Consider the following 57,671-nt stretch of genomic DNA (forward strand, 5'->3'; position numbering starts at 1 on the left):
CTTCATCGTTGGCCCATCCCCCCCGCGGCATTTCGTCAATTGATACTTCATATGTCGTTTGTTCCATGACCATCAACCTCCCGGACTATCGATTCATTAATGTCTGATTGTTAACGAACAGAAAAATCCTCTTCGCATTCTGCGATGAAGCAGTGTCCCCCTTCAACCCCAAACTAGTTTTTTTATAGCGAAGCCATCGTTGTTTTATGGAACGTCAAAAAAACCCCTTTCTTCAATTCAAAATAATGAATAAAACGGAGGTTTCCCGTTGTATTCGGCAACTGGCTGGCATTGCGGTCGCAGTAGATCCCGCATTAGCCCCTATAGCTTTGCGTCGCCACCTTTCGGTGGGTTTGCTATTGTCGTACAAAAATAGTATTTAAATTGTAAACCATGATTATATTATGTATTCGATTTACATTTACTGTATCTTGTTTCCAAATGAAAATCGATAGGTCTTTTGTTCAATATTGTCTTTCAAGAATGGTTTTGATGATATTGATAACCCTCATGAGACACTAGGTCGCAATAGTTAATCTTTACTAATTTTTGCTATTCCCCGACTTCACTCCACTTCACTTAACTATGTATTAAAGCTATTTTGTTCATTAGACAGGATACGTTTTTCTGTTATTACCTGGACATTAGATGATGGCTGATTAAGTCAATAGTTCTATTTTACAAATTCACCCCTATATCCGTTGCCCTAATTACGACAACGGAAATCATTAGATTCAATAACTTTTGTCTCTTGTCATCCGGGACTAAAATACCGTTTATAACTGGTCATGACATCTCGCTTCCGATCAGAAAACTTTCATAAGTTCAACTCACTTGGTAATTCCATTCTTAAGTTCCCGGTCTAATGGATCACTGGACAATAAAATAAAGAGCCGTTGTCCAGGACAACGGCCTCATATTGCTATATGTCATGAACAGTTTTAAAAAGGGCCGGTTATTTTTACCTTGATTTTATTGGATTCAACCGTTATCCCGTTCAATGTAATTCGAATCGACAATTCGGCTTGCCCCGGATGCTTGGCGATAATCTTTCCTTTTGGGTCGATCTCCGCCTTATCCGGACGACTGCTCAAATACTCAATGTGAGCGCCGGATAACTCCTTAGTCGTTCTTCCTCTCTCAAGGAAGACTTCGTAAGAATAATCGACTTCATCCCCCGGGTGAAGCTGGAGCGATTCAGCCTCGAGCTGTACTTTGTCTAGCGGCATGACCAGATTCGGGTCGCTATACTTCATCAGCTCGCTGCCGTATTTGAAATAGAAGTTGCCAAAGTCGTCCTGCGCAAGCTTTTCCGCATTGCTCTCCAACAAGATGGACAGCGACTTGCTTGCTGTGTCAATCTTAAACATCTTGCTCGTGTACGTGTGGTCAGCAACATATCCCGTATAAATGGTACCGTACACATTGCCGTCGGTTCCAACGGTCAAGCGAGGATTGCTGTGTGCATAATCTGCTGTAGGAAACATATCCTCGCTGTAAATAATCTTTTGGCGTTCCGTATCATAGATGAACAGAGCCCCCAGCGCCATTCCCCATATGTTACCGTCCGGGCCCCATATCAAAGAGGTTACTGCTTTTTTGCCCGGAACAGGTACCTGTTCCAGCTCTACTCGGCCTGAAGCCGTATCGTAAATGGCAAGCTTCCCCTCTCCGCCGGTCATTGCTCCGGTGGCCATAAACAGCTTTCCATTCTTGTAAAGCAACGAATTGATCGAATGGCCGGATATAATGTCGCGCTTCACATCAAACTTTCCGGTAACGGGATTGTAGACGGTAAGAGCCCCGCCTGTTTTGCCTGCGATTGGATAGGAGCCGATATATAACAGGTTTTCTTCCTCGACCCCGAGCATGGCTACGGGCCGGTCTTGCTCCGAACCCAGCTGACCAAGCCGCAGCGGATTATTCGGTTCTGATGGGTCCGTTCGGTTCCATGGTTTGGCTGGATCGTATTCAAAGATGGTCGCTCTAGGATAAACGCCGAGATACATCTTTCCGTTCAATGAGCCGAATCCTTCGACTTGGCCGATTTGAGGATAATGCTTGGTCTCGTTACGGGTCGGCGAGTAAATTCCCATTCCCCCGCCTGAAATGAAGCCCGAAGACAGCATCTGCCCGTCTGTGCTCTTCCCGATATTAAACAATTCCACAAACTGTGCCGGAAACGGAAGCTCCGGCGTCTCAATCAAACCGGTTTCCAGATTGTAATAAAATGCCCTGCCGCTATTTCCGGCCAATCCGACCAAGGTCCAACCCGGATACTTTGCCTGATCCAGCTGAACATAACCAAAAGCGACGCCTGCTCCTTTGACATCCACGCCCAGCGAGCCGTAAACTCCCGTTCTCACGTTGTATGAATGGAGAGACCATTGCTGCGCACCACCTGGAAGGGTTTCGTAATAGGTGTAGAATACCTCTTCGCCGTCAGGCGATAACGGTGAAAATCCCCGTGCATTATAGGCAGTATTATTGTTAACGATCCAGCTTGCGGTATCTGGATCATACACGAACATTACCGGTCCGGGATCCACGCGCACGAATAATTTACCACCTGCATACTGGAGATCGTAAACCGAGGTCTTACCGTTAAATTCAGGTTGATGAAGCGCAATTGACGTGCCGCTAGCAAGATCGTATTGATAAAGCTTGGCGACGTCGGCTCCCCCCACATAGATCATTTGACGATCGGAATCGTAAGCAAGGCTGCGGATATGAGCCTCTTTCGATGAAGTCTTGAAGGATTTAAGGATTCGAGTCTGGTCGGTAGCGGGATCATATTCAAACAGCGATTGGGAATATCCTGTTCCCCCATACACTTTTCCATCTTCTCCGGCAACAAGCGTCCAGATGACGGTATCGGTAGGAACCGGTTTCCCGATGGCACGCAGCTTATCCTCTGCCGGGTCATACTGAAATAACGTCCCGTTTGGCGTACTACCGATGTATACTTTTCCGTCGGAGGCTGTTACAATCGCCCAAGCTGCCGATACGTTGCTTCCGTCTAGAGCAACAAGCGGATGAGTGGACTTCACTTCTCTCGAAGCAACATCCATCACGATGAATTGTGCCGGATCACCCTGTGCGACGGTAAACAAAGCATCCTGACCATTCTTATCTTTACCGAATGCTGCCGTCATCAAGGTTAAACTCGAAGATTGCGGTCCTAAATTCGTTAAGTATGGGGAGGAAGCTTGCATCTCCAATGTGACGCTGTCAACGAAATACCTGCCGGTTTGATCGCCATTAAATTTGAAGGAGACTTTGACCTCTGCAGCATTTTTAGGTGCCGCAGCAGCCACTCTTAAACTCTGCCATTGGCCCGATGGTTTATCGACCAGGCCGCTCACCACGGAGACAAGCTTTCCGTCTGCATCATAAAACCTGAGGTCTGCTTTGCCGCCTTGGCCTTCATCCGATAGCACACTTGCTGTCATGATGACATTGCCGAATGGCTGTACGGCGTATGCATCGCTAACCGCTCCGGATCCTGCATCTGGCGACAGGCGTTCCACCTGAAGACTTCGTTCCCCTTCTGCGTACACGGACTCACTTACGGTAATGGCAGCTGTGTCTTCATCGGGCTGCCAGCCCGGCAAACGTCCATCTACTTCAGAATCCTCGAAACCGCCGTTGATCATAACGTTGGCCAATTCTTCATCTGCGGCATACGTGATCGGCATGGCCCACGGGATAATTGCGAACATCATGATAACCGTTAGGACTGCGGCAACTCGACTCTTCCACTTGCTTCTCACTAAACTCTCCCCTTTACGAATAAATTTTTTCCCAGTCAGTAAACGCTTTCAATACGATCTCATCTTATCATATCCCCTTATTTGTATACAAGTAAAATACATGTAAATAACATACGGACTCACTAGACCTTTATGAGATTAAGATATGTCATCATGGTGGTTGCTGCCGCTGATTGCAATATGGATATGCTCGGCGGCAGCGGTCGAGCTGAGCCTGACCCACAGCAGTGTCAAAATACAGTTGGCAGCCGTTCATGGTCTAACGCCAGTCGGCTCCGTCCTCTGGCGCCGTCATTAATTGAATACAAAAACAGCCGGGAATACCCCCGGCTGCTGCATTTGTTGGACACCCAACCATTATTGTCTCTACGCCTGTTGATGGAAATGAATGCCTAAGCAAACATTGGCTATTCCATCGAAACCCTTATCACTCCGAAGAAAATAAATACGTTGAAAAATCCCGATTAATATAGTCTTTAAAATGCCTCTTGGCTTTAACGGGGAAAGCATCAAGCTCCTCGGTAGTCCAGATGCTGCGGTGGGTCTCGAACTCATTGCCGTACACCGTGCCTTGCGGCCATTCCGATCCGATGGGAATGTTAAGCAGAACGTGCTTGCCTCTAACAATGCTGGCATTCAACAGGGTAAGCGCCTTATCCTTATCGAAATGCTCCAGAACATCGCCCATAATTATGATGTCATATTCTCCGGGCGAAGTTGACGGAATAAATTCAAAAGCATCAGCGATATGAATTTTATCGTAGAAATACGCATGATAACGGTCAATGTTTTTGGGGAATATTTCAATTCCTTCCACCCTTACCTTCCAATCCTTACGAAATACCCGCCCTGACCACACATCGAGGAATTCGCGGCATAACATGCCCCAGCGGCCAAATCCAACGCCGACATCAAGTACCGAGGACGGCGATATCTGCCGGAGCAGTTCCACACAATACGAAATATTTTGCCAATTGGATGTTCCCATATTGTTCTTACCACCCCACTTCTCGTTGAGGCGATGGTTCATCATTCATCATGAGATTGATGATGCGAAAATCCGGAATGGCGTACTCTTGAGGAAGTTTGGCGGTAATCTGATCCCATACCTGTCGGTTGACAACTATATGCGGCTGGGAAAGCTGGGTTAAAAACAACCCGTTGTATCTATCCCCGGGAACGTGATGCATGTTCATAACAAACACCGCCTTTTTAAATTAGGATTGTTTTTTTAGAGACAACTGCTCCGAATAAACCCCTGTCAAATGTTTGATCATCGTCTGAAGTGACCGGTTTTTTAAGGCCCACTCCAGCGCATTGTCCCCAAGCCTGCGTCGGAACGAAGGATCCGACAGCAGCTGTCCCAAATGCAGATAAAGTACATGCGCGTCTCCCGGAGGAGACAGCAATCCGTCAACATTATGCCGTACCGCTTCTTTTAATCCGCCTGCACTGGATGATACGATGGGCAGACCTGCTAACTGAGCTTCCATAACGGAGTAGGACAGGGTTTCCATCAAACTGGGCATTGCGAAAATTTCGGCCTGACTCAGCAAATAGGGGACGTCCTCCCGGCTTCCGAGGAAACGAACCGCCGACTGAATTCCCATCTGGCGACATAACTCCTCGTATTCATATCGTTTATCACCGTCTCCAACCAACCAGCATTCCCAATCCTGGCGGTCCACGTGCAGCCTGCACAAGGCATTCAACAAGACGTGAATCCCCTTCTCGTAGCTAAGACGCGATGTGCTGATGATCACGGTTTTATCCTTGGGCTTCATGATCGGATTTCCGGAAACCTTACGCATGCTGCTTTGAAAAAAAGGGATGTCGATGGCGTAAGGAATAACGGCAATTCGATCGGAAGGAGCCCTAAATTGATGGACCATTACTTCTTTAAGCCATTCGGAAGCAAGAAGGACTTTATCGCTTACCGAACTCCCCAAGTATTCCATAGATTTATAGTATTTCCAGACCAAGGAGCTCGTGGGGTCTTCCGAAGAAGTTTTCTTGTTCTCAAGCATATCCCGTACTGTAAGAGCTGCAGAAGCGTGAATGGAGGTCACTAACGGTATTTGTTCTGGTTTTATGCGTTTTATGGCAGCGGCGGCAAGCACGTCTTGCGCGTGTATGATATCGTATTGATCAAGACCGATAAAGGCGAGCGATAACTCCATACAATACCTGTCGGTCTCCGCTTCCCTGACCCAGGGATGCTCCGCAATCAAAGGCGCGGTAGCAGTGGTTATCTTGTAATCGAACATTTCCTTGAAATGAACCTTCGGAACCTCCTGGTTGCTGTTGAAAATATAAAACCGGTCCAGTCCGTTCCCAAAAAGATCCACCTGATGTCCCTCTCGTTCAAGCCCCTGCTTCACCTGCAACATATATTTCCATAATCCACCGACGTACGGGATTTGAAAAAAGGTAGCCAGCAATATTTTCAAGGCTGCCACCCTCCTGTCAGTAATACCTGTCTTCGCTGCTCCAGTCTGTCGCCGTATATGGCCTGAAGGGTCCCGATTTCCCGCTTAAGGGCGTCTTTGTGCTTTAAGGTTCCCATGTTCGGATGATATCGGTAATGCAGAAGAATATCATGCAAATAATGAAATTCGTACCCGGCGAGCACGACCCGGCACCACATGTCGTAGTCCTGCGTGTATTTAATCTCTTCATTGAACATGCCGACATGTTCAATGAGCTGCCGCTTCATCATGATGGTACAGCCATTAATTGGACATTCCCTCTTCAATCGATCAAGCAGCTCCAGATTCGAGGTAAACGAAAAATTCGGGGCTTCCATGAGCACTAAGTTCCGATCGTTGATGAAGTTGAAGTTTGTACTGCTGATCCATGCCCCACGTTCCAGCATAAACGACATTTGTTTTGCTGTTTTGTTGGGAAGATAATAGTCGTCCGAACTGAGCCAAGCAATATAATCCCCTTTAGCTTCTCGAATACCGGCGTTTAGAGCCGAAGCCGTTCCCCCGTTGATTTTTCGGATATACCGGATGCGATCAACATAAGGATTCAGGAGATCCATATGTTCGGTAGACCCGTCATCGACCACAATGACCTCTATCTCGGGATAGGTTTGCGCCAAAGCACTCTCTACGGCCTGTTGAACATAAACACAGTTGTAGAAAGGGATAATAACCGTTACCTTCGGTATCATGTTATCTTAACCTCCTACCCGCGTATTGACCCCGGTTAGGAAAGTACCGGTTTTCCTATCGGACTTTTTATAAATTCATTCTGGGTTAGATAGATCAGCTGATGTACGCTCCATTGAAAGAAGGAAAAAACGGAGGGACCTTCCACTTTTCGCAGCGTTCGCCGTTCGCCGTAATAAATATGACCGCTCGGGGAGCTGTACAGGCGTCCGTTAAGCACCGGGTACTGAAGAAAAAAAGAGGCGTCGATGGTGTGTCCAATCTGCAAAGATTGAACCAAGGAATCCGGGACATGCACGATTTCGTCCATTTGACACCGCAAACGTTGGAAGACTTCTCCAGACTGGATCGGGAATAAACAATTGTCCATCCACAAAAAGATCCCGGATCCGCCCCCCTTTACGAATAGCGTCGCCGGGGCGCACTTCGCCCACTGTCCCGTAACCGTCACGCCTTCTCCAAGGGGATACAGGTTAAGCAGCATATCCTCAAGCGGTATGATTTTCCTGGCCATCAGTTTGTAAAAATAAAAGGAGTCGATATCCATAATGGGCCGTTTTTGGCCGTGTTCAATCAAAAATACAGCCGAGCCCGAATCGCGGACAAGCGTTCCATCCGGGATCTTGGTAATCATGTTCTGGACATGGTTATTGTAGATAACAATCCCTCCCTTCACCAATCTTTAATAATATACTCTTTGTCTTAGCGACCTGAGCCGACGCGTGACTATATCTTCAAAAAAAAGACTCCTTGCAAGAGTGACTTGCAAGAGTCTTTTCCGTTCAGGAAATCGCATCCATGAAAAGTTATTCGTCTAGACTCGGGACATAAACTTGTACCGAAAAAACAAAAAAGCATCCAAAATAGCGACTTTCAATATCACAACGCAATTTCCCCCGACAGTCTCCTATCCGCTATAGCCATATCGGATGTGAAGCGTTCGGAAACTTAAAAATTAAGAAACTTTTTTACGGCAGACAAGAAAGCTGGTAAATTATCATCATGCACAAAGTGCCCAGCTTCCTGTATCATTACTAACTCGCAATTCGGAAAAAGCTCAGAGACTTCCTGCAATTTGTTTTGAGGAATATGACTGGACTCACCGCCTATAATAAGAGTCGGCATGATGATCTCATTAAGACGCAGCCACCATTCGGGATTAGGTTCATTAAGTTGCCGTAAAATCGAAGGCACTACCAGCCAATCGAACGGAAGGGGATCAGAAGGTTTGGCAGGAATTTCGATGGGCTTATCCGGAAAAGGAGGTGGAGTGTCTTCTACGATCAATCTTTCTATTCTCGAAGGATATGTTTCCGAGAAAAGATAGGATACTGTTCCCCCCATGGAATGGCCAAGAAGCGTAAATCGTTCCAAATTCATAGCATTTGCAAAATGAAACAAGTCATCGCACATCAGTTCAAAAGTGTATTTACCTATTCTTGCACTCCCACCGTGCCCCCGTTGATCTAAAGCTAAAACGCGGTATTTTTCTCCTAATGCAACAGCGACTTGATCCCATGATTCTGCGCTTTTTCCCAGCGCGTGAAGTGCAACAATCGGCGGTGCAGAAGGTTCCCCACTCTCGCGATATTGAAAAGTGCGTCCATTCAATTCAATTTGATTCACACGTGTTTCCATCTCTGATCATCTCCAAACCAATTTGGCCCAATAGTAGAAGGCGTCTACTGGAATTTTTAGTGTTATTTTATTATTGAATGAACAATTAGTCAATATAAAAATGAGAACTGCTTCATATCAGCTGCATTCGTTGTCATTTGGCTCGTTAACTAAATAAAGCTGTTGTTAGGAACTTGAATACTTATAACAAAAGGGGTATCCCACCATCATCTACTGATGACTTATGAGACAGCCCCGTCTATTTTCATTATTGAGCGATCGTTTCCCGTTAGTTAATCAATCTTTTTTGCATATATATCACAACTTCTGTTCCGATTCCTTTACTTCCATTCTCGTCAATCTGTTCCCAACTGATTAAAAAATCCCCATGGCCCCAATCCACATAGCCCAATTTTTCATAAAGTCGCATGGCTTCCGGATTATTTATTCCCACTTCTAACCCTATACAGGTACAACCCTTATCTTTTGCTAAACGTTCGGCTTCTTGGATTATGGCTGTTGCAACACCTTGTCTCCGATATTCATATACTGTTAAGCCAGCCTCTAAGAAAGCGCTATGGGTAATATCCACTATTTTAGTAACAGGCTCATCATTAGGACCACTCCAGCGTAGTAAGAAATGGCCAACAGGGGTGTTATGATGCCAAGCGATTAAGTATAGTCCCTCACCTCTCTTTTGTGTAGCAAATCGGTTGTATTGAAACATGGGATTATCAGGTGAAAAATGAGTAACAAGAAAACTCAATTGGGATTCTTCTGCTTCTTTTATTTCCAAACATAATTTGTCTTTATTCATTTCATCTTCCTCTCTCCCTATTCTTATACGCCTCTGCGTCCCCAGCCAAAGACTTTGACGTGCACGATGGCTTTGGTTACCCAGAATCTGCCAATTCTTCATTTTCCGCAAAAATTTGACTGGCCACAAAAATATTTTAAATAACATTTCGTTATGTTGAAGCGCCTCTAGAAATTCATCCTGGTACTGTTTGTCTTCTGGATCTAAGGCTCATATGGATCTATTCGTAAGGCCTCTTGCAGAGCTTCTTCGAAAGCCCGGCTTAACTTCTTCCGTTATTGTTGTCCTACGACATTTTTGTCGGAGGAATCACTGTTCATTCCTTATCTCAAAGATTTTTTGCAGGGTATGGATGTGCAGTGTTCTTTCATCGTCCGTTTCTTGGAGTTTGTTACCTGATCCTGCGTCCATATACCACTCTACAAGCCTGTACCCGAACATAAGTAGGATCAACTCATAAACGCAGTTATCCGTTATGTGTGAAATATCCGCATATTCCGAAAAGCCCTTATAATACGCCGGGATACATCTACGGTAGTATTCAACCATGTCTTCAACATCGGCTTCGTCTGCGATAAGGCTTGCCATATCTTCACCTAAATAGCCCCACCCCGCGGTATCCCAGTCCATGAGTATGGTTTTGTCGTCTGAATAGAATATGTTTGCTACCCAAAAATCCCTGTGGCACAGCACGATGGGGAGCTTTTCAATACGGCTCCATATTTCGTCTGCGTTTTCATCAATATCGATGAGCATTTGGCATAGGTATTTCGGGATTTTGCAATCGTCGGTGCGTATATAATCGTACACTCTATTCCATGACCGATAATGAAGATAGAAATTTTTCATATAATCCGCTTTGCTCAGGTTGGTCAAACTCTGTAAGACAGCTGGCTGTTCGGCATATAACTTGCCTTGGAACCGTCCTAATTCCTCGGCTGCGCGTTCATACATATCGCCGGTCAAATCTAAACCCGATATGCCGTCGATATATTCCATCCATATCTGCGTTTCGTTTTCTTCTTCGTTCATTTCGACGTGATAGCATTCAGGCCAACGGAATGATTCAGAGAACAGCGCGCCGAAATTGGATTTATACAAATCATATTCCCTACGCCATGAATCGGGATCGTTGTAGCGCTCCCATTTCTTCTGCGTTTTTAATACGATTTTATAGGGTAATGTCTCACCGTCAGTGGTTTTGACATTACCCGTAACAAGCTGTACATTACCTACTGTACCGCCATGTAACGGTTTGGTTTGGAAATCGGTGCAGATTATTTTTGTACCGAGCATTTTGTTTAAAACCTGTGTTAGAGTTTCAGCTTTTATTTCGTTCAATACGAAGTCCTCCAATCGTTTTTTTAACATGGGAACGCCTATGCATAATCATCATATTGGAAAAGAAGCCAACGATGAAAGGTGGACTATGGATTTATTCATTTATTACCTCTTCCTGCCAGCTAGCTTAATGAAATCGCGATTGGAGAATGGTTAGATATCGTCTATCCGGTATTCGGAACATGTTCTCGTCCTTTTCGGGATAAAACAAAAAAGCCGCTTAATTAGCGACTTTCAATGGGAATATGTTTTTGTCCCCCGACAGATGGACTCTTTTTTTCACTATCTATCATGAAGGGAAAGCACCACGGAAAAGTGCTCTTTATTTCACATCCTCAATCCTTATCAAAATAAACGGTTTTTCCTGTATCTGCGGATATATACACCGCCTCTAATATTTGTGAAACAATCATCGCTTCTCTTGGTTTAACCAAGGGTTCGGTATTGTTCACGATACTGTGAATCCATTGTTTGGCTTCATACTCGAAATCGGTCATCTCTTCTCCCCTGAAAAGTTCTCTCGCATTCGCATTCACCTCGATTTTATTCAGGAACAAACTCCCGTCCCGCTCGCCATTGATCCGCAGTTCATTTTTAGCAAAATCCGCTCCGCCCTTCGTTCCGCACAGCAGGTTGCCGCCACCTTCCGCAATGTTAAGGGCCCAACTGGTTTCAATGATGACCGTCGCTCCGTTTTTAAATTTCACATACCCGAACGCCGAATCTTCTACCTCGAATTCGTTTGGATCCCAAGCTCCCCATTCGTTTGCGGCATTTTCGGTAAACTTCAGCTTATGGAAGACACTGCCGACGACACTCTCCGGTTCATAGTTATCCATCAACCATAGGATCAGATCCAAGGAGTGGGTTCCAATATCGATCATAGGACCGCCTCCCTGCTTCTCTTTATCCAGAAACACGCCCCATGTCGGCACGCCTCGTCTTCGGGTAGCGACCGCTTTTGCAAAATAGATATCTCCAAGCTCCCCATCGGCGATCATCTTTTTTAGCAGTTGACTCTTGGCGTTGGAGCGATTCTGGTACCCGACGGTTAGCTTCTTGCCTGTTCGCAAGTGGGCTTCGTACATCGCTTTGGCCTCCGCACCTGTGACGGCCATTGGTTTTTCGCACATGACATGTTTGCCGCTTTCAAGCGCATCAATGGAAATCGCTGCGTGCGAGCTGTTTGGTGTTAGCACATGGACGACCTCAATCTCTTCCATGGCAAGCAGATCCTTATAATTTGTAAATACCTTTGCGTCTGGCGTGCCGTACTTTTGGGCGGCTTCTTCGGCTCGTTCCGGCTTCAAATCGCAGAAGGCCACCATCTGTACGTTATCTAACTTGGACAAACACGGCATATGCTTCCCGCCCGCAATCATCCCGCAACCGATAATCCCTACTTTTACGGTCCTCATCGTATTCCCTCCCCCGCGTTATTTGAACTCTACCGTTCGATTTTCCTTATGCGCGATGTATGCCGCTTCCAATAGCTCCGTCAATTTCGTCCCGTCCTCCAGTCCGAAGGGCATCGGCTTGTCATGAATCAATGCATCTGCCCACTGGATAATCGGAAGGGGCTGCTCTTTAGGGAGTTGAGCGGGTGAGATCCATCCGGAAAAAGGTAACTCGAGCTTCTTCGAGATGACTCGAACGGTATCGTCTGAGATCATCAAAGTGCCCTCCGTACCGTAAATCTCAAGGGCAGAAGGGGTTCTGTACGTCACAAGGCTGGTTTCGACCAGAGCGACCGCATTGTTGACGAACTCAATGGAGCATTGTGCGTTATCCTCCACTGCCCGATTGGTGAAGTAATGAAACATGGATGTGATTCTTTTGGGTTTACCGAGCAGCCAACTGGCGATGTACATCGGATGACAGCCCAAATCCATCATGGCTCCGCCCCCGGTTTGCTTCTCATCATACCAGTAATCGGGGAGCCAATTATTCAAAGCACCGTCGTGACCGTTACGAATACGCAGCAGCGTAATGTCCCCTAATACATGGTCATCGATCAGCTGCTTCGCAAACAATTGGTGCGGCCTTGTGCGGGCGGGAAAAGAAATGCAGAACTTGACGCCTGCTTTGCGTACCGCTGCAGATATCCGATCGCATTCCTCTACGGTAAGAGCCATCGCTTTCTCGGTAAAAATATGCTTGCCGGCCTCGGCGGCAGCTACCATGACGTCGGTGTGCATGCTTGTAGGGGCATCCACCACAACGCCGTCGATGTCTTCCCGCCGCAGCAGCGTATCCAAGTCCGTTTCAAAATCCGCTCCCAATCGGGCAGCCCATTCCCTTCCGCGTTCAGGCTGTTCGTCCCAGACGGCCGTGAGCTTCACGTTACCGTGAGATTGCAGCTTTCTTGCGTAATCCTCTGCATGCACATGCCACTTACTTAGCATCGCAACGTTCAACATGCTTCTTCCCTCCGTAACCGTTTATATTTTTACCAAATCTTATTTATCTTCCAAGGGAGGCGGTGTTATAAACAAGGTTAGAAAATAATTGGGGATGGAGCGACATCATCCACACCATCCCGCAATCTTCCTTCATTAGAACCCTACATCATCCCGTTCCGCAGCTTTTTGAGCCACGAACTCCGCCATTTCTTCCACGCCGGCCGCTCTGAATTTTTCCTGAACACTATGAAGCATATTTAGAGCCTCATCATCGGACGCCGCAAAAAAGGCTTTCTTAAATTCCTCATCAAAATTCAAACTGCTGGTTTTATCGATATATTCCTGATATTTAGGCCACTCTCTGGCAAGGTAGCTGGCGCTTACTTTGTCTATGATTTTGATCGGCATTCTTGCCGAAAAACTCTCCTCCAGCTTTTGCCACTCCGTTTTTTGATCTTCAGGCGTAGGCCAAGTGACTTCGGATGAGAAGGCGCCGATGAACCTTCCCGGAAGATAATTGAGTCCTGCGTCTCTTTTCAGATCCGGGTTGTCATCAAATTGTTTTTTTACATCAGAAATCCACTGGGGTATCCCGTTTTCCATGTTGTAGTGTGTTCCTTCGATCCCGAAATTCGCAAGCAATCGGCCTTCTTCGCTGTTGACATAATCAATGAACCGCAATGCCGCATCCGGATCTTTGATGTCCGCGCTTAAGAATAGGACAGGGAAACCGGAACGACCGGGCTTTTCCACTTGCGTTCGAATGTTTCCGCTCTTATTCTTCATCGGCCCGAGCAGTTCATATTGCATTTCCGGATTCGTCTTATACAGCGTTTTTTGTAAATCAGCTAACATCGGCTGGGCTCCGAATATGGCAAGCTTGCCCGTCGTCAGCTTTTCATTCGCTGTTGTACTCGTATTGTTGAAGGCTTCAAGATCAAACAAACCTTCCGTTAATAACTTCCTCATGTATAACAACCTGGCTTCATGATCCTTCGTTTGCGTCCAGTGAATCAGTTTTCCATCCACTTCTCGGAAGTCCGAAATCGTGTAATCCGTCCACCCGGCAAGGAATTGGCCGTAATCCCATCCATTCCACATGGTTCCGGCCGGGATGACCGGCTTTCCGCCAATATCCTTGAAACCGCCGTCTCGGATCTTGACCAATAGATCATATAATTCTTCTTGCGTATCAATATCCTCCGCTTTTACATTTAAAGCTTTCAGGATATCTCCCCTGGCAAACAGGCCGTAGTTCCAATTATGAATGCTCTCCGGGGTTCCGTCCGGGGTCTCCGTAGGAATGAGATAAGTCTTGCCCTCAAATTCGGGACTATTGAGATCGAACTCGGCAAAATCCTTCGCAATCCCGGTCGTCACAAGTCTTTTAACATTCGGATATTTATCGAGATAAGGGGTTAAATCCAGAAGCTGTCCTTCCGTGGCCGCCTTCTTGATGACTTGTCCTTCTCCTCCTGTCGTAGACCAGAAAGGTGCATTAACGATATCCGGAACCGTACCGGAAGCAAATATGGTGTTCAGTTTTTCTACTTCGCTTGTTGTGATGGATTCGAGCTTTAACGTAACCCCGGTTTTCTCCCTGATCTGTTGGGCTACGGGATTATTCTCCTGGTCCTGAGGGAATCCGGCTCCGCCGCCGTTCCAGGCACTGAGGAAAGTCAAGGTGACCGGCTTTATTGCTTCAGTACCTGGCTCTTTCGGACCCGGTTCATTCGTGCCTGCTTCCTCTTTTCCGCCCGTTCCTGTGCATGCCGTCATTGTCATGAAAAGCAGCAAAGCGATAAGTGCCATGCCAATAACACTCTTGCGCTTGTTCTTTCTCATCCTACAATCCCCTTCCATTGGAAGTTTTATATAAGAGGCTTTGCCTTTTATACCTACTACTCCTTAAGAGAACCTACCAATACGCCTTTTACAAAATACTTCTGAAGAAATGGATACACACAGATGATCGGAGTCGTAATAATAATGACGAACGTCATCCTCAAGGCTTCCGGCGTCACGCCTCGCAGCTCCATCTGCGTCTCGGTCATGTTTTGAATCGCAGATCCGCTGTTACCCGACGATGACGTCATCGACTGGAAAGACGCTTCGCTGATCATCTTGTTCAGGAACGTGGCTGCAGGCTGCAGGTTCTCATTCTGTATGAAAAACTGACCGGTAAACCAGTCATTCCACACGCCCACCCCAACAAACAAGGCAATGGTAGCAAGCACCGGCATCGAAAGAGGCAGGATGATTCTTGCAAATACCGACAACTCGCTGGCTCCGTCGATTCGAGCCGATTCCGACAGACCTTCAGGGATCCCGTCGAAGAAGGTTTTCATGATAATCGCATTAAAAAAATTGTATAGGGACGGCAGCACCAGCACCCAAAACGTATCCAGGATGTGGATTTGCCGGAACAGGATAAACGTCGGGATAAGTCCTCCGCTGAACAAGGTGGTAAAGAAAAAGAAGAATACGATATATTTTCTTCCGGGCAACCCTTTCCGCGAAAGCGCGTAGGCTAATAAGGCCGTCAAAAATACGGAGGCAACCGTTACGACAAGGGTTCGAGTTATGGAAATATAAAACGAATTTAAGATCAATGAGTTACTAAAAGCTTTTGCATAGTTTTCTAGTGTGAACACTCTAGGAAAAAAGTAGATTCCACCCTTCATCGCATCGTAGCCGTCATTAAAAGAAAGGGCTAGAAAATAGATAAATGGATAAAGTGCCGTAGCGCAGAATAAAAGCAACACCGAATAGTTAAGCGTCATATATATTTTATCTGCTGGCGTCAGCCTTCTCGCATCCATACACACACCTCCTTATCTTGAGTGCCAGCTGATTACCATAACGATACGTTACTCACACGCCTGGATATATTGTTGACAGCAACAATGAGCAGCAGCGAAATCGCAGACTTGAATAATCCAATGGCCGTGGAATAGGCTAATTGCCCCTGCTGGAGGCCGGTTTTTAAGACATAGGTGTCCAAGATCTCCGAGACGCTTAATGTTGCCGGGGACTGCATCAGCCAGATTTGGTCAAAGCCCGCGTTCAGTATTCCGCTGAGGGAGAAGATAAGCAATATGCCGATCGTTGGAGTAAGGCATGGAAGCGTGATCTTAAATAGTTTGCTCCACCTTCCCGCCCCGTCGATTTCGGCTGCTTCATACAAGTGCGGATCGATATTCGTTAACGCGGCTAAATAAATGATCGAACCCCAGCCTACACCTTTCCAGATGTCGGAAATGATGACCAACGGATAGAATAATTCCGGTTTTCCCATGAAAAAGATCGGATCCAAACCCATTTGGTAGCGAATGTCATTGATAAGCCCTACGTTCGGAGACAGGATTTTTTGAAGCAAGGTAACGACAACGACCCACGATACGAAGTGCGGCAGATAGGAAATTGTCTGAAACACTCTTTTGATTCTCTTGTGCATGACGGCATTGAGCATTAAGGCCAGGATCAATGGCGCCGGAAATCCGAAAATAAGCTTAAGCGCGCTGATGGATAACGTATTTCGGAGCACATCGTAAAAGCTGGAATCATTCAAAAACTGTTCGAAATATTTAAAGCCTGCCCAAGGACTTCCCAAGATCCCCAGATTGAATTTGAAATCCTTGAACGCGATTAATATGCCGTACATCGGATAATAGGCAAACACCAGAAACCAGATGATCGCAGGAAGCAAAAACAAATAGATGTGCCTGAATTGCCAGATCTTCGTTAATTTCTTATTCTTTTTTAACTGCTCAAATCCAGGGATAACAACACCTTTGGGTACCATTCTCCGAACACCTCCTCCATCATCGTCGGATCGGATGGTTACGAATCCATTCCCGATCGCTTGGGAACAGAGCCAATGTCATTGGTTTTCGATTTTCGACGGTGAATTACTACTGCCTCCCCCTCCTTACTGCAAGCGGTTTCACTTAACGGTAGTTTAAATATATTCAATATACTGTTGGAATCATTCCATAATTTCTTCATTCCGGTAAAAGTATTTTTAGGCCGATTAAAGTACGGGTGGTTTCGTTGATTAATAAATCGGAGGTTACAAAAAAAAGCTGCAGTTGGCCTAGAGGAGCCTCCTGTTCATTAGGTTATTAATGAACGGGGTAAGCCCCCTTCTCCCGCCCTTATTTTGGAGGCGTTTTATTCCTTGGCGAGGATACATTATATTCAATATATGTTTATACAATGGTTTGAAGAGCCTCTGCTGGATTTCGTTATGGATGCAGGACATTATTATGGGGAGGATTTCATGAGAGAAAGTTGCGGTTGACCTAGTAGAGGAGTCCGGCCAGCCTCGCATCTATTGTCAAATTCGAATAGAAAGCGCATCGGACTCGTAATTAGGCTACATATATAGGGTAAGCGGGTGTGGAATATCATGAAGTGGAGAGAACGTTTTTTCCCGTCGTTTCGCCAATCACCAATTCCGGCTCCACGAGGGTTTTAAAGTATTTTCCTTGATGCCCGTCATCACTGTTAATGACCTCAAGCAGCGTATAGGCCGCTCGGTAGCCCATGTCCCGTTCAAACTGTTTAACATGCGTAAACGTGCTGTAGCCTTCGATGATGGAGGTCGGATCATCAAAACTGATGATGGAAATGTCCTCAGGCACCTTCAATCCAGCTTGACGCGCAATCTGATAGATTTTCACGCCAAGACTTCCGTTTAGCGTGATATAGGCGGTTGCCATTCGATTTTGGATATAGCGGTACAGGGGATGGGTTTCAGCTTGCTCCAAACTTCCGATTTCAAAATCGGTCACGATATGGGCAGGGTTAATGAGGGACCCCTTTTCCTTGAAGGCATTCATATATCCGTCGATCCGCTCTTGAACGGTAACGGTTTGTATGGGCGAATCGGAGCATATGGCGATTTCGCGATGCCCCAGCTCCCACAGGTAGTTTACAGCCATGTTAATGCCAAGCCTGCCGTCTGATGCGATATAATGCGTTTCGACCCCTGGAAGGTAACGGTCAATGAGAACGAACGGAAACCCTGCAAATTTCATGCTTAGAATTTCCTCGTTGAATAATTCCTCGTCGACCGGGAAAATCAGTAACCCTTCCACTCCGATTTTACAACATGACTTGATTGCCTCTTTTTCCTTATCAAGGCTGCCCTCCGATAAATAGATGACACAGCGGTAATCATTCTCGTTGAGTGCCTGCTGAATACCTTGTATAAGCCGAATCGTAAAATAATCATAAATGCTGGGCAGAATCAGGCCTATTAACCGTGTCCCCATTTCTCCGCCAGCTTTATGAATAGACTTAACGGCGTTTATAGGAGAAGTCGCCGACATTTCAGATTCAGGTTCGCTTACAAAAGTCCCCTTTCCGGGCACCCTGGTTATGATTTTTTCGTTAACCAAGCCGGCCAGGGCATTAACGACCGTAATCTTGCTGACTCCGAAACGCTCCATGAGTTCTTTTTCCGTAGGAATACGGTCTCCAACCTTCAATACTTGCGACGATATCAAGTCGCGTATATACTCTTGAACCCTCTGATACAAAGGCATTCTTTCCGTAGAGCTCAACCGAATCACCACATTTCATTCAATATGTTTAATATATACATTACGAATGGCGCAAGCGCTTTATTCCATATCCTTTCATTGTTTGTGTAGAGCCGAAAGAATGCATCGGATGCGTTCTCCCGCCTCTTCCATTATAGTAGAACATAAAAGCTGTATGCTAGCTGCTGTCAAGGTCTATATGTTCTTGCCATCCTGCGCTTAGAGATGACCGTCCATGCGCTGGGCGCACAAAATAAACGGACAGTCGAGACCTGCTCAACTGTCCGTCCATTAAATCAAGCTGTCATGAGAATGACTTACACCATACAAACATTTTCCCAAGGTCTTGGAAGCCAACCCTCTTGTAGACTCGCATCGCGTCATCCGGTTCAGAATCCAGCGTCCACATTCCTCCATGATTAATGTAGAGCTTGCTGACGCCGAGTTCTTTCAAGCGGCGCATACACTCGTATAAGAGGTTTGTCGCCAATCCCCTTCTTCGATGGGTAGAAGCTGTTCCAAACGGCTCGATAATCGCGATGTTGTTTTCGCTGTCGTGCCAGATATTTGCAAAGCCGACGACTGTATTCGCATCGTCTATTATAACCAAGTCCAAATCCTGACTGTACGTTGGACAGGTCATCAAACGGCGGTATATATCCATATTCGGCGCAGTCAACCCAGCTGAACCGCTCATGATCATAACCTTTTGCTCCATATTATCCGTCTCAATTGGCCGAACCTTGAATCCCTCGGGAAAACGAGGCTCGTGATTCGCAGTTTCCAAATCCATGACCCCGGAATACATGTACCATGTATGCTGCTCATATCCCCTTGCCTTTAGTGTCTCTACACGCGGATGATCTTCGACATAACCCCAAATATAAACTTCCAATCCACTCCGATCTTCAAGCGAACGACCGCAGTAGTGTCTTTCCACCCAGGCGAATATTTCATCTTCCAGGTGAAAGTATTCAGGTCCGGTAAAGATATAAACAATTCGGTAATGCCCCGGCCAGATCGCGCCGATGATCGTTCCGTCTTCAATTTCGCAAATTGACAAGCTTTGAAGGAACTTATCACCACCAAAGGCGCGGTTGTAGTCAAAATCTCCAAGACTCGGGTAAAACCGGCGGTTCGGGTCGGCAAACTTTTGGGTGATCAACTTGCGAAGCGCCATGTAATCGCTCTCATCCCTATAGGGCCGAAATTGTACTGTCACGTCTTCTCACTCTCCGTTTCTCACTTCAAAACACCCATAACCTTGTCCTTGTTCTCGACAAATAATCATATTCTGCTTACATAAAATGATTCGAAATCTGCAACAGAGTCGAACTGGTTCAAAGATACACCTTCTGTTCTAAGATGATTCTCTAATTGTTCGATCAGCTTCAGGACAGCTATTCGCAATGGTTCGAAATCCTCGGGATCCAGAAGCGCAGTGAGATCCGGATAGCTGAAGTGATGATAATATTCCCGATACTCCCCCAAATCGAAAATACCAGGCCAGCGTCCTTTTTCGGCTGCGTACAAAATACGTGCCAAACCATCTTGTGCACCTGTAGCAACGAAAAACGCGGTTTCATAGTGGCCTTTTTCGCAAGCAGTTAGGAGCTTGTTAAGCATTCCTTTTTCCTCTTCATAGTATCCCTTCATCCAATTATGGTATGAACGTAATCCTTTGAGTTTGTTTCTTCGTCCTGAAATTAAATGAAGAGTGTCTAAAGTCAGTTTCTCGCAAGCAGATTTGATTTCATCTTTAGAGTGGCTGAACATCATGGTATCAAGGTGGAGATCCAGTTGGTCTGGCTTAATTGGGAGATTTTTGACTTGCTCGCGGTAATGGCCCCAACTGCGTGTATAGTACGTTTGGTTTAACAACGCAAGAGATCTAAAAATGGTAGCGGCAATTTCTTGCGCCAGTATCCGACAAAAGGATAAATCCATGGAGTCTCCGGCAAAACGAAGCTTCATCAAGCTAGTAAAACAATCACGCACGACAACCTCAGCTCTATTGATCAATGTTAACGTGTTGGACGGCTCCCCCATGTAAGAGATGGTCTCACGGAGTTTCATGAATTTCGCCAGGTCTTCTTCGGAACGCACATACAATAGTTCACAATCCGCAATAATGGTCGTACTCCAATCTTCGGAAGCTGACATTCTTTCAGCACGATCCCATCCAATTGGCCAAAAATCAAAACTAATACCGTCGATTATAAACTGTATTTCCACTTGTTTTCCTCTAGGTGTGGCCGGAATGAAGAAAAAGTCTAAGTCCGATCGCTCTGTCGCCCTCCCCTGCAAATAGGATCCGTAATATCCGACAATCGCAACATCTTGCGGGTAATGGGTCTTAATATGTTTGACAATGACATCGGCTACAGCAAAAACATCAACCATCAAATCCCCCCTCCTACATACTTCCTCTTGATCACGTATTGGAAATACGAATCATGGCATATGCTGATTATCGCTCATTCTAGTGGCTGTACCCTCGGCAATTCATTCTGATACGAACAGTTGCATGGGATAACGAATTGTATTGAAGCTTGAAGCTAAATGCTAAAATTCTGAACAATATCTTACCAGCTAATCATGGTTTCTTCATGCCAAAATTCTTTCACTTCGTCAAGGATTTGAGCGGCAGGCGTAATTGTAGCCTCGAAAATCGTTCTTCCTGTTTTTCTTAAATAATATTGGATTAAATGATATCCGCAAGCGTATCCGGCGCTATAAGGCATGTTGACCGGTGTAAAGTTTTGAAGTTTTGCGATCTCGTCACCGTAAAGATAAGGAGCAAATTGATCAAACCCCGTTAAATGCAATTTCTCTCTAAGCACAGGCTTTATGCGCATGTTAAGCGTTTCTGCGTTAGTTTTCGTTACCCAGGGACCGAGTAATTCTTCCCCAAACATGAACGTAGCATAGTTTTCAGCTAATCCTTCACTTACAATGAGCTCGCCCAAATTAACGGTGTGATCCCACTGAATAAATTGATAACGCACATTGTGGTTGCATTCGTGCGCCAGCGAAGCCTTCATTCGAGGAATCGTGTAATCGTTTGGCAAGAGTGTACCCCAGATAAACCCGGGAATGCCCCCAAAGCCGCTATATCCTTCGTTTATTACTAAAGCACGGCTTTTCGGATTCCCTAGTTGAATCGTAAACAAATAGTCGGTTACAGGGAGGTTAATTTCATGCTCTGCAAATAGATGCAGGCTTTTCTTCACAGCATGCTCACACTCTAACCAAAATGATTCGGACGAAATCAGCTCGATCTCTGCTGAAATCTGAGGGGTAATCTGATCTGGGGATCGATGCATCATACTATTAAACGTAATAACGTCAAAACCATTCGCCTCTTCAGCTTTAAAAGGAATCTGTTGAATCTGCCATTGTTTCATAAAGGGAGCCATCATTTCGTTTCTGAACAATTCAAGCTTTTCCTCGGGCGAAGCTTGAGCAACTTTTTGATAAATATGATCTGAGCGCAGTGATTTAATATTCATTTCTCACACTCCTAGTTATGTATTCGTAGAGATAATACACAAACATCATATTTGAAAAGAAGACAACGATGATACACCAACTATAGATATATTCAATTATTACCCTCTTACCTCAAATGGAAAAGGGAGCAGCTGCCGCGGCATCATCTGCTCCCAAGTCATTCAACTCGATCCTTGTTCATTTTTGGTAATGCATGCCGAGCAAGTCACTTTGTGGCACGTTAACCCGGCCACTCAAGATCTGCTGTTTCTTCCATATACGAAATATAAAGTAACGGAGGACATGATCATCAATATCACCGAATAAACCAAGGTCAACGCTTTGGTATCCGCTAGCGCCTGAGCATCCGTGCTGTTCTTGATGACGATTCCTAACGGCTGATACAAAGGATGATAGAGGAACACGGTTACGTCATAATCGGCCAAAATTCCGTTGAAATTCAAGGCAAGAACAGCTAGCGTCGATGGCAGAATGATCGGCAGCAATACTTTTCTGAACGTATAAAACGGTTTGGCACCCAAATTCCGTGCAGCGTCTTCCAAATTGCTGTCCAAACTGAAGAAGGAGGCCTTGACCATTCGCAGGGTAAAAGGAATATGGATGATGACATACGCAATCAGAAGCATCCAGACCGTGCCAACCAGCACCGTATTCCCGATCATCAGCTTCGGCGTGTTAAAGGTTACGATCAGTCCGATCGCAATCAGCGTTGACGGCAGAATCCACGGAATCAGCAATGCGTATTCCAGGGCAAGCGCCCACTTGTTCTTATATTTATGCAATATCCTTGACGCAACCAGCGCCATTGCGACAACAATGACCGAGGCAGCTGCGGCATATAGAATACTTACGAGATAAGGCTTGAATGCCGACATGGATGAAAATACTTGAATGTAATTATCCAACGTGAAGCTGTTCAAATTCAACGTGGCGGTAGAGATACTGGCCGCATCGGTGAACGAAAAGATGATGATCAGCACAACCGGAACGATGTAGAGAACAAACAGGCCGTAAGCCAAAATATGAGCGGCTAAATTCCCCGATTTGCTGCGGATTTTTTGTTTAACCAGCTCCGATTTGACTTTGGAGACCGACATGAAGTTGCCTTTACGTTCGAATCGGATCATCACAGTCAACAACACCAGTGTGGCCACTCCGAGAATAAGGGCCAGCAGCGCAGCCAAATCTCTTGACGTCATGCTTCTCGAGAACGTCAGAATCATCGGCGTGATCGTCTGGAATTCCTTACCTCCGAGGATAAGCGGCGCGGACGTGGCAGCCAGGCCGGTGAGAAAAGTCAGAATCGTCAGCGCATAGATCGTAGGTTTCAGGACCGGGAGCACGACCCGCCGGAGGATATACCAAGTAGACGCCCCCATATTTCTCGCGGCCTCCACCGTTTGAAAGTCGATTTTGCGAATCGCATTGCTCAGGAACAGGAAGTGGTTGGACGTGCAGGCGAACGTCATGACGAATAGAACCGCCCAGTAGCCGTGAAACCATGTCGTATTAAAAGAAGGGAATAATTGAACCAGGAGCTTGGTCATAAACCCCTCTTCGCCATAGACGAATTTATAGCCGGACACCAGCACGACTCCGCTGTAAATCAGGGTCGTAAAATAACCCAATCGCAAAATCTTCGCGCCTTTGATATCGAAATATTCCGAAATCAAAACCAGCGTAATCCCCACCACATTTACCGTAATAACTAGGGAAAAAGCGAGAATAAAGCTGTTATATAAACTTCGCATCGCGCGTTCGGACGACAGCAGTTTCTCTGCCGCTTCCAGCGTAAATTTGCCGTCCTTCATGAAAATTTCGCCGTAAATATTCAAGTTCGGATAAATCAGAAAGGCAATGACAAACCAGACAATCAACCCGTATAAAAGGATCGAGACAGGGTTTATGGAAGCCAGCCGGGTGCTCAGGTTCCGGGCATTCATGCTTCGCCCTCCCTCATCGGATATTGCAAAATATCGCGGGTCGGGAGATAGATGTCAACATCGTCGCCGACCTCATGATGGACGAGCCTGCTTTCTATTTCGATGGTCTTTAACCGTCCGCCGCCGGCAATCTCCAATACGTACTTGCTGTATAAACCGTAAAATTCCCGGTCCGCGATCTTGCCTTTCAATTGGACCGTATCGATACCCTGCAGGGGCTGCAGACTTACCTTCTCGTTGCGGATATAGGCGATATTCCCCGGCTGAACAACATCATTCAACCGGCTGTTCTCTACCATCCGCGGATCGATCCGATTAATATCCCCGATGAAATTGCACACAAATTCCGTTTGGGATTGATTGTATACTTCCATGGGCGTGCCCACTTGCTCCAGGACTCCATGATTGAATACTCCGATCCGGTCGGACAGCGTTAACGCTTCTTCCTGGTCGTGCGTGACATATATCGTTGTGATCCCGAATTTTTTCTGCAATTGTTTCAGCTCATTGCGCAGCTGTACCCGCAGCTTGGCGTCCAAGTTGGATAAAGGTTCGTCCAGTACCAAGATGCTCGGCTTTAAAACCAGCGCCCTGGCAATCGCAACGCGCTGCTGCTGGCCGCCGGATAGTTCCGATACCTTCTTGAACAGCTGATCATCTTTCAAATCAACCTTCCGGGCAATGTCCCGAACCTTCTGATCCAATTCCGCCTTGGGTAATTTCTTGACTCGCAAGCCAAAAGCGATATTCTCGTACACATTCATCGTTGGAAACAGCGCATAGCTTTGAAATACCATCCCGATCTCTCTTTTTTCGATCGGCAAGCGGGTAATGTCGGCGTCTTTGAGCAGGATCTGTCCGCTCGTAGGCATAATAAACCCGACCAGACTGCGAAGGGTTGTCGTCTTCCCGCAGCCCGAAGGACCAAGAAACGTGAAGAATTCCCCCTCATGAATATGCAAATTAAGGTTTTTGACCGCATGAAATTCACCGAATTTAATATCAACGTTCTGGAATGTAATCATATTATTCTCTTCCTTTTTGTTGTACTTGAATGAACGGCTGCATATTGGCATCCCCAACATGCAGCCGGCTTGACTCCATTCCGTTACTTAATGCATAATCTCCAACTCGATTTTCTCCGCCCACAGATCCATGTTTTCAGCAATAAAAGCCCAATCGAAATCTTGTGGTTTTAACGAAGTAAACAGTTCCTTGACGGACTCATTGGCTTGCTCAACCGCTTTCGTATTTGCCGGCATGGCATTGAACTCAGCCGCAAATCCCCCTTGAACTTCGCTGGATCCGAGCCATTCCACGAACCGCTCCGCCGTTGCCTGCTTCTTCGTTCCGTTCACGATTGCCGCATGTTCCACGACCATAGGTACGCCGATTTCCGGGCTGACAATGCCTGCTTTCACGTTATATTGCTCTTCCTTCTGCTGCAGGGTTCCGGAGACGAGCGCTCCTAGCGGCGTTTTACCGCTGGCCAAATTGGCATAGAAGTCTTCGCCCTCGACTGCGCTGACGCCGTTGTCATACAATTGCTGAATTTCATTCCAGCCTTCCTCGGATATGCCGAGATCACCATTTGGATCTTGGAAGCGGGTCAGAATCCCCGCTACAATAAGGCGAGGCGTATTTTGTCCAAGCAGCGTAGGAGCTTCGTACTTCCCTTTGTACGCATCGTTCTTATAAAGATCCGTCCAGTCTTTTGGCGCGGTATCGGCCGTGAATTCGTTCGGGTTATAACCAAGGAGAATCGCTTGCTTCACAAGACCATGATAGTAGCCTTCCGGATCGTTTAAGCCCTGCTCAACATCGCCGGCCCAGCTTGGAACAAACTTAGCCAGAGCGTCTTCCTTTTTCAAATTCTCATAAAGCATATTGTTTAAGCCATATACGACGTCCGCGATCGGGTTGTTCTTCTCGGCAATCAAGCGGTTCGTCAAGTCGGCGCCGCCCGCTCCGACAATTTCGATGTCAAAGCCCGCACCTTTCGCTTTCTCGATCAGCCATTCGCCGCGGCCGTCAGAGTTCGCATTCGTGTACACGATCAGCTTTTCATTCTGGTCTGGTTCCGTAGACGACGATTCCGATGAAGCCGGTGTTCCGGCCGACGCTCCGGACTCCGAAGTGCCACCGTTTGCATTGCCGGCATTGCTGCCGCCTCCGCAAGCCGAAACAATCACACACATAATGAGAAGTAGTGCCATTGAAAGTTTTCTCATGATTCCCTTAACTCTCCTTTGATCGTGTCATTTTGTTTGGTTTAAATGTTGATGATCAACCCGTCATATGCCGGTAAAATCCCGGCGGGGCTGAAGATACGGACAAAATCCTCATGTAGCAGCTTGGAATTATGGCTAAAATGTGTGACGACGATTTGGCCTTCAGGCTTCAGGATATTTTCTTTTTGGAACTCGCGCTGGACTTCCAGCACCGTTTCCACGCACATATGATTGCGGTCGCGGGCATTCCCTGTATATCCATGCGTGCAGTCGAGGATGGCGCAATCCAGGTTTTTGCCCTTTAACCATGCCCAAGTCGCATCCGGGAACCAGCCCGAATCATGCCCGTACAGCAGTTTTTTTCCTTCCTTTTCAATCACGTATAATAGACAGGTTTCCATCCGGTCATGATCGGCCAGCAATGGTGTTACCCTTGCATCGCCCATAGCAAAGGTCTCATACGGGCGCAACAGATGGAATTGATACCTTTGACCTTCAAAGCGGCCGATGGCGGCACGCGTGTGATGCATCACGGTACCATTCCCATAGATGTGCATCGGATGCTGGAGGCCGTGCGCAATCCCTTCCCTGCGGCATTCCAGATCCGCAGCATTGTAATGGTCCGAATGCGAATGCGTGACGAGCAGGTGCTCAATTGCCCCCAGATCGATATTGTCCCGCAGCGCCTGCATATAGGAATCCGGGGAATAGTCAAATTTGATTACATCGTCCATGATGGCCGAAGTTCGTGTACGGATATTTTTTCCACCAAGTTCCCGTGCCTTGGTACAATGCTCGCAGCGGCAAAATGCATTGGGAAAGCCCTCTGCCGCTGCGGTTCCTAGAAAGTGAATTTTCAAAGTCATTTCTCCTTGCCATGCAAACTGTAGTGATCCATTTTAGGTCCTGGACAGAACGGATTGTCGTTCTACAATCGATGTTTGAATTTTAATGGTGATTGGATTCTCGTTGGAGTTGCCAACGCGTTTCATCAGCAATTCAACGGCCGATCGAGCAAGCTTCTCGGTATCTTGTCGAACCGTCGTAAGCGGGGTTGGAATATATGCCGCTAACTGGATATCGGAGAAGCCGACGATGGACAGCTTTTCAGGAACCGGAATACCCATCTGCAATGCGGTATGAATGGTCGAGATGGCGACATGGTCATCCCCGCACATGATGGCCGTCATCCGGGGGTTGTCCTGAATAAACCGCTCCTGCTCCGGATCGAGCTCATTAATACGTCTGGTATCGCAAGCGACGCTTCGAAAATGAATGTTCTGGTACTTGACCGGAATTTTATGGTCGAGCAGCGCTTGGATATAGCCTTGGTACCGCTCCTTCCTGCTTGTGATATGATCGATCGCGTTCGAAGTGTATCCGACTTCCCGGTGCCCCTTCTCGATCAAATACTTGGTCATTTGATAAGAACCCATATAGTGGTCGTGATACACGCAATCGATCTCCACTTCATGAAAAATACGGTCGATGATCACCAGCGGCAGTTTGCGAAGCTTTAATCGCAATACTTGATCGCTGCAGGTCTTCCGCCCCTGGGGAAACAGAATGATACCGGTAATTCCTCCTTCGGCCAACCTCTCCAGACAGAGATCCTCATCGTCGCAATCCTTCGTCATTTTCAGAATGAGGTCGCACCCGTGCTTTCGCACTTCAGCCTCGGCGGCGGCGATAATCCTGGAAGTGTAATCGGACAAATGGGGCAAGATGAGCGCGACCTGTCCGAACGGCCTCTCCACGTTCGGCGCCGCCACGGTGCCCTGGGTAGAAATCCCTGCATCAACCATCAATCCTTCTTGAGGCTGGGCAAGGAAGGTCCCTCTTCGGGGCAGGCGGTACACCAATCCCTGTTCGGCCAGCTTTTGAAGCGCCAGCTTACTTGTCATTCGGCTCACGCCGAACAGCTTGGCAAGCTCTCCTTCGGATGGAACCGGATCATGGGGCCGCAGCCTGCGGCTCTTAATGATCTCGATCACCTGATCAGCCACCCGGTGATATAATTGATTCTGTTTAATCAAACGTACATCTTTCATCAAATTATCCCTCAAATCATTGAGTCGACTCGTATCCGCAAGGGATCTAATTTGACGTTAAGTTATGTCACTGACATATTCAATGATATATATGTAAAATTCTCGTAAATTCTATGTTAAATCGCAATTCTGCGTTCCTATATCAAGTAATACATATCAGTGATATATGATTCGCTTCACATATTAGAGCTTTAAATCGGTGATTTCACCATAATCGTTAGCAAATGAATGGGATAATGCCTCACCCCGAGTAAAAATGTCAAATGGTACACAAAATAGCCGCCAGTCTAAGCCTGGCGGCTATTTTTAACCTGATCCCCGTTCACGCACTGCCCATTAAAGTCTATAAGTTCTCTGACTGCATAATCCCTTGGTCTAGCTGTATTTCTGCCTAAAGCGGTCCGCGATCCAGTGATTGATCTCAAACAAATCGGCCACAGGTTCTCCTGTAAATGGAATGCGAGGCATGTAGCTGACCGGACCGAACTCAGGGGTTACCGTGAAGTACGGCTTGCCTGCTTGGCTGCAATGCGCCCAAATCTGTTCCCACCAGCCTTCGAACCTTGCCAGTTCCTCCCCATATTCAGGTGCTGCCGGATGAGGAACCTGTGGTCCGTTAACATATCCCACTCTTCCATGAGTATGCTTAGTCCGCCTAATCATAAAGGCCAGATCCTCTTCTTGATCATGAAGCAATGATTCGCAGACACAGGTAAAGTGGCTGAAATCCGCCGTGATTTTCAATTCCGGGAATTGTTTCAGCAGCTTCACGGTTGCGCGAGGAGTGAACATGGCGCGTCCTCTATGGGTTTCATGCGCCACGTCAACGCCCAGCTTCTTTTCCATGCTTAAAGCGAACTCAAAAAGTGAAAACTGTTCTTCCTCAGTCAAGTAATCTTTACCGGTTTGGGAGTTTACGAAGATCGGCGAAAACTCCAATGCATGCTCCAATTGTTCATGATAAACTTCCTTATGATTGCCATAAGTTGAAATCTGAGGGATATATAACAGCTTGAACTCTTGCAGCAGCTCCTTAAATTCATTCTTGTCAGCATCATTCGGAAGCCCTGTTTCAATACCTTGATAGCCGTTCAGATAAGCTCGCTCGAATTTCTCTCTTAATGTCCCCTCCATGCCCCAAAAAGCATGAAATAATTGCAGCTTCATCATAATCCTCCCTAGATTTAATCGTCCTTCGTCATCCCCATCGGCATCATCATGCCATTGTCCATTCCCATCATGGTCACGCTATTCGAATCTTCTTCCTCATCAGATAAGAACACCTCGGTACCGAATACAGGCTCGGCGTACGGGAGATGCGTGCTTCCGCGCGCAAGAATTTGGCGGTAATTACCCGAATCCCCTTCGAATCCGTCATGATCCCAAGGAACCCAAGACCGGGCGTTGCAGTAATGGCACACATAAGATCGGCGGTAACGGTCCGAAGTTCGATTGGGATAAGAGCGGTGGAACAGGTGTGAATGGAAAAACAGCACGTCACCCGGGCTCAGAATAACCGGGATTGGCGGCGGATAGCCCGCGACTACCTTTGACAGCGTATTCACATTATCGTCTATATGGCTGACGTTCTGGACCCTGTTCAAATCCTCAAACGCATCCACTGCATGAACGTTCCCTCCACCGATTCCATCAGGCGGATACACAGGTTCGTGATTCGACCCCGGAACGACCCATAAGCAGCCATTCTCCTCATCCACTTCTTCCAGCGCAATCCACGCTCCAATCAGTGTATCGGGATGCGTCTTGATGTAACAGGAATCCTGGTGCCAGCCTTGACCTCCCTTCCCAGGCGGGTTCAGGAAGAGCATGGACTGAAGAGCATAGACGTCGGGGCCGATCAGTGCTTCTGTCACATCAAGAATTCGTGGATGGAGCATGCCTCGCTCAGCCGCCGCATTCAGCCGGGACAGCATATGAATCCGTGTCGCCTTCGCGAATTCCTCCTTGAGAGGATCCGTGCTGCCAGCATCCGCCGTCTTGTCCGGCTGAAGACGGTTGAGCCTAGAATCCTCCGCCAGCTCAAACAATTCGGCGATATCATCTTTTGACAACAAGCCTCTAACAATCAGATAGCCTTCCTTGTGATAGTTCGTATATTCCTTCACACTAACCAAATAACGATTGTCCCTGGCGCGTGATTTCGGGACGTAAAATTTACCCATAATCTGAATCCCTCCGTCATTATGAATGTACACATTCATTGTAGCCGCGCCACAATCGTGTTCTCAATGGTCTGAAACCGGAAAACGATGTGTTTATTTGATCTAGGGCTTGACTAGGATATAACGATTAACCGGGTAAGGTGTGCGCGAATCCAAGAGGTCGGCCGTATGACGAAATAATGGATCATTGCAGCGTTTTATATAATCAGAGGCCGTTATACCCCGAATCCGTTTATACATTTTAGAGAAATGGTGCTCATCCCCAAAGCCAACCGAAAAGGCAATTTGTTTGACCGAACCTGCTCCCCTCAACATCAATAACTCTGCGCGGCGCAGCCGTCTTTCCAGCAGCATACGTTTCGGCGTCATACCCAGGGACACAACGAACACGCGGGTGAAATGCTCATGCGACCATCCGGATCGCGCCGCGATTTCTTCGATGGTAATAGGCTCGCCCAGATGCTCCTCCATGAATTCCAGTGCCTGTTGAATAGGGACTGGCAAGGGGAGCACGCTCCCTTCATCTGGACATCCAGAGTAAGACGACAGTTCTTCAAGCGAAGCGGCAACAAGAACAGCCAGCCGTCTCCGCCAATAAGGAGATTGGTGATTCGCAATCCAAAGCATCTTCTGCATCATACCAGCAACAAGCGTATGCTGGTTGGAGGGAAACCGATTGCCCTGGCTAAACAGTGACTCGTACCTTTCATTCTCTTCCCGAAGAGCTGCATAGTCAAAGTGGACGAACATATGCCGCACATTCTTCTCCGCGCAGAAACGATATGAATGCTGTTCTCCTGGACGAGTGAAGATGAAACAAGGCTCATCTAATAGAAAGGCTTGACCGCCTATCTCATAGACTGTTCCAGAACCGTCGGGGAAGTAAACCAGTTCGTAATCGTTAATGGTTCTCGGACCGAGTATGAAACCGGCCTGGATAATAATGTCGCCGACGTTATGAACTACCGGCCATTCTTGCTCAGTCATTCCTCTCTACCGCCTTCCTCCCTGCTTTTGTCTGTTGTTGTATCGATTGTACCAAAGGTCTATGGTTAACCATATATCTTCTTTTCATATTCGACTAAGTATATATGGGGTTTTAACAAGAACATTTATCGTTAAAGCACAAAAAGCCGCAGCTTCGCGGCTTTTTAGCGTATTTTTTCTTGTCAAATGGCTCTTTCTTGCTTATAAAATGAAGTCCAGACTTTTCCTATTATCGATCCATCTACCGGATCTGGCTAGGCTACTCTTGGCAAACAGGGCCAAGACCAATGGTGGAAACATCGATGGTTCGGCCACCAGGGCGGCTGACCGTTAGATGTCGTGGGTTGATGGCGGACGTATCAGGCCCTGGCTCGGTATCAGTCTTCTATCGCCTGATAGACCATGGTCCAGAAGTCGTGGATAAGATGCGCCGAATCCGGGGTGGACATTCCGACTTGAGTGAGCAGGATTCCGGTGAGTTGTTTGTCCGGGTCGGCGTACGCCGAGGTGCCGCTTCCACCGTCCCAGCCGAACTGGCCGATGGAAGCATAGTCGCCGCGGTAGGTGCGTACCGCCATCCCGAAGCCCCAGCCGCCGTGCTGCCCTTGGCCATGCGACAAATGGACGTTGTTTTTGGCCAAGTCGTCTCGGAATGCTTGCTGCTCGGGCGTGAGGCGGTTCGTGGTCATCAGCTCGACGGCGGGCCGGGACAATATCCGTTCGTTCCCGTGCATCCCTTGGTTCAGCAGCATCCGTAAAAACGCGTCATAGTCGTCGACGGTTGAGAGCAGTCCGCCCCCGCCTGCTTGGAATGCTGGCGGCTTACTGTAGCGTCCGCCTGCCGCCTCATCCCACACGATGAACTCTCCGGTCTGCGGATCAGGGACGTAGGCGGGCGGCAGCCGGTCAATCTTGCCTTCGGGCACGTAGAAGCCGGTATCCTTCATCCCCAGCGGTTCAAAGATGCGTTCGCGCAGGAACGTCTCGAATGTCTGACCCGTGACCCTGGCAACGAGTACGCCGAGCACTTCGTTGCTCATGTGGTACTGCCACCGCTCTCCGGGCTGATAGCATAGCGGGAGCGTACCCAGGCGGCGCATCCATTCATCCGGCTCAGGCATCTCCTGCCCTGGCGTGTCAAATAATCCATTCTCGAAGATCGCGTTTTGGATCGGAGAGCCCATTAGTGTCATATCCACTCCGAGCCCGAACGTAGAAGTCAACAGGTCCCGGACGGTGATCGGCCGGCGTGCCGGCACGGTTTCGTCCAGCGGGCCGTCGGGCCGTTTCAGCACCTGCCGGTTGGCGAGCTCGGGCAACCACTTATCTACCGGGTCATCCAGATGCAGCTTGCACTCGTCGAGCAGGACCATCACCGCCGCGGCTCCGACCATCTTGGAAGTGGACGCCATCCGGAAGATCGTGTCCCGGCGCATCGAAGCGCCACCGTCATGGCGCATCGTACCGATCGCTTCAACGTGCGTCTCCCCGTTCCGGCTGACTAGGGCGACGAGCCCTGGAATCTTTCCAGAATCGACATGCCTTGCCAGCACGTCGCGCATTTTGCGCAGCCCTTTTTCAGTAAATCCTTTGTTGCTATGTCCCATTGCAATCTCATTCATTTGATATCCCTCACTTTAATTTTTTTTGTAAATCCCATTGTTTTAAACTACACTTTCGCCCGGCTTTGCGTTTTCCATTTGTCTTAATAAATAACCGTAACCTTGGACAAATCAGCCTCCAGGCCTTTAAGCGCCGCATAGGTCAGCTTATCCATCGTTGCGCCGTCAAAGCAGACGGTTTTGATGGCACGGTAATACTTCTTGGACAACAACGATCCTTGGAAAGACGAATTCTTGATTACCGCGCCCTTGAACGAAACGCCGTTCAACCCTGCTTTGTCAAACTTGACGCCGATGAAGGTTTGGCCGTCAAACACCAGCCCTGTCAGATCGCTATTTGTGAAATCTACCCCGTCGAACATACAATTTTCAAAGATGGTGTTTCTAAGATCGGTCATCGTCAGATTGACGTCGGTCAGTTTGGCGTCCAGGAATTTTGCGCCGGCGAACCTCGACTTACTGAAGTCGGTGCGCACAAGAACCGTTTTATTGAAGCTTGCATGGGCCAGGTCAAGGGTGGACAGGTTGCAGTCCGTCAGATTCGTGCCGTCAAAATGGGTACCGTGTACATCGCTGCTCTTAAACGAACTGCCGGTCAAATCAGCGCCCGAAAAGTCGGAACCGGAGAGCGAGCTGCTTTTAAACTGTCCATTATGGGCCGTAACTCCTGCAAAGTCGCTTTTCGCCAGATTGCTTGCGTTAAAGTTTGTCACTACTTGCCGTTCCTGCGAGTTAGAGGTTTTGGTTTGATTCATGAATATCCACATCTCCCTTATAATTAGTTTTCGAACTATCACTTTGAATCCGGATCACCTATTCATACCAACCGTTGGTATGAATAGGTGTGAAAATAAGCTGCCTTTCGGCAGTTTAGTTTTCTTTGCTGACTTCTCTCGCTGACACTCGAAACAATTCCTCGTATCGTTGATACATTTGCTCATCGAACAGATCAAGCCCCAGGCCTTTCAATATTTCATCGAAAAATCTTACCTTATGCAGCATCATCTCGGGCGAAGCCTCAATGACCTCCGGGTTTAGCCAAATATTGGTGAGAATCACTAGGACTTCGCTAAGCTCCTTTGGATAGTCGGTTCGAATCGAGCCGTCTCGCATTCCCTGCTCGATGATGGGCTGGATATAGACGGGTACGGCATTTTCGAGGATGTTCTCGATCTGGGCCGCCAGCAGCTTCGGATTGCGCAAGAGGTTCGGCCCCACCGATGCCAGTTCGTTACGGGCAGCATTGTCGAGAGAGGCTTGGGAAATCTTGCGGAGCTTCTCCAGTCCGTTCAGCCCTTTATCATCCCGGATGCCGGACAGCATCTCGTCAACGCCTTTGAACGCATGATCGATGACGGCCTGCCAGATCTCTTCCTTCGATTTGAAGTGATGATAAATCGCTCCTTTTGTCAACCCACCCAGTTCATTGATGATATCCTGAATGGAGGTTTGCTCGTATCCTTTTTGCATGAACAGATTAAGCGCCACGGTTAGAATTTGGTTGATGGTTTCTTCCGGATATTTATTTCGTGCCACTTGCCCTCTCCTTTCATACATTCGGTTGGTATGTAACAAATATATCCAATCATCCGTTTGCTGTCAACCCCCTTTTTGAAGTTTATTTGATTTTAGTTATTCATTGCCCAGTGTTATTGGCTTCTGTATTCAATAGAAGGCGCGGATACGCGGCTATACCACCATCTTCAGACAAAAAAAAACCACACCAGACTAGGCGGGGTTTCTGTTTGATACAAATTCATCTTTCAATCTCTGCTAGTCCATCATCAGTTCAACAACTTTTTTTGCGAACGCAGCATAGGATTCGATCAGATCCGGATTTCGATCAATGGCCCATCGAAGGTTATCGAACGCGCTTAATAGCAGCAAATGTCTCATATCAGCTAGGTTTTCTGCACTTATGCCGTACCCGTCTAGAAATGCTTTGAATTCTTCCATATTTGGATTTCCGTCTAGCATTTGGCACCGCATCAGCCAAATCATATCCCCATGCGGTACCGTTCTTACTTCTGCATTGCCCCAATCCAATAATATGACTTGTCCCGACTGATTGATAATCGTATTCTTCAATGAAAAGTCTCCATGGATTAAACCGAAACGGAACCTTTCTTTCTTCAAATTCTCAAACAGTTTTCGCACTCTCTGCGATTTCGTATGATTAATTACTCCAAGCTCAATCAACCGATCATTCTCCGTCAAACTATTGATATTATACTGCACATATCCTAGCCAACTGCCGTCCGATCCTGCGTGGGAAGGGGAATGAAACTCACCATGGACCGGATCTATTAGATTTTCCCCATATCCCTTCACTGGGATCGAATGAATAAGTTTGGCATATTTGCCAAGCTGCCTCCAAACATCGGTCTTGAGAACCGTACTATCTGCCCCGTTGTCTCCCTCAACGAAAGCTTGAATCATATATGCGGTTTCATCAATTACACCAATAGTCAACACTTCAGGTCCGGGAATACCAATTGCGGCAGCTTGTTCAATACACCATTTTTCTTTCACATAGCTTGGAAATGCAGCTGAGTCGTTCATGCGAACTACGACTTTACGACTCTCTGTTTCAACTACGAAAACCTGATTTACGATGCCTTTTCCTATGATCTGGTAAGATGTTTTTATTTCTTCATGAAGAAAATCGCTTGCAATTCGTTCTGCTTGTGCAGCTACAGAGTCTCCCACAGTTTTTCACCCTCTAAAGTGTCGTATTTCGAATAGATTACCACACTTTTTTTGGAAAGTACGTTTATAACTAAACTATCCTTGTGCGTTAACTTAATGAGATAGCTGGGGGAACCTCCCCGCCCGGATACAATGTCGAGCAGGACAAGCGTTTCGGCTGTGACAGCGGAATACCCGAAGGGATCTCGCTCAGATCCGCAGGCATGCTCGAATATATGGACGCGGTTTCACTGCTGTATATAATGACTTGCTCTGTATGGCTGCCCCATAGGTCAGCATGGACGGCATAGCCCTCGGAAGGAAATTCCACAACCGCGTTCATATGACCGTCATACAATGTCGGGAAGATGCCCCCACCGCGCCGGTATGCCAAAATATAGTCTGGCGCGCCATCCGCCCACCCGCTCAAAGGCTCGATAATCGTAAGCCAGCCGGGTGTCTTGCGGTCTTCCTTCCACACCTCTTGTCCGCTGCTGTCAAGCAGGAACAAGGCGTCCTTGCCAATTAAGCCCTTCCCGTCGTCCTCTCTCACGACTCGATCCAGCCCGGCAATTTGCATTCCCGGCAAGTCGCTTCGGAAGCGCCCGAGCGCGATATGCTGTGACTCGATTGAGCCTTCGTAGCGCCATAATTCCTTGCCGTAACGGTCATACATGACTGTTACGCTGCCTCCGATTACAAGCTCAGGCTCTCCGTCGCCATTCACATCACCGATCCAAATGCAATCGGCGTGATCATCCAAATCACGGCAGCTCCATAACGGCGTGCCGTCATGGTCCAGCAGCGTATAGCCGGCCATCACTTCGTCGTATCCATCACCATCCAAATCATATGCCCAAGGGAAGTGGCCGGGGTTGCCCTCGTGCATCCAGAGCAAATTGAAGTTCCGGTCCATAGCCCACATGCGATGATAACGATCCTTAAGAATGAAATCTCGCCCATTCGGGTTGCCTGTCAAATTCGCAATGATAATGCAGTCGTGCGCCTCAGGGTCCGGAAGCTCATGGGACGATCTAACGCTTCCGTCGTGCCCATTGATGACAACGAGTCGGCTACCCATAACGCATAGCACCTCCAACCGGCCGTCTCCATCGATATCGACTATTTGTGCCGGATAATCCGATCCTTGGCTGCCTGCTCCCGGATCCGGCTTCCCCGTTTGCCAGAGCAGATCCCCCTCTAGATCAAACGCAGTGAGGCACTGCACCTGATGGGGAATATAACGCACGTCTTGGCGGTTGTCGGGCTGCACGAGCAGCATCTCCATCCGGCCGTCTCCGTTTAAGTCGCCGAGCAGCATTTTACAGCGTGGACCTGCCGCCCGTATATCCAGCTTGCCGATGAGTATAGGTTCTTTGATCATCTCTTGGTTCATCCAACTTCCCTCCATTCCTCTCTTCTTATTAAAACTTGATTAACTCGCCGCCTTTCACTTCGAAGATCTCTCCGTCCACGTTCAACCAGACGTTTAACGCTGAAGGGTTGTAAACAAAATCCAAGTCAGCTGCAAACTTCAGCCTTTCGAATGCCTTGGCGTAATCGACAAGCTCAATGTTCGTACAATACCAAATGTCCGGATTGCCCCCAATATAGGCGCCGAACTTTTCCATAAGCTCCCAATTGTTATCGTTATCGAACTCGTAGCTGTGGCCCCATACGTACATCAGATACAGATATTGCTTTTTGTGCAAGCTGACGAAGGTTTCCGCATGCTTCATCAGGTCACGATTATGGTGGCATGTCGGCTTCCATTCCAAAAAGTCATCCGGCATTCCGAAATGTCCAGTGCTGTCAACGACTCTGGCATACTCCATGCCGAGACCTGGCAGCATTTCTTTGATTCTGTGGTTGTAAGAGCCGTTCGGATACGACATCCCACGCACCGTATAACCCACGATACGTTCCAGATTTCGCCGGTCTTCCATGATTTCGTGCACGATTTGCTCGTTCGGGCAGCGAGCGATCGTAGGATGAGTCAGCGTATGTGCCGACACCTCGTGACCTGTATAGAGCGTTTTGACCTCATCTGTACCCACCTTGTCATGCGTTCCGAGCAGTCCGGAATTGATATGAAAAGTTCCTTTAAGCCCATATCGGTTAAACGTGTCTACCAGCCGCCGATCGGCGAATCGGCCGTCGTCGTAGCTCATCGTTAACGCTTTGTGCCGCCCTTCCGGAAAGCACATCAAAATTTTCGCCATCCTGTTTCCTCCTTAGCGTATATACTCCACAGCAAGCATACTGTAAATTCCCTTCGGCAATGAGTGGAGCGCAACTGACGGATAACCTGGTTTCACTGAGAAGCGGCCTGTACTTAAACAGATCATTTGCCCCAACAAACAAGTCAACAAACATGGATGACCACCCGCGGGAACATCAGTTGCGATCACGTATACATACACGAGGTAAATATAGATTTGGGGTAGGGACCTTCGCCCAATCGATATCGGAAGCAAAATAAAAGCTTGTGTAGCAGGGCTGGTTATAGACCACATTCTGCCATGCGACACCGGTTCTGTACTGGGCATCATGCATTAACGTATACAATTTCCGGTCGGTTACCTCAGTGCTCAGGTAGATCCGAATCGCCGAGCTATCCTTTGTTCGTACTAACAGCTCTTCTCTCCAATCTCCGAAAACGTCAGCGACAAGGCAAGGATTTCCCTTCGTTCCGTTATTGGTAACTGCACCTTCTGCCGTAAGCAGCCTGCCTTGTTTCCAATCATCGATTGTAACAGGCTCGTTGAAACGGCCGCCTATCATCTGTGTTGTCATGTTGGCCGACCACTTGATGCTCATGTTCGTGCCCGGAATCTGTTTTGCCATTTGGTCTCCTCTACATGTCATCAAGCCGAATGCTCCATCGCTTTCATAACCCTCGCTGCACCATGTTTGAAGACCCCTTTGGTTCGGATCAACTTGCCCGATCATCCCGCGCCCTACGTCATCGGTGGCGAAGCCACCGTATAATACCTCGCCGGTTGACGCATCACGCAGCGTATATCCGTATGGTCCCGAGGCACCGCTTTCATGCACCATGAAAATCTCCAATCCCTGCCGGTCTGGATCAATGTTCGCTACATGAAGGGCATCGCCGTGACCAAGCTTGGCGATTTTACCGGGCTCCGTGCTTTCCGGAGGCATTACGGCCCGGGAGCTGTATAAAATGGATCCGTCATGGTCGATGGTCGCCGCCCCGTAAATAATTTCATGGCAGCCGTCTCCGTCCACATCTGCAATGCTTAAGGAATGCGCCCCTTGTTTAGCGAGGCTGCCAAAGTTCTCATTCCGGCCGTCCTCCAGACGGAGCGTATCATGAAAAGGATTATTCATCGAAACCCAGCCGCTGTCAACCAACCAGTGCTCCTTAAGGCGCGTGCCGTCCCAGGAATAAGCTGCGACGGCAGCCCGGGTATAATAACCGCGAGCAAAGATCGCAAACGGTTTTTTCCCGTCCAAATAGGCAACTCCTGCTAGGAATCGATCCACGCGGTTTCCGGGCTCGATGCGATTCCAAGCATAATCCCCCCACATCAGACCGTCATCATGCCGCCCCGGCTTATAGGGGATCGTCTCCAATTCTTCGCCTGTTTGTCCATGGAACACGGTTAAATATTCTGGCCCTTCAAGAATGAAGCCCTCGAATGACCGCAAGTTGTTGCGCCCGCTCCGGCCGGGAGCGTATACGTCAAGAAAATAATCGGCCAGCCGCTCCGCATCCTCCTGTGACAATGGATACTTATAGCGACGCTCAATCCCAAAGCATTCTTCAAGCGTAGAGGGCCAACAGCCTGTCACTACCTCTTCATGCAAGTGCCAGCTCATAAACATATGGACAATATGCTTATAGTAGTTCGCGCTGGACATTCGATAGTCGTCCTGATGACTATACCCTGCAGCCACATCCTCCATAGGCATGGTTATATAGGTTTCGGAGGATACTCTTCCTTCCTGATCGTACCGTATGACCTTTGTACCGGGTGCTGTCTTGAACATCAACTCGGCTTTTCCGTCTCCGTCAAAATCATACACCAGAAATTGTGTATAGTGAGCACCCGCCCGAATGTTCACTCCAAGCCCAATCCGGTAGAGGAGAGTTCCGTCCAGCTTATAGCAGTCGATATATACCGGACCGGTGTAGCCGGAATGCGATACATCCTTTGCATTGGACGGGTCCCATTTTACAAAGTACTCATACTCACCGTCGCCATCTACATCCCCGACGCTCATATCATTTGCCGCGTATGTATAAATTTGGCCAGTTGGCGTGACACCGTCAGCCGGTTTTCGCAGAGTTAATTCATAGTATGGACCCACCCAGGGAGTGACATCGGCACATCGGTCGACTTCCTGTCCGTCCACAACGGCACAAACATAATAAACCGATGTTAACGTCCCGCTGGGGTCCAAATAGTTGGTGCTGTCATGAACAGCTGCGATAAAGTCGCCACAACGATACAGGTTGAAATTGGTGCCGATCATTCCGTTACCGCTATAACCGGTCACTTCATTCCCGAGCAATCTCCAGCTGAGAAAAATCCCTTCTGTTGTCGCTGCTGCAACCAACCCCCGGTCCAGAAATTCCATTTGTACCCCGGATGTCTTCTGTGCATCAAACTTGTGCTGCTCATGGACGGTTTTCATAAATCGACACCCCTCCTTAATATGAACATCTATCCGTTATCCTGTTCTCCCGTGTTGTTCATTTCGATAACTGCGGAAAGTAAGGCAAGCGCAAGTCCCTGCCCCCAGCCCTGGGCCCATTTTTTATCCACTTCGAGATAACCCCTGATATCGTTCATGACGGCAGTTCCACCGGATACGTTAAGCACCCGTCCGCGATCGGAAATATTAGCCAGCACGCCCTTTAACGCCAGCTCTACATGTTTGGCATGAAGCGGATTATTCTGCATCACCATTGCCGCGGCAATGCCAGCCGTGGCTGACACCTCGCCATAAGCTTCCGGGTAGTCGAGCACGGTGCCCCAGAGGCCGTCGTCTTTCTGCAGCTTTTTGATGGCGGCAAGCTGGTCTCGCAGCGAGCTTATAATATGCATAAATGGAGGGTACAGGTAAGCTTGCGGCAGCACATGTCCCACGCGAGACATCGTATAGGCCGCCCAAGCGTTGGCGCGCGCCCAATACATTCCTGACATATGATCCTTATTAAGGTGGTTATATCCGTGATACCACAGGCTGGTATTCTCGTCCTGCAAATAATGAATATGCCAATAAAACTGATGAAGTGCATCGTCAATAAGCTGCTTCTCCCCAAGCACCACACCTGCGCGTAATAGGAAATATCCCGCCATAAACAGGGTGTCCGCCCAGCATTGCTCCGGAAAATCGTTTTTAGCCGACACCGTGTGCTGGAGCACACCGTCACCGAAACGCAGGGCGTTGTTCTCCAGATAGTCCACCTTGCTCATGATGATATTGAGGTATTTCTGATCCTTCGTCTGTTCGTAAAGGGTAAGCAGCATATGTCCCATCGAGCATGTGTTGACCGTCCATCCCGGAAGTCCTGCTTCGATATATTCATCGCACCACTCTATCATCCGTTCCAAATATGCTTGCTCGCCAGTCACTTCAAAGGCACGGCTGATCCCGTAATAAGCGACGCCGCACGGCCAGTCCCAAGTCAGATCCATGCCGAAGGTGTAGTCTGCTACTCGTTCGACAGCTAGCTTCAGATCTGCATTAGCGATAGTTAACTTCAATTTGCAAAGCCTCCTTAGCCAAAGCCCCTACTGAGATGGAAGTGGCTCCGGCAGTAATTATGGAAATAACGGTGTAAACTACGATTTAATTTCGGCATATACGGTTAAATTCGCGTATTCTCCAATCATAGGCGCCATCTGGCGGAAACCGAGCTTTCCGCCAGCGATCGGAAGCCCGTACGTCACGCCGTCGTCTTCCCATGAGAAAAGCGGAAGATTGTTAACGGCAAACGTAATGCGATGTCCGCTCTTAACGATCAGCATCCGGTATGGTCCGACTGCGTCCTTGACACCTGGAATAGGGTCGGCACCTTGCGCGACCAGGTGGAAACCGTAGCTTTTACGCAAATTGCATGTATGAAACTTCCGCTCCTCCGCCCATTTCCTCCGGAAGTAAGAAACGTGGAAAACGTTCATTTCGCCGTGATGATACTGGTCGTATTCACCAGTCCGTAGCTTGATGGAAGAATCGAACAAATCCCGGCCTTCCGTGCCGCTTGCACTAAAAAACATAATCGCCAGGCCCGGCTCGCGTACCGGCCAAAAATCCCATGAGACGGCGGCGTCCGCCGGAAAGTCCTCCGGGCACCACAATACGAAATTGGCTCGCTGCCCCTCCGCCTCGTCGCGAACGCTTTCGAGCCGCATACGTCCCAAAGGAAACGTGATGGCTCCATCTCCCTCCATTCGATAATCCGCGACATGCTCGGGCTTGGCGAGTGGGTTTGCATAAATCGCACGCCAACTTTCGGGAATCAGCGGGCTTTTAGCAGTATGCACGACCCCTGTTTCGGTTGGTTGATCTGTTGTCATCGTATTCACGCTCCTTTCTTCCCATGTCTGGGTTAGCGCGCATGGGCGACGAGCGATAACCGAGCTGCATTACACATTAGCTTCCTGGCGGGACGAGTCTACATGGTCAGGTAAAGAATCTGGGATCAGTTCCAGGCTGATGATCGTGTTCAAAGACCATTGCGACGCCTCATTCGTATTCATCCAGTCAATCTCCTTCAGCTTGTCGACGTACGTAACGTCAACGGCGTCTTTTTCCAGGTCTGTGGTTGCAAAAGGGTGTCCCAGCAGCGTCGACCAGGCAAAATCGGCTGTACGTCTGTCCTTACGGTACCAAGCGCCGTAAGCGACGAGGGCGAGCGTCAGGACTGGATGCTCAAACCGCTTTGTGCTGATGGCGCCGCCTGTGAGTTGATCCTTTTCTTCCTGCGAAAGATTATAGAAAACTCCGAAATCGGCCATCATGTCGTCCCACTGCTTATCCTTCAGCATGCCGGACAGCTCGAACCACACCTGCGGCGCACCCATGCATAATGCCAGATGGCGCCCCCAGTTGTCGTCACCCATCGACGTCAGTAAGCCGGTATTCGGATCATAACCGTAAGTCGGACCGGAGATCAGACCGTAATTCGCCTGTTTAATGCATTGAATGCCGGTAAGCAGTTTGTCGCGGTAAAACAAATCCTCTTTGCGCTCCCAGCGGGTCATCCAGTTGGAGCTGAAAGCCGCCCAATCCGGGCCGACCCGGATATGGGTCTTATGTTCATCCTTGGGAAAATAGGCGCGCATCGGGTCGATATGGACGGTCGTATAGTCGGCATCCTTCGCCTCGTCCATCATATCCCCGATCCGCTCGTCCCCCGTTAAATAATAATAGTAGCGATGGAGTCCGGCCATGCCGATCCGGGCTTCCTTGCAGCCGCAGCCCCAATGGATGACGTTATGCCGGGAGCCGAGCCCGGCGTATTCCCCGAAATGATAGACGTCGACCTCGCTCGTATGGCGCGTCATCGCCTCCGCCATCCGGAAAATGTCTTCGCGTCCCGAGCGCAAAAACATCAGCCACAGCCACATGTTCGGGACCAGCTCCGTATTTTGCCAAGCACAGCCGCCGAGGTCATAATTCCAGACATGGCGCGCAGGGTCGTAGCTGTGCATGAAATCGCCGTAATCCCAGAAGCCGTACCAGCGCCTCTGCTCCACCTCCCTTTGGTAAAAGGCAATGATCCCGTCCAGCTTCTCTTCGAGGCGGGCTTTGGCGGGCGTTCCCCGGTCCGGCAAGCTCCAAATGCCAAAAGCGCCCTGGCTGCGCAAATAAGCCGGCTCGCATACAAGCTGCGAAGGCGAGTCGTTATAGCTCGCGTAAGCCTCCAGCTCAACCGGCGACGGCGTAAACGCCCGGCACCAAATCGTCAGCTCGCTCGTATTGCCGACGCCGTACGGAGTTGCGCGCAGCTCTTCCGCGCCTTCGTAGGAAGATTCAACATGCGTTAACGTATCGTAATGGCGCATGTCCATAACCGGCGCTTCCGGGGACCAGAACCAGGCGGTCAGCTGCGCCTCGTCCGTCGTAAGGCCGTGGGCCTCCATGCCCGAAGGATGCTTTTGCCAGAAATTGCGCATCGCAAGAGCCAGTCCGCCGCCGGGCCCACCAACATATGCAACGCCGCGCGCTCTCCGGCCTTCGCCGGATTTGATCCAGCTGCAGCCTGCCCTGGTACGCTTGGCCATCAGATAATGGTCGGCTGAGAACTGTGTCACTTTAAAGCCGTCCCAGCTTGCGGAGTCTTGCAGCAGACTCATAAAGTACTCGTCGTCCAATTCTTCGTCGGTCAGCGTTTCCCCATTGAGCTGACGCTTGAACAGCTCCAAATATCTGCCTTTTGTGCGCCGCGAATGAAGCGTTTTGGGCGATTCGCTTAAATAACCGGTATCACCGGCAAACCGGATGTGGCGGTTGTACAGCGGCCCACGGATCGGCAGGATGAAACGGATGCCGAGTCCCTTCACGAAATCCTGGTTCGGATTGCCGTCATAAAAAAACGTATGCACCATCCGGATCGACTCCAGACCCGCGTAAGCGTACAGGCGAAGCGAAAAAGGAAGCCATTCACCGGTTCCGTTCACGGCACGGTGGCGGCCCGTCAGCTTGACGACCGCTCGTACCGGACCTGCTTGCTCCACCTTCGCTTCGTAAATTTGGGATTGATAACGTTCCTCCCGGATCGTTCGGCTGCCGGTCAGCTCGCTTACGCTTTCCTTGATGGCGATCAACTCGCCATAAGAGCTTATGCTGACACCGTTTCGTTGAACATCGGCGATCATTCGGCAGCCTGTTTTCGGTACCCGAAAGGAAATGACGCCCGTGTCGATGGTAAAGCCATCCTCTGCCTCACGTACGGACAATGAAGCCGCTGTTGGTGAATGTTCGGTATCTCCCTTCACGATGGTATACCCGTGAGGGGCACCAGTCGGAAAAGCGACGGCATGCGCCGTCCATTTGACGCTGCCGTCCGGCCAATATGCAGTCGGCCAGCTTTGCAGTGCGGGTGCAGTCCCGCCCTCCAAGTGCAGCGACAGCCGGTCGTCCCGTGAAAGCTCCCCCTCCTTCCACGGCATCCCCCAACTCAGCCCAGCCGGAATATCAGCGGCTGCCTTTAACCAACGCAGTGATACTCGCGTGTCGTTCATGGAATCATCTCCTAAACGTTTTGTTGGCTTCCGTTGTTTCAACGCCCTTATTGTAGACAGCTGCAACTTTCCCGGCAATGGCACTTTCTTGATGGCATCCGCCAGGCTAAATTGCACGATTTCTCGAGAATAGCACTTTATTGCACGATAAGGTTCTCCTGGTGCTTCACAGCCCAACGCATCACAATAAAGCCGGCAGCGGTCACATCATGAACCCTGCCGGCTGCTTCTTTCGATCTGTTTATCGCGGCTTGCTTCCTAATCTGCCCGGCTAAGCTCACGATAACGGGTGGGAGTCATGCCCTCGAGCTTTTTAAAGATCCGGTTAAAGTAGCTGTGCCGATATCCGACTTGTTCGGCGACCGTGTTAATTTTCATCTCCGATTCCCGAAGAAGCTCCTTCGCTTTTTCCATACGCAGCTCGGTCAAATAATCGATAAAGTTTTTGCCGGTGACCTGTTTGAATGATTTGCTCAGGAAAAACGGGTTCGTGCCGATGTGGTCGGCGCAATTGTCGAGCGAAATGTCGTGCATATAGTTTTGTTGCATATAGATCATGGCATGCTCGATCAGCCGTTTGACCTGGCCATCCGTTCGGGTCGTCAGCTCCTTCATGAAAGGAGCGATCACCTTCACTTGGAACCATTCCCTGGCGCCGGCAGGTTCTTTAATCTGGGAAAGCTGCTCATACAGGTTGGCGCCCTTGAACAAACGATTCGGCTGAATACCGGATACGAGAATCGCATGCTGGATGGAACCCAGCAAATGAAGCATCCCCTGCTGGACATCTATCGCTTTTGCTTCCTGCACGGACAGCGCATTCTGGAATTCGACGAGCAAGGCGTTGGCATCCGCTTCCTGTCCGGTTCGAAGCGCCTGAAGAAATTCTCTTTCCAGCGTAAAAGGGTACTTCGGTTCGGACGAATCCTCGAAATTCAGCTGCTCCATTTCGATAATCTGGTTATCGTTATCGAATTTGCGGAAGCTGGCTGCGTGTTTCACGCCTTCAAATGCGAGCGGAATGTCGCTTACACGGCTGGTAGCCTGGCTGATCGCCACCGTGATCACCATGTTCAGCAACCGGTTAACCGTCTGCGCAAGCTTTTCGCAAAACGATTTGATCGTTTCTGTACATGGCTCCCCTTCCGGCAAGATGAGCAGCACCCCTGATCCAAGATCATGGAAATTGATCGTGCTGCTTTGCTCGAAATACGAATCCGCCAGCTCTTCGATCATGTTGACGGATGCAAAGGTGACGAGTCCCTCGTCGCCAAACTTGAACTTCCCTTCCATGCTGGCGATCCCGGTAAGCTGTACGTACAGCACGACAAATTGCTTGCCGCACACCTGCCATTTATACCGCTCCATCCGTGACCTCAGGTCCTCCTCCGTATAGGCGTACAAATAGCCCTGAAGGAGCTGATGGAGAAAGCTTTCCTTCACATGCGGCAGCTGCTCGAGCCACTTGGCGTTCAGCTCCCGACTCTCCCTGCTTAAATGCTGCCATTGCCGCTCGATTAGCGTAAACTCGTCCTCCCGGCCTCCGCCCGACAAGGAGGCGCTTGGCAGCAAATCCTTCATTAACCTTTTTACAGGCAAGTACATTCGGATCGATGCAAGCCAAGCAAGCCCTACTGCCAGCAGGAGAGCGCTCAAGCTGACCGTCAAAATGACTTTGGATATAAAAACGACCGGTGCCGTTATATTGGTGATCGGCGAAGCCGACACGTACAGCCAGTTATCCATGATTCGTGCGAAATAACCGTACGTGACCGCATAGGTCTTGTCGTTCCATTCATAAAGAAACGAGCCTTCCTTGTTCACGTTTGACTCGACCTCGCTCCTGACTGCCTTTACGAACGTCGAATCTATCGAGCTCCCGTTGGCGGATACGTATAGATGACTGCTCGGCTCTGTTAGAAAATTTTCGCCGTCGGCATAAGGGGTAATCGTCTGCAGCGCTTCCGCGACTTGATCGCTGTCCAAGCGGACGATCAAGGCTCCAATCGGTTTTTGGCTTCCGCCGGGAACGAGATGCACAAACGTCAATTCCCGTTTTCCCTGCTGATCGGGATCCAGCGTTAGCTGTGTCCAATACGTCGTTTTTCCTGCGTCAAGCAGTTGGTCGTATAGCTTTATGACACTTGCATCATGTAAAGCGGAGTATTCCGGATAAAACAATACCGGCTGGCTTCCGCGCAAATAGAGGCTGACGTTACGAATCATCGTATTGGAGCCCTGCATGACGAGCAGCGTATTCGTAATATCGCGGGTCTTCTCAAAATCACGCACGAAATCGCGTTCGCCGAGCGAATAATCGAAGCTCGTATCGAACGCCCAATGCGCCAGCATCATTTCGAGATTGGACAGCTGTTTATTCAGGTTCTGCGACCGCTGCTCAATCTGGTTGTTATGGAGCTTCAGCAGCTCCTTTTCCAGCTTACCACCGGCCATCGAATATACGAGAACCCCGGTAATTATGCCGGGAATTCCGGCAACAAACAGGAACATGATTAAGCTTTTCCTATAGAAGCTGCCAGATCTCCCGGATAAGCGGGCCAATAACATTTTCCATCCATTCATCGTCAGCTCACCAACCATATCTAAAATTAGTTTTGCCTTCCCTTGTTAGGCGGTCCTTTGCCTTTCAGATATGTAAGCGTATTCAAATTTAAAACCGCGAAATAAAATCGACTGTCTTAATTAGCATAACGCGGTCCTACTAATAAAACCTGCATGTTTTCAGAGTAAATTGTTTAAAAAACAGAGGAATTCCAAAAAACCGGCCATCGTGGAGTCTTGGCTACAAAGTTGCTACCGTCATTTTGCGGGAACTCTCGGAAGAAAAATTCGGATAGAGAAAAAAGAGGCCGCTGGCCTCTTTTTTCCGCTGAACGTCACTGCTCAAATGACCTCGCCTAGGATTTGGACGCTGCGTACAGCTCGTTGATTTCCTTCACGTAATCGTTGCCGCCGGATTTTTTCCACAGTTCGATTGCATCGCGCCAGCCTTGCTCGTCGATTTGACCGACGATGAATTTAATGCGCGCATCGTTAATAATATTGCCAAGCTGTTGTCCTTTTTGCGAATACACCTCAGAAATAAACGGCTCCGCCGGATTGGCGACGATGGTTTCCCGGTTTTTCATTTGAACCTCTGTTTGTTTTAAGCGAAGCGGTGTCTGGGCCACTTGCAGCCCTTTTCCTTCGGGAATGTAAGGTACCATCTGGTTAAGACCTTCGACTTCAGACTCGAGCAGCACGGAGTCCGTACTTCTTTCCAGCGTTGTATCGTCGATCTTGGTATAATGCACGCCTTCAAGGCCGAAGCTGGTCAGCGTTTGCAGGTCAGGCTCGTTCAGCTGGTCTAGAAATTTCAGAATGCGGTCGACCTCCTCCTCAGTCTTCACACTCGACTTCGGAATGGCCAATAGGCCGGCAAAACCGGAGGTAGGCAGCGTACGAATTTGACCATCCGCACCGGTTACTGCACCGAACACATCCATGTAATGCTCCCTTGAATCATTGCCCGCCGCCGCGTTCGCCGCCTTGATTTTGTCGTCGACTCGAGCCGCTCCATCGACGACGTCGATAATCACGCCGGCTTGCCCGTTAACAAGCGGATCAGTCCACTTCGCCGAATCCATGACGGCAAAATCTTGGTTGACGAGTTTTTCGTCATACAGCTTTTTCATGAACTTGAGCGCTTCGAGATATTCATCGTATTCGAACTCCGGTACGAGCTGGCCATCCCTTTCACCCCAAACGTTAGGTGCACCAAACCACAGTTTGATCTGGTCGAAGCCCGCTCCCCAGCCTGCCGTCCATTTGACCATAACCAGTCCGTACGTGTCGTCTTTACCGTTGCCGTCCGGATCCTTCTCTTTGAACGCTTTCAGCATGTTGTAAAAATCGTCGATCGTTTTCGGTTGCTCAAGTCCGACGTTCTCCAACCAATCCTGGCGGTAATAAACGCCGTTGCGGCCAAGCTCGCGCCCGCGATATACGCCGTACGTTTTGCCGTTAATCGAGGAGTTGTTCAGAATGATTTCGCTGGCCTGGCTGAGGTTCGGATAATTTTTGAGTTTGTCGGTCAAATCCCAGAACGCCCCCGATTTTACCGCACTAACGAAACTCGGGCCCTTTGAGTCCGGCACGTAAATGATTTTCGGCAAATTGCCCGAGGCAAGCGTAATGTTGAATTTATCCGCATAGGAAGCGTTAGGCACCCATTCGAAATGAATGTCCGTGCCGGTCAGCTTCTCGAGCTCAGCCGCTACGGGACTGTCGTCCTTCGGATAGTTCGTTTTAAAAATCGGGAGCATGATGTTCAGCTTAAACGCTTCTTGCGTATCTGCGGAAGCGCTTGCAGGGGGAGCCGCCGTCGAATTGTTGGAAGAGTCTGTGCCACCGTTGTTTTTACCGGACGAGCAGCTTGCCAGCAGTACGATACAAACCGTGCCTAGAATTAGAAATGTGGAAGCACGTTTCGCCTTCATTGCCTTTTTCTTCATTAAATAGCCTCCCTTTATTATTAAGATCATATTGCAAACCGCATGAGCTCCAAGCAAATCGATCAGTGCGTCGAGGGTATTAACAACAGAGCCTAAGCGGAATCACACATTTGGAAAAACAAACTTTAGCCTTTGACCGAGCCAAGCAGGACGCCTTTGGCAAAATGCTTTTGCAGGAACGGATACACACACAAGATCGGAACCGTGCCGACAACGATGACGGCCATTTTGATCGATTGATCCGGCGGCTGCACGAAATTAGGGTCCATCGAGTTCAAATCGCCTGCAGCCGCTTGCGACAGCAGAACGATCTGGCGCAGCATAACCTGCAGCGGCCATTTTTCCGGATCGTTAATATACAGCAGTGCCGCAAAGAAATCGTTCCAATGCCCGACGGCGTAAAACAACGTAAACGTAGCGAGGACGGGCATTGAAAGCGGCAGCACGATCCGCCCTAAGAGGCCAAGCTCGGAGCAGCCGTCGATGCGGCCGGCCTCCTCGATCTCCTTCGGAATTTCCTGAAAAAAGTTTTTGACGATGATCAGATTAAACGCGCTGATCGCCCCTGGCAGCATGAGAGCCCAGAGCGAATCAAGCAGGTTCAGCTCCTTCACGACCAGATAAGTCGGAATCATGCCACCGCCAAACAGCATGGAGAAGATGACGAGATTCAGCACCAGATTCCGGCCGTACAACCCTCTCTTGGCTAAGGAATAGGCCATCGTGACCGTGAAAAACAGGTTAACGAGCGTGCCGATGACCGTTATGTAGACGGAGACGCCGATGCTTCTCATGATCGTATCTGTCGAAAAAATAAACTTATAAGCGTTTAATGTAACTGTTTTGGGTATGAAAAATACCGCTCTCGACGTAAGCTCCGCGTCCGAGGCAAAAGAGCCCGCAATCACGTAGACGAAAGGGAGCACGGCAGCCAGCCCGAACAACGATAGCACGATGTAGTTGGCAGCATCGAACGTGACACCGGCCGCGGATTTGTATTGCTTGGCCATGGATTGATTCCCCTTTCTTGCTTATCAGTAAAGCCCGGATTGGCCGAACTTTTTCGCCAGCCAGTTCGTGCCGAGCACCAGCGTTACGCCAACAATCGATTTAAACAGCCCGACAGCCGTACTGTAGCTAAAAGCGCCTTGTGTAATGCCCATCGCATATACGTATGTGTCGAACACTTCGCCTACCGAGCGGTTAAGCGGATTCAACATCAGATAAATCTGTTCGAAGCCGTTGTCCAGCACGCTGCCCATCCGCAAAATCAAAAGAATTACGATCGTGCTGCGGATCGCCGGCAGTGTGATATGCCAGATTTGCCTCCAACGGTTTGCCCCGTCAATCGTCGCCGCTTCGTACTGCTCCACATCGACGGCCGCCAGCGCCGCCAGGAATATAATCGTTCCCCAGCCGCATTCCTTCCAGATTGTCTGCAAAATAATCACGGGGCGGAACCAAGACGGATCGGACAGAAATTGGATTTTGTTCCCCGTATATTGGAATAGCAGTTCGTTGACGGTGCCGCCTTCCGTGGTTAGGAACACGTACGTCAGGCTTGCCACGATGACCATCGATATAAAATGCGGAACGTAAATCATCGTTTGAATCGTGCGCTTAAAGAACGAAAGCCTTACTTCGTTTAACAAGAGTGCCAGTATAATCGGAGCGGGAAAAAAGAAGATGAGATTATAGAACGATAGCAACAGCGTATTACGCAGCAGCATTAAAAACTCTGGATTGTTAAAAAACAGGCGAAAATGCTCGAAGCCTACCCATTCGCTTTTCAAAAAGCCGGTAAACGGCTGATAGTTTTGGAATGCCAGCATGACCCCCCACATCGGCACGTATTTAAAAACCAAAAAATAAAGCAAGCCTGGGAGCAGCAGCAGGTAGAGCCATTTGTCCCTGCGAAGCCTCGCCGCGAAGCTCGTGCGGTGCTCCGCCTGCTTGGACGTTTGCGGGAAATCCCTTTGAGCCGTAGCTTGCTTCATCATTCTCCACCTCCATATGTCGTTCATCACCTCGCGAGCGGTGTGGCCTTATTATGAGGCAGCGCTTTCTTTTCCCGCAATGAGACATTTTTGAAGAGCAAAAAAGCCTCGTGTTTTCGGCATTTTTAAAGAAAGTGCAAAGTCGGCAAACGAGTGGTAAGACGCGTAGAGCCCTGTATAAACAAGCACTTCTCACTGAAACAAAAAAATAAAACCTCCAAGTATCTGGAAGTTTTATTGTGTAGTATTGTCTTATTCAACCCCCGTTAGCTTTATAAGGAATGTTGGCTTCATTTGTAAAGTTAGCGCCAGCCCATTCCCCCTCAATCTTAAACAACTCATACACAGCCTTATGGTCTGTAGGCGGTTCATTTATCCAATTTAGCAGAGTGCGAATGATTGATTCTTTTTCTGGAAAGTGATGAAGAAAGACTTCAGACTGTTCGTGAAGTCGTGTCGTCCAAATCTGAGAACGCTCCATCACCATTGAATAGTATGTTCGAATGAGTTTACGAGCGAAGCTTTGTGTAATTTTTTTAGAATCTTCTCCAGAAGCTGTTGTTAACCTTGTTAACGTCCGATTAAGAACCTCATTAATATCACCATTAAAACGGATGGCTATCTCTGATGTAAGTTTATAAGGACCAAATCGTTCACCTAGATCCTCTCCATATACACAAACACAGAGTTCCTTAAGAAATGCATTTTCGTAATAATTTGAGGGGTCAAGCGTATAGTCATAATAGGCTACAGCTATACCAACATCCCGAACTATAAAGCGATAATTATTAGATAGTTCTCCAGCAAGTTTCTTTAATTCAGCTAACTTATCAGAACTTAATTTGGTATTGAACATCGCGATAAGGTCTAAATCTGATTTAATTGCAATCGCTTCTCCTCTGGCTATGCTGCCGTACACATAAACACTATGCAAATGTTGATGAAATAAATGTTTAAGGCTCTCGATCGATTCATGAATGCAAGTCGCATAGACATCCGCAATTTTGTCTTTACTCACATCGCTTACAATAAAGCCATTTTGGTCTAAACCATAACCCGCTTTTAAAATCCCTATTTCAATCACCAACTTTCCTTTTGCCTAGTATTCTCCTAATTATGACACCAAAATCATGTGACTAAAAAGCGAGTTAGGACGCTCCATCGGCTTCTTTAAAATGGCTTAACGACCATGAGCACCAATATGGCAATCATCAACAGCTGTGCTGCCGTCTCGATGGGTACGATCTTTTTGATCAGTAATCCGAACTCGGCGGGTATATCATTACCCTGCTCTTGACTTTCAGATAGGATCTTAATGATCTTTTTCATACGAGGCTCGATCCATCCGTCGATCATGACGACCATGAGCAGCGATAAAAGGATGGACACATTCAGCCATAATTGGGATAACCCCATCTTGGTTATGATCATAAGCCAAATCCCGGTTAAAATAAGTACGGCTCCGCCAATTTTAGGCATGATGGCAAGCTTGGTCGCTACACCAAGAGTAAAGTGCAGCTGGCCGACGGTTCTTGCCGAACTACGAATGATGGGCAGCACGAAAGCGGGGCCAATAATGGCGATCGAAGCCAATATATGCAAAACGAGCAATAATCCAAACAAACTCATGCTCCCCCTTCTCCTCAGCGCACCGATATCTTGCTTTGATAGGCTAGACCGACCCTTTTCCTCATAAACGCTCCTCCGAGCTCAAGATGGTTAAGCATACACATGACGACATCGTCATAAGCAACATTCAGCTCTTGAAATCGGCTGAACAAGTGACCAGCTATTTCTGCCTCGGAATATTCCTTCATCGTCTCCGGCATCGGAACGGGCAAGGTATCCGTTGTTACATGCAGATGAACCGGCTCTGGTTGCTCGATCGAATCCATCATGGTTCCCGGACACATTATGGACCAATCGAGCCCAGTCCGTTGCAGCCTCTCGAAATTCCGGTTGTGATTTTTATACTCAGGTGGGAACCCGGGTAAATTGTTGCCGATAAGATCGGTATATGGAATATCCAGCAGACCGGCTCCTCCCATGACCCATACTCGCCCAGAGAAACTAGGCTGGATTTCACATTGGCTTATAATGTTATCGACGATACGAACAAACTCTTCTCCCTGGCCCGCATGGCCGGCTGCAATAATAGCGGCGTCTTGATTCACGAGCGCTTCACTGACACTTACCGGGTTCATCATATCGTCTACGATCACCTTCACATGCTTTGCGGAATGCTCACCTAGTTGATCATAAAGCTTCTCAGAATTTCGCACAAATGCGGTCATTTCATGCCCCATTTTTATCCCTTGTGCCAGCACTCTTTTCCCTGTATTCCCCGTCGCTCCAAAAACAATAATGTTCATTGTTCTTTCCTCCTCTTTTAGGGTCCCAAATTTTGGTTAACTCAAGCTTAGCATCACTTCAAAATGATGTTAAGAACCCACTTTAAAGTAGGGTACTTACTTAAAAGTAAGCGTGACAGAAAGGGATACCATTTATTATTCGCGGAGGTTTGGAGGACAGGGAAATTCAAAAGACAGATTGACGACGATACTACTCTAATAGGAGTTTTGTTAACTCAAACCCGATTTTTGATTCTTACCAGGAGTCGGACTGTAGGTAAACAAAAGCTGCCCGGAATCCCGTGGCAGCTTTTGTTTGGAGTTGATTGAATTCGTGTACAAGTTCATTGAACCAGCTTTATGACGCTGGCTCTTCATATTTCCGCTTATTATGATTTTCTCCCCAAGAACACATAATTTCTGCTACAGGAATCAATGTTCTGCCGTATTCACTAAGAGAATATTCCACTTTTGGAGGGATAACCGGGTGAACCGTTCTATCGACTATGCCTTCTCGTTCCAAATCTCGGAGATGTTGTGAAAGCATTTTTTGTGAAGCATCAGGTATAAGCTTTTCCAGATCGTTGAACCTCTTCTTGGATTCAATCAAATGCCATAAAATCATGGGCTTCCATTTACCGCCTAAAACATGAATGAGTGTCTCAATTGGACATTCGCGCTGATGAATCATAATTGAATCATCCCCTTACTTTTAAGTAAGTGCATTACCTATAATTGACATAACAAAATTTTACGATACCTCTACAATCAAGTCAATCTCAGACGTCCGTTTCCGTCCTGTCATCAAATGATAGATGATTAAAGGCTTCCATTTTCTCCCCATTACTTCTAATGCCGCCTCCACTCCAACTTTATACTTCTTTTGAACATTATTTTTCCTCTTCTCAGTCATCACTCATTCCCCCGTTAAAAGCCTGTGGTTTTTCTAGGAACATAAGATTCATTTCAGTCCGTTACTCAGGTAAGTTTCTAGGGCAACTGTCTAGGGCACTTCGATGTTTCTAGGGCACCTGTATCATCCTATAGAACTTGAAAGTGCGTACTTCCTGATAATTTTATTACTGTTTATAATAGCATCAGCCATTGATCGTGGCTATAAGATAGCTGTTGAGAAATGAGAAAGGTAGTGAAGATATAAGTATGAGAGTATTATGCGTTGTTTCCCACCCAAGAAAAGATTCCCTGACCTTTAAGGTTGCCGATCGTTTCGTAAAAGGTCTTACCGCGTCGGGCCACGACTATGAGATCTTGGATTTACACGAGATTGGTTTTGACCCTGTTTTAAAAGGAGTAGATGAACCTGATTGGTCAGCAGAGGAACAGTCCTTTTCCCCTGAAGTAGAACTGGAAATAAGGCGAATGAAGAAGCACGATGCCTTGGCATTTATTTTTCCAATATGGTGGTGGCATTTGCCTGCCATGCTAAAAGGTTATATAGACCGTGTATGGAACAATGGGTTTGCGTACGGTTCAAACCAGCTCCATCATCAGCATGTCTTGTGGATTGGTTTGGCTGGCGTTTCGAAAGAACAGATGAAAAAGCGTAACTATGATGAAATGATGATTCATTTGCTCAATGTGGGAATTGCAGATTATTGCGGTGTATCCAATTCCAAGGTTGAATTTTTATACGAGACCTTAGATTCCAATCCCAAGCATTATGAGATGCTGCTTAACCAAGCTCATCACTTAGGGTTGAATTATGCGAAGGAACAGTAAGCTTGAGATTAAGTCTGAACTGACTGATTGCTTTAGTATGCGTTTACTTTAAAACCTACTTCTTTCATCAGATTCGGATAAAACCAAAGACAGAAATTCGACTCGGCAACCTGCTCCCTTCGGTGATTGAGCTACCACACCCGCTGTAAACGGTGCTGAGTTGTTCATTCCAAAGTATCGAATCAATTTCCAAACTTCACCATCTGATGAGTAGTAAAAAGAAATAAGTTGATCATTCTTCGTTATTTTTAAATAAGGATTGCTTACTAATACACGCTCAGAATTACAATCATCCGACAAACCGTTCTGCGTAACAACAGACACGATAGTAGCATACTCACCGTTGAACTCTAAACAAAGCTTAGCCCAATTGTTCTCATCTGCCATCAACATCAGACACCCGGAATCATACAATTCGTTCATGTTTACCTGAAGCTGCGTTATAAGCTGAAATGTTGAATTCACCTGGATGTGCAGAAAAGGTGCTGAATGAGCTACATGTTTACCTCCAGGGTCTTTGAAAAAGTCAGCTTTCGTTGGAGCATCAATGATTAGCCTGTCGTCTGCTGTAAACTCCCAATGTTCAGGTTCATTTAACCACGTTAAATTCTTTCTTGTTTCTGGCTGAAATAAATTCTTAATCATAACTCATCTCCTCTATTGAATTAACTTTCATTTCTTACGATGGGATGTTCAAGTTCAGCATGTCCCATGAAACTTTCAACCACTTCACCATCTTTCATTGTCGAGATCGCTTTATCTGAGGCGCGTTGTTTAATGAAACCTGTTTATTGTACGAAGCTGATTTTAATATGACAATATTCTACATAAATCCATATTTCCCCTTCTTAATATATCATTAATATCCCAAACTCAAGCGTCAGTTGTTCCCATCTTTAAAAATAAGTTACAATGACACATGGTAGTAAATACCTGTAACTACTTTATTTTTCTAGGAGGATTTCATGAAACTCACTACCTTTTTTCCTTATCGAAACGATGCAAGAATGATACTGATCCCTTATTTAAATCAATTGACTGAGGAACAGTGGCATGCAAGGCATCCGGATCATCCGAATTCGATCGCTTGGATCGTTGAGCACATCGCGCGCAGCGAAGACGAATGGATTAACGTGATCGTACTTAAGGGAGAGCGACGACTTCAACGAGTCTTGGATCGTCCTCAGCAAATTTTGCAGGCATACATCGACATTCGAGACCATACAGACCAGAAACTCGATTTTATGGAATACGATGAACACGAGCCAGTTGTTGAGCTCCCTCGTTTTTCAGATGGTTGGGAACCGCCTTCGCCGCCGACGCTACGATGGATCATCCATCATGTTTTCGATCATGAGTCGTACCATGTCGGTCAAATCGGCGTCATTGCACGTTTAAACGGATTCGCAGGTCCTCTCTTCTGAATGTAATGACTCGATAGCTAATCGTACGAAGTTCTTGTCCATTTCGGTAATCGGTACAATGTCTTGTCCCCCGCTCGAGACAAGAAATTGTACCGATATAATGAAAAAGCCGCTAATATAGCGACTTTCAATAAAGGCCATGTAGTTGTACCTTTGACATCAGGACCAGCCGGATCGCTTTATAAGGTTAGTTACAAGTTCTTCGTCGAAGACGATTCCGAAACCCGGCGTGGCCGGAATAAGAATCTCTCCGTTTTCGATTCGATAGCCTGATGCATCCATTCCTTCGATTGTAATGTCGTCATATTCCACAAATTCGAAGTTCCGCACCGCGGCTGACAAATGTCCAGACGCGTAAATACCATAGGCATTTCCGTAACAATGAGGCGCAGTCCGCAAACCATGGGCATCCAGCTTCTCGCCTAATTCCATCCAATGCGTGAAACCGGGCCTGATGATATCGTACTGCAGCACATCGACAAGGCCGCGTGTCGCCCACTCAATTAGATGCGGCGAGGCAAGCCCTTC

The 57,671-nt window shown here is 47.9% G+C and carries 50 protein-coding genes, 1 pseudogene and 1 riboswitch (2 of these 52 running past the window's edge); of the genes and pseudogenes, 3 read left to right on the forward strand and 48 right to left on the reverse strand.

Features of this window, described 5'->3' with window-relative positions:
• Window positions 1-67 carry the 5' end (the start) of a non-ribosomal peptide synthetase gene (locus M4D81_RS19545; protein ID WP_260067749.1) on the reverse strand. 2,093 nt of this gene lie to the left of the window's left edge, so only the first 67 of its 2,160 coding nucleotides appear in the window; it begins with the start codon at window positions 65-67; its stop codon lies off the left edge, out of view.
• A gap of 206 nt (window positions 68-273) precedes the next feature.
• Window positions 274-368, reverse strand: a riboswitch (cyclic di-GMP riboswitch).
• Between the two features lie 573 nt (window positions 369-941).
• On the reverse strand, window positions 942-3,773 hold the full coding sequence (locus M4D81_RS19550; RefSeq protein WP_260067750.1) for an NHL repeat-containing protein: 2,832 nt from the start codon (window positions 3,771-3,773) through the stop codon (window positions 942-944).
• Window positions 3,774-3,918: 145 nt separating this feature from the next.
• On the opposite strand from M4D81_RS19550, the gene M4D81_RS19555 reads away from it, so the two are divergent.
• A complete protein-coding gene (locus M4D81_RS19555; protein WP_162487534.1) occupies window positions 3,919-4,071 on the forward strand; it encodes a hypothetical protein in 153 nt (50 codons plus the stop codon).
• Between the two features lie 129 nt (window positions 4,072-4,200).
• Here the strand turns inward: M4D81_RS19555 and M4D81_RS19560 are convergent, their stop codons facing one another.
• The 44 genes and pseudogenes from M4D81_RS19560 to M4D81_RS19775 all read right to left on the reverse strand — a co-directional run.
• Window positions 4,201-4,761, reverse strand: coding sequence for a class I SAM-dependent methyltransferase (locus tag M4D81_RS19560; RefSeq protein ID WP_071219039.1), 561 nt, complete (start codon window positions 4,759-4,761; stop codon window positions 4,201-4,203).
• Between the two features lie 7 nt (window positions 4,762-4,768).
• On the reverse strand, window positions 4,769-4,969 hold the full coding sequence (locus tag M4D81_RS19565) for a hypothetical protein (RefSeq protein ID WP_071219038.1): 201 nt from the start codon (window positions 4,967-4,969) through the stop codon (window positions 4,769-4,771).
• A 21-nt stretch (window positions 4,970-4,990) separates the two neighbouring features.
• Entirely contained in the window at window positions 4,991-6,223 is a 1,233-nt protein-coding gene (locus M4D81_RS19570; protein ID WP_260067751.1) for a glycosyltransferase family 4 protein, read from the reverse strand.
• Entirely contained in the window at window positions 6,220-6,951 is a 732-nt protein-coding gene (locus M4D81_RS19575) for a glycosyltransferase (protein ID WP_071219036.1), read from the reverse strand. Before M4D81_RS19575 ends, M4D81_RS19570 begins: the two co-directional genes overlap by 4 nt.
• A 35-nt stretch (window positions 6,952-6,986) precedes the next feature.
• Window positions 6,987-7,583: a hypothetical protein gene (locus tag M4D81_RS19580; RefSeq protein WP_162487533.1), complete on the reverse strand. Its 597-nt coding sequence runs from the start codon at window positions 7,581-7,583 to the stop codon at window positions 6,987-6,989.
• A gap of 314 nt (window positions 7,584-7,897) precedes the next feature.
• Entirely contained in the window at window positions 7,898-8,587 is a 690-nt protein-coding gene (locus M4D81_RS19585) for an alpha/beta fold hydrolase (protein WP_260067752.1), read from the reverse strand.
• 268 nt (window positions 8,588-8,855) lie between these two features.
• Window positions 8,856-9,383 (reverse strand): GNAT family N-acetyltransferase, encoded by a 528-nt coding sequence (locus tag M4D81_RS19590; RefSeq protein ID WP_260067753.1) that lies wholly within the window; start codon window positions 9,381-9,383, stop codon window positions 8,856-8,858.
• A 309-nt stretch (window positions 9,384-9,692) separates the two neighbouring features.
• A complete protein-coding gene (locus M4D81_RS19595) occupies window positions 9,693-10,679 on the reverse strand; it encodes an aminoglycoside phosphotransferase family protein (protein WP_260067867.1) in 987 nt (328 codons plus the stop codon).
• Between the two features lie 380 nt (window positions 10,680-11,059).
• A complete protein-coding gene (locus M4D81_RS19600) occupies window positions 11,060-12,142 on the reverse strand; it encodes a Gfo/Idh/MocA family protein (protein WP_260067754.1) in 1,083 nt (360 codons plus the stop codon).
• Window positions 12,143-12,160: 18 nt separating this feature from the next.
• Entirely contained in the window at window positions 12,161-13,144 is a 984-nt protein-coding gene (locus tag M4D81_RS19605) for a Gfo/Idh/MocA family protein (protein ID WP_260067755.1), read from the reverse strand.
• Between the two features lie 135 nt (window positions 13,145-13,279).
• Window positions 13,280-14,971, reverse strand: coding sequence for an extracellular solute-binding protein (locus M4D81_RS19610; RefSeq protein ID WP_260067756.1), 1,692 nt, complete (start codon window positions 14,969-14,971; stop codon window positions 13,280-13,282).
• Between the two features lie 56 nt (window positions 14,972-15,027).
• A complete protein-coding gene (locus M4D81_RS19615; protein ID WP_216533384.1) occupies window positions 15,028-15,948 on the reverse strand; it encodes a carbohydrate ABC transporter permease in 921 nt (306 codons plus the stop codon).
• Between the two features lie 32 nt (window positions 15,949-15,980).
• Entirely contained in the window at window positions 15,981-16,931 is a 951-nt protein-coding gene (locus M4D81_RS19620; RefSeq protein ID WP_113059358.1) for an ABC transporter permease, read from the reverse strand.
• A gap of 604 nt (window positions 16,932-17,535) precedes the next feature.
• Window positions 17,536-18,678: a GntR family transcriptional regulator gene (locus M4D81_RS19625; protein WP_260067868.1), complete on the reverse strand. Its 1,143-nt coding sequence runs from the start codon at window positions 18,676-18,678 to the stop codon at window positions 17,536-17,538.
• Between the two features lie 301 nt (window positions 18,679-18,979).
• Window positions 18,980-19,897, reverse strand: coding sequence for a GNAT family N-acetyltransferase (locus M4D81_RS19630; protein WP_260067757.1), 918 nt, complete (start codon window positions 19,895-19,897; stop codon window positions 18,980-18,982).
• A gap of 65 nt (window positions 19,898-19,962) precedes the next feature.
• Window positions 19,963-21,078, reverse strand: coding sequence for a hypothetical protein (locus tag M4D81_RS19635; protein ID WP_260067758.1), 1,116 nt, complete (start codon window positions 21,076-21,078; stop codon window positions 19,963-19,965).
• Between the two features lie 182 nt (window positions 21,079-21,260).
• Window positions 21,261-22,187: a DUF2268 domain-containing putative Zn-dependent protease gene (locus M4D81_RS19640; protein ID WP_260067759.1), complete on the reverse strand. Its 927-nt coding sequence runs from the start codon at window positions 22,185-22,187 to the stop codon at window positions 21,261-21,263.
• Window positions 22,188-22,421: 234 nt separating this feature from the next.
• Window positions 22,422-24,131 carry an ABC transporter permease gene (locus M4D81_RS19645; RefSeq protein ID WP_260067760.1) on the reverse strand — a complete coding sequence of 570 codons (1,710 nt, stop codon included), beginning with the start codon at window positions 24,129-24,131 and terminating at the stop codon, window positions 22,422-22,424.
• Window positions 24,128-25,156, reverse strand: coding sequence for an ABC transporter ATP-binding protein (locus tag M4D81_RS19650; protein ID WP_260067761.1), 1,029 nt, complete (start codon window positions 25,154-25,156; stop codon window positions 24,128-24,130). The genes M4D81_RS19645 and M4D81_RS19650 overlap by 4 nt, the downstream gene beginning before the upstream one ends.
• Window positions 25,157-25,243: 87 nt before the next feature.
• A complete protein-coding gene (locus M4D81_RS19655) occupies window positions 25,244-26,362 on the reverse strand; it encodes an extracellular solute-binding protein (protein ID WP_260067762.1) in 1,119 nt (372 codons plus the stop codon).
• Between the two features lie 41 nt (window positions 26,363-26,403).
• On the reverse strand, window positions 26,404-27,222 hold the full coding sequence (locus M4D81_RS19660; protein ID WP_260067763.1) for an MBL fold metallo-hydrolase: 819 nt from the start codon (window positions 27,220-27,222) through the stop codon (window positions 26,404-26,406).
• 39 nt (window positions 27,223-27,261) lie between these two features.
• Window positions 27,262-28,413, reverse strand: a complete 1,152-nt coding sequence (locus M4D81_RS19665; RefSeq protein WP_071219018.1) for a GntR family transcriptional regulator — start codon at window positions 28,411-28,413, stop codon at window positions 27,262-27,264.
• A gap of 375 nt (window positions 28,414-28,788) precedes the next feature.
• Complete coding sequence (locus tag M4D81_RS19670; protein WP_260067764.1) at window positions 28,789-29,583, reverse strand: sugar phosphate isomerase/epimerase; 795 nt, start codon at window positions 29,581-29,583, stop codon at window positions 28,789-28,791.
• A 14-nt stretch (window positions 29,584-29,597) separates the two neighbouring features.
• A complete protein-coding gene (locus tag M4D81_RS19675; RefSeq protein ID WP_071219016.1) occupies window positions 29,598-30,596 on the reverse strand; it encodes a phytanoyl-CoA dioxygenase family protein in 999 nt (332 codons plus the stop codon).
• Window positions 30,597-30,698: 102 nt separating this feature from the next.
• Window positions 30,699-31,583, reverse strand: a complete 885-nt coding sequence (locus M4D81_RS19680; protein WP_260067765.1) for an AraC family transcriptional regulator — start codon at window positions 31,581-31,583, stop codon at window positions 30,699-30,701.
• A gap of 377 nt (window positions 31,584-31,960) precedes the next feature.
• Window positions 31,961-33,190, reverse strand: a complete 1,230-nt coding sequence (locus M4D81_RS19685; protein ID WP_260067869.1) for a serine hydrolase domain-containing protein — start codon at window positions 33,188-33,190, stop codon at window positions 31,961-31,963.
• Between the two features lie 98 nt (window positions 33,191-33,288).
• On the reverse strand, window positions 33,289-33,960 hold the full coding sequence (locus tag M4D81_RS19690; RefSeq protein WP_260067766.1) for a pentapeptide repeat-containing protein: 672 nt from the start codon (window positions 33,958-33,960) through the stop codon (window positions 33,289-33,291).
• Window positions 33,961-34,075: 115 nt separating this feature from the next.
• A complete protein-coding gene (locus M4D81_RS19695; RefSeq protein WP_260067767.1) occupies window positions 34,076-34,741 on the reverse strand; it encodes a TetR/AcrR family transcriptional regulator in 666 nt (221 codons plus the stop codon).
• Between the two features lie 237 nt (window positions 34,742-34,978).
• Complete coding sequence (locus M4D81_RS19700) at window positions 34,979-35,914, reverse strand: phosphotransferase family protein (protein WP_260067768.1); 936 nt, start codon at window positions 35,912-35,914, stop codon at window positions 34,979-34,981.
• Between the two features lie 88 nt (window positions 35,915-36,002).
• A complete protein-coding gene (locus M4D81_RS19705; protein ID WP_260067769.1) occupies window positions 36,003-37,289 on the reverse strand; it encodes an FG-GAP-like repeat-containing protein in 1,287 nt (428 codons plus the stop codon).
• Window positions 37,290-37,317: 28 nt separating this feature from the next.
• A complete protein-coding gene (locus M4D81_RS19710) occupies window positions 37,318-38,115 on the reverse strand; it encodes a polysaccharide deacetylase family protein (protein ID WP_260067770.1) in 798 nt (265 codons plus the stop codon).
• 175 nt (window positions 38,116-38,290) lie between these two features.
• Window positions 38,291-40,558 carry a rhamnogalacturonan lyase gene (locus M4D81_RS19715; RefSeq protein WP_260067771.1) on the reverse strand — a complete coding sequence of 756 codons (2,268 nt, stop codon included), beginning with the start codon at window positions 40,556-40,558 and terminating at the stop codon, window positions 38,291-38,293.
• A gap of 29 nt (window positions 40,559-40,587) precedes the next feature.
• A complete protein-coding gene (locus M4D81_RS19720; RefSeq protein ID WP_260067772.1) occupies window positions 40,588-41,634 on the reverse strand; it encodes a glycoside hydrolase family 88/105 protein in 1,047 nt (348 codons plus the stop codon).
• A gap of 78 nt (window positions 41,635-41,712) precedes the next feature.
• Entirely contained in the window at window positions 41,713-42,447 is a 735-nt protein-coding gene (locus M4D81_RS19725; protein ID WP_260067773.1) for a YesU family protein, read from the reverse strand.
• Window positions 42,448-42,516: 69 nt separating this feature from the next.
• Window positions 42,517-45,117 carry an exo-rhamnogalacturonan lyase family protein gene (locus M4D81_RS19730; RefSeq protein WP_260067774.1) on the reverse strand — a complete coding sequence of 867 codons (2,601 nt, stop codon included), beginning with the start codon at window positions 45,115-45,117 and terminating at the stop codon, window positions 42,517-42,519.
• 258 nt (window positions 45,118-45,375) lie between these two features.
• Window positions 45,376-47,700, reverse strand: coding sequence for a helix-turn-helix transcriptional regulator (locus M4D81_RS19735; protein ID WP_260067775.1), 2,325 nt, complete (start codon window positions 47,698-47,700; stop codon window positions 45,376-45,378).
• A 335-nt stretch (window positions 47,701-48,035) separates the two neighbouring features.
• On the reverse strand, window positions 48,036-49,631 hold the full coding sequence (locus M4D81_RS19740) for an extracellular solute-binding protein (protein ID WP_260067776.1): 1,596 nt from the start codon (window positions 49,629-49,631) through the stop codon (window positions 48,036-48,038).
• 125 nt (window positions 49,632-49,756) lie between these two features.
• Window positions 49,757-50,641: a carbohydrate ABC transporter permease gene (locus tag M4D81_RS19745; RefSeq protein ID WP_260067777.1), complete on the reverse strand. Its 885-nt coding sequence runs from the start codon at window positions 50,639-50,641 to the stop codon at window positions 49,757-49,759.
• Between the two features lie 24 nt (window positions 50,642-50,665).
• A complete protein-coding gene (locus M4D81_RS19750; RefSeq protein WP_071219096.1) occupies window positions 50,666-51,628 on the reverse strand; it encodes an ABC transporter permease in 963 nt (320 codons plus the stop codon).
• Between the two features lie 256 nt (window positions 51,629-51,884).
• The gene (locus M4D81_RS19755) at window positions 51,885-52,712 is read right to left on the reverse strand and encodes a nucleotidyltransferase domain-containing protein (RefSeq protein WP_260067778.1); all 828 of its coding nucleotides are present in this window, start codon (window positions 52,710-52,712) and stop codon (window positions 51,885-51,887) included.
• A gap of 86 nt (window positions 52,713-52,798) precedes the next feature.
• Complete coding sequence (locus M4D81_RS19760) at window positions 52,799-53,257, reverse strand: DUF2269 domain-containing protein (protein WP_260067779.1); 459 nt, start codon at window positions 53,255-53,257, stop codon at window positions 52,799-52,801.
• 14 nt (window positions 53,258-53,271) lie between these two features.
• Window positions 53,272-54,000, reverse strand: a complete 729-nt coding sequence (locus tag M4D81_RS19765; RefSeq protein WP_071219004.1) for an NAD(P)-dependent oxidoreductase — start codon at window positions 53,998-54,000, stop codon at window positions 53,272-53,274.
• 337 nt (window positions 54,001-54,337) lie between these two features.
• Window positions 54,338-54,670, reverse strand: coding sequence for a winged helix-turn-helix transcriptional regulator (locus M4D81_RS19770; RefSeq protein ID WP_071219003.1), 333 nt, complete (start codon window positions 54,668-54,670; stop codon window positions 54,338-54,340).
• A gap of 84 nt (window positions 54,671-54,754) precedes the next feature.
• Window positions 54,755-54,892, reverse strand: a pseudogene (locus tag M4D81_RS19775) (winged helix-turn-helix transcriptional regulator); the annotation flags it as partial.
• 248 nt (window positions 54,893-55,140) lie between these two features.
• On the opposite strand from M4D81_RS19775, the gene M4D81_RS19780 reads away from it, so the two are divergent.
• The gene (locus tag M4D81_RS19780) at window positions 55,141-55,719 is read left to right on the forward strand and encodes an NAD(P)H oxidoreductase (protein WP_260067870.1); all 579 of its coding nucleotides are present in this window, start codon (window positions 55,141-55,143) and stop codon (window positions 55,717-55,719) included.
• 48 nt (window positions 55,720-55,767) lie between these two features.
• Here M4D81_RS19780 and M4D81_RS19785 read toward each other — a convergent pair whose 3' ends face one another.
• Window positions 55,768-56,364 (reverse strand): DUF1349 domain-containing protein, encoded by a 597-nt coding sequence (locus tag M4D81_RS19785; RefSeq protein WP_260067780.1) that lies wholly within the window; start codon window positions 56,362-56,364, stop codon window positions 55,768-55,770.
• Window positions 56,365-56,684: 320 nt separating this feature from the next.
• On the opposite strand from M4D81_RS19785, the gene M4D81_RS19790 reads away from it, so the two are divergent.
• On the forward strand, window positions 56,685-57,143 hold the full coding sequence (locus tag M4D81_RS19790) for a DinB family protein (RefSeq protein WP_260067781.1): 459 nt from the start codon (window positions 56,685-56,687) through the stop codon (window positions 57,141-57,143).
• 159 nt (window positions 57,144-57,302) lie between these two features.
• Here M4D81_RS19790 and M4D81_RS19795 read toward each other — a convergent pair whose 3' ends face one another.
• Window positions 57,303-57,671, reverse strand: the 3' portion of a protein-coding gene (locus M4D81_RS19795) for an enolase C-terminal domain-like protein (RefSeq protein WP_260067782.1). It continues 780 nt past the right edge of the window; only the last 369 of its 1,149 coding nucleotides appear in the window; its start codon lies off the right edge, out of view — the gene reads right to left on this strand; it ends in the stop codon at window positions 57,303-57,305.

Source organism: Paenibacillus sp. p3-SID867 (genome assembly GCF_025142895.1).
Lineage (GTDB): Bacteria > Bacillota > Bacilli > Paenibacillales > Paenibacillaceae > Paenibacillus_AQ.

What these genes read in the sequence shown, in the direction of transcription:
- M4D81_RS19750 (WP_071219096.1), bottom strand. Translation starts at nt 51,628, where the DNA reads ATGAAGCAAGCTACGGCTCAAAGGGATTTCCCGCAAACGTCCAAGCAG.
- M4D81_RS19790 (WP_260067781.1), top strand. Translation starts at nt 56,685, where the DNA reads ATGAAACTCACTACCTTTTTTCCTTATCGAAACGATGCAAGAATGATA.
- M4D81_RS19635 (WP_260067758.1), bottom strand. Translation starts at nt 21,078, where the DNA reads ATGGTTGATGTTTTTGCTGTAGCCGATGTCATTGTCAAACATATTAAG.
- M4D81_RS19655 (WP_260067762.1), bottom strand. Translation starts at nt 26,362, where the DNA reads ATGAGAAAACTTTCAATGGCACTACTTCTCATTATGTGTGTGATTGTT.
- M4D81_RS19685 (WP_260067869.1), bottom strand. Translation starts at nt 33,190, where the DNA reads ATGGGACATAGCAACAAAGGATTTACTGAAAAAGGGCTGCGCAAAATG.
- M4D81_RS19710 (WP_260067770.1), bottom strand. Translation starts at nt 38,115, where the DNA reads ATGGCGAAAATTTTGATGTGCTTTCCGGAAGGGCGGCACAAAGCGTTA.
- M4D81_RS19565 (WP_071219038.1), bottom strand. Translation starts at nt 4,969, where the DNA reads ATGAACATGCATCACGTTCCCGGGGATAGATACAACGGGTTGTTTTTA.
- M4D81_RS19705 (WP_260067769.1), bottom strand. Translation starts at nt 37,289, where the DNA reads ATGAACCAAGAGATGATCAAAGAACCTATACTCATCGGCAAGCTGGAT.
- M4D81_RS19575 (WP_071219036.1), bottom strand. Translation starts at nt 6,951, where the DNA reads ATGATACCGAAGGTAACGGTTATTATCCCTTTCTACAACTGTGTTTAT.
- M4D81_RS19555 (WP_162487534.1), top strand. Translation starts at nt 3,919, where the DNA reads ATGTCATCATGGTGGTTGCTGCCGCTGATTGCAATATGGATATGCTCG.
- M4D81_RS19580 (WP_162487533.1), bottom strand. Translation starts at nt 7,583, where the DNA reads ATGATTACCAAGATCCCGGATGGAACGCTTGTCCGCGATTCGGGCTCG.
- M4D81_RS19585 (WP_260067752.1), bottom strand. Translation starts at nt 8,587, where the DNA reads ATGGAAACACGTGTGAATCAAATTGAATTGAATGGACGCACTTTTCAA.
- M4D81_RS19725 (WP_260067773.1), bottom strand. Translation starts at nt 42,447, where the DNA reads ATGACAACAGATCAACCAACCGAAACAGGGGTCGTGCATACTGCTAAA.
- M4D81_RS19600 (WP_260067754.1), bottom strand. Translation starts at nt 12,142, where the DNA reads ATGAGGACCGTAAAAGTAGGGATTATCGGTTGCGGGATGATTGCGGGC.
- M4D81_RS19605 (WP_260067755.1), bottom strand. Translation starts at nt 13,144, where the DNA reads ATGTTGAACGTTGCGATGCTAAGTAAGTGGCATGTGCATGCAGAGGAT.
- M4D81_RS19770 (WP_071219003.1), bottom strand. Translation starts at nt 54,670, where the DNA reads ATGATTCATCAGCGCGAATGTCCAATTGAGACACTCATTCATGTTTTA.
- M4D81_RS19785 (WP_260067780.1), bottom strand. Translation starts at nt 56,364, where the DNA reads ATGATTAAGAATTTATTTCAGCCAGAAACAAGAAAGAATTTAACGTGG.
- M4D81_RS19665 (WP_071219018.1), bottom strand. Translation starts at nt 28,413, where the DNA reads ATGAAAGATGTACGTTTGATTAAACAGAATCAATTATATCACCGGGTG.
- M4D81_RS19675 (WP_071219016.1), bottom strand. Translation starts at nt 30,596, where the DNA reads ATGGGTAAATTTTACGTCCCGAAATCACGCGCCAGGGACAATCGTTAT.
- M4D81_RS19650 (WP_260067761.1), bottom strand. Translation starts at nt 25,156, where the DNA reads ATGATTACATTCCAGAACGTTGATATTAAATTCGGTGAATTTCATGCG.
- M4D81_RS19765 (WP_071219004.1), bottom strand. Translation starts at nt 54,000, where the DNA reads ATGAACATTATTGTTTTTGGAGCGACGGGGAATACAGGGAAAAGAGTG.
- M4D81_RS19595 (WP_260067867.1), bottom strand. Translation starts at nt 10,679, where the DNA reads ATGCTCGGTACAAAAATAATCTGCACCGATTTCCAAACCAAACCGTTA.
- M4D81_RS19645 (WP_260067760.1), bottom strand. Translation starts at nt 24,131, where the DNA reads ATGAATGCCCGGAACCTGAGCACCCGGCTGGCTTCCATAAACCCTGTC.
- M4D81_RS19740 (WP_260067776.1), bottom strand. Translation starts at nt 49,631, where the DNA reads ATGAAGAAAAAGGCAATGAAGGCGAAACGTGCTTCCACATTTCTAATT.
- M4D81_RS19745 (WP_260067777.1), bottom strand. Translation starts at nt 50,641, where the DNA reads ATGGCCAAGCAATACAAATCCGCGGCCGGTGTCACGTTCGATGCTGCC.
- M4D81_RS19610 (WP_260067756.1), bottom strand. Translation starts at nt 14,971, where the DNA reads ATGAGAAAGAACAAGCGCAAGAGTGTTATTGGCATGGCACTTATCGCT.
- M4D81_RS19615 (WP_216533384.1), bottom strand. Translation starts at nt 15,948, where the DNA reads ATGGATGCGAGAAGGCTGACGCCAGCAGATAAAATATATATGACGCTT.
- M4D81_RS19640 (WP_260067759.1), bottom strand. Translation starts at nt 22,187, where the DNA reads ATGAATATTAAATCACTGCGCTCAGATCATATTTATCAAAAAGTTGCT.
- M4D81_RS19735 (WP_260067775.1), bottom strand. Translation starts at nt 47,700, where the DNA reads ATGAATGGATGGAAAATGTTATTGGCCCGCTTATCCGGGAGATCTGGC.
- M4D81_RS19620 (WP_113059358.1), bottom strand. Translation starts at nt 16,931, where the DNA reads ATGGTACCCAAAGGTGTTGTTATCCCTGGATTTGAGCAGTTAAAAAAG.
- M4D81_RS19780 (WP_260067870.1), top strand. Translation starts at nt 55,141, where the DNA reads ATGAGAGTATTATGCGTTGTTTCCCACCCAAGAAAAGATTCCCTGACC.
- M4D81_RS19690 (WP_260067766.1), bottom strand. Translation starts at nt 33,960, where the DNA reads ATGAATCAAACCAAAACCTCTAACTCGCAGGAACGGCAAGTAGTGACA.
- M4D81_RS19760 (WP_260067779.1), bottom strand. Translation starts at nt 53,257, where the DNA reads ATGAGTTTGTTTGGATTATTGCTCGTTTTGCATATATTGGCTTCGATC.
- M4D81_RS19560 (WP_071219039.1), bottom strand. Translation starts at nt 4,761, where the DNA reads ATGGGAACATCCAATTGGCAAAATATTTCGTATTGTGTGGAACTGCTC.
- M4D81_RS19625 (WP_260067868.1), bottom strand. Translation starts at nt 18,678, where the DNA reads ATGCCTTTGTATCAGAGGGTTCAAGAGTATATACGCGACTTGATATCG.
- M4D81_RS19670 (WP_260067764.1), bottom strand. Translation starts at nt 29,583, where the DNA reads ATGATGAAGCTGCAATTATTTCATGCTTTTTGGGGCATGGAGGGGACA.
- M4D81_RS19715 (WP_260067771.1), bottom strand. Translation starts at nt 40,558, where the DNA reads ATGAAAACCGTCCATGAGCAGCACAAGTTTGATGCACAGAAGACATCC.
- M4D81_RS19730 (WP_260067774.1), bottom strand. Translation starts at nt 45,117, where the DNA reads ATGAACGACACGCGAGTATCACTGCGTTGGTTAAAGGCAGCCGCTGAT.
- M4D81_RS19590 (WP_260067753.1), bottom strand. Translation starts at nt 9,383, where the DNA reads ATGAATAAAGACAAATTATGTTTGGAAATAAAAGAAGCAGAAGAATCC.
- M4D81_RS19680 (WP_260067765.1), bottom strand. Translation starts at nt 31,583, where the DNA reads ATGACTGAGCAAGAATGGCCGGTAGTTCATAACGTCGGCGACATTATT.